The sequence below is a fragment of the Microcoleus sp. C2D2 genome (assembly GCF_036702495.1).
Classification (GTDB): Bacteria; Cyanobacteriota; Cyanobacteriia; order Cyanobacteriales; family Microcoleaceae; genus Microcoleus.
Map to the genome: position 1 here is coordinate 1 of NZ_JAUBTO010000002.1, position 57,671 is coordinate 57,671.

General features: G+C 46.1%; 43 protein-coding genes. 21 read left to right on the top strand and 22 right to left on the bottom strand.

Annotated elements, in window-relative coordinates:
- Window positions 1-40 precede the first annotated feature (40 nt).
- The gene (locus QUB61_RS01050) at window positions 41-409 is read right to left on the bottom strand and encodes a type II toxin-antitoxin system VapC family toxin (RefSeq protein ID WP_333125171.1); all 369 of its coding nucleotides are present in this window, start codon (window positions 407-409) and stop codon (window positions 41-43) included.
- Entirely contained in the window at window positions 406-1,023 is a 618-nt protein-coding gene (locus tag QUB61_RS01055) for a hypothetical protein (RefSeq protein WP_333125167.1), read from the bottom strand. The genes QUB61_RS01050 and QUB61_RS01055 overlap by 4 nt, the downstream gene beginning before the upstream one ends.
- 646 nt (window positions 1,024-1,669) lie before the next feature.
- Here QUB61_RS01055 and QUB61_RS01060 point away from each other — a divergent pair.
- Window positions 1,670-2,245: a Uma2 family endonuclease gene (locus QUB61_RS01060; protein ID WP_333125164.1), complete on the top strand. Its 576-nt coding sequence runs from the start codon at window positions 1,670-1,672 to the stop codon at window positions 2,243-2,245.
- A gap of 5 nt (window positions 2,246-2,250) precedes the next feature.
- Here the strand turns inward: QUB61_RS01060 and QUB61_RS01065 are convergent, their stop codons facing one another.
- Window positions 2,251-3,522 carry a folylpolyglutamate synthase/dihydrofolate synthase family protein gene (locus QUB61_RS01065; RefSeq protein ID WP_333125162.1) on the bottom strand — a complete coding sequence of 424 codons (1,272 nt, stop codon included), beginning with the start codon at window positions 3,520-3,522 and terminating at the stop codon, window positions 2,251-2,253.
- Between the two features lie 78 nt (window positions 3,523-3,600).
- Here QUB61_RS01065 and QUB61_RS01070 point away from each other — a divergent pair, with 78 nt between their 5' ends.
- Window positions 3,601-4,593: a DNA cytosine methyltransferase gene (locus QUB61_RS01070; protein ID WP_333125160.1), complete on the top strand. Its 993-nt coding sequence runs from the start codon at window positions 3,601-3,603 to the stop codon at window positions 4,591-4,593.
- A gap of 186 nt (window positions 4,594-4,779) precedes the next feature.
- Here QUB61_RS01070 and QUB61_RS01075 read toward each other — a convergent pair whose 3' ends face one another.
- Entirely contained in the window at window positions 4,780-5,997 is a 1,218-nt protein-coding gene (locus QUB61_RS01075) for a glycosyltransferase (RefSeq protein ID WP_333125157.1), read from the bottom strand.
- A gap of 109 nt (window positions 5,998-6,106) precedes the next feature.
- Window positions 6,107-6,988: a 16S rRNA (cytidine(1402)-2'-O)-methyltransferase gene (rsmI, locus tag QUB61_RS01080; protein WP_333125154.1), complete on the bottom strand. Its 882-nt coding sequence runs from the start codon at window positions 6,986-6,988 to the stop codon at window positions 6,107-6,109.
- 92 nt (window positions 6,989-7,080) lie between these two features.
- Between rsmI and QUB61_RS01085 the strand changes: the two genes are divergently transcribed.
- From QUB61_RS01085 to QUB61_RS01100, 5 genes are all read left to right on the top strand, one after another.
- The gene (locus QUB61_RS01085) at window positions 7,081-7,944 is read left to right on the top strand and encodes a PfkB family carbohydrate kinase (protein WP_333125152.1); all 864 of its coding nucleotides are present in this window, start codon (window positions 7,081-7,083) and stop codon (window positions 7,942-7,944) included.
- Between the two features lie 198 nt (window positions 7,945-8,142).
- On the top strand, window positions 8,143-9,267 hold the full coding sequence (locus tag QUB61_RS01090) for a cupin-like domain-containing protein (RefSeq protein WP_333125150.1): 1,125 nt from the start codon (window positions 8,143-8,145) through the stop codon (window positions 9,265-9,267).
- A 216-nt stretch (window positions 9,268-9,483) separates the two neighbouring features.
- Complete coding sequence (locus QUB61_RS01095) at window positions 9,484-10,362, top strand: inositol monophosphatase family protein (protein WP_333125148.1); 879 nt, start codon at window positions 9,484-9,486, stop codon at window positions 10,360-10,362.
- Between the two features lie 52 nt (window positions 10,363-10,414).
- Entirely contained in the window at window positions 10,415-10,495 is an 81-nt protein-coding gene (locus QUB61_RS39705; protein WP_445300195.1) for a cyclic lactone autoinducer peptide, read from the top strand.
- A 610-nt stretch (window positions 10,496-11,105) separates the two neighbouring features.
- Complete coding sequence (locus tag QUB61_RS01100; protein WP_333125145.1) at window positions 11,106-15,485, top strand: DUF4347 domain-containing protein; 4,380 nt, start codon at window positions 11,106-11,108, stop codon at window positions 15,483-15,485.
- 216 nt (window positions 15,486-15,701) lie between these two features.
- Here QUB61_RS01100 and QUB61_RS01105 read toward each other — a convergent pair whose 3' ends face one another.
- Window positions 15,702-15,878 carry a hypothetical protein gene (locus QUB61_RS01105; RefSeq protein ID WP_333125143.1) on the bottom strand — a complete coding sequence of 59 codons (177 nt, stop codon included), beginning with the start codon at window positions 15,876-15,878 and terminating at the stop codon, window positions 15,702-15,704.
- Window positions 15,879-16,249: 371 nt separating this feature from the next.
- On the opposite strand from QUB61_RS01105, the gene QUB61_RS01110 reads away from it, so the two are divergent.
- Window positions 16,250-22,864: a DUF4347 domain-containing protein gene (locus QUB61_RS01110; RefSeq protein WP_333189771.1), complete on the top strand. Its 6,615-nt coding sequence runs from the start codon at window positions 16,250-16,252 to the stop codon at window positions 22,862-22,864.
- A gap of 432 nt (window positions 22,865-23,296) precedes the next feature.
- On the opposite strand, the gene dprA is transcribed toward QUB61_RS01110, so the two are convergent.
- The 3 genes from dprA to QUB61_RS01125 form a co-directional block, all read right to left on the bottom strand.
- On the bottom strand, window positions 23,297-24,454 hold the full coding sequence (gene dprA, locus QUB61_RS01115; RefSeq protein WP_333125137.1) for a DNA-processing protein DprA: 1,158 nt from the start codon (window positions 24,452-24,454) through the stop codon (window positions 23,297-23,299).
- A 181-nt stretch (window positions 24,455-24,635) separates the two neighbouring features.
- On the bottom strand, window positions 24,636-25,319 hold the full coding sequence (locus QUB61_RS01120; protein ID WP_333125134.1) for a YdcF family protein: 684 nt from the start codon (window positions 25,317-25,319) through the stop codon (window positions 24,636-24,638).
- A 272-nt stretch (window positions 25,320-25,591) separates the two neighbouring features.
- The gene (locus QUB61_RS01125; RefSeq protein ID WP_333125131.1) at window positions 25,592-26,239 is read right to left on the bottom strand and encodes a DUF2301 domain-containing membrane protein; all 648 of its coding nucleotides are present in this window, start codon (window positions 26,237-26,239) and stop codon (window positions 25,592-25,594) included.
- 80 nt (window positions 26,240-26,319) lie between these two features.
- Between QUB61_RS01125 and QUB61_RS01130 the strand changes: the two genes are divergently transcribed.
- Window positions 26,320-26,997: a calcium-binding protein gene (locus tag QUB61_RS01130; protein ID WP_333125129.1), complete on the top strand. Its 678-nt coding sequence runs from the start codon at window positions 26,320-26,322 to the stop codon at window positions 26,995-26,997.
- A gap of 187 nt (window positions 26,998-27,184) precedes the next feature.
- On the opposite strand, the gene QUB61_RS01135 is transcribed toward QUB61_RS01130, so the two are convergent.
- The 3 genes from QUB61_RS01135 to gyrB form a co-directional block, all read right to left on the bottom strand.
- Window positions 27,185-27,310, bottom strand: a complete 126-nt coding sequence (locus tag QUB61_RS01135) for a hypothetical protein (RefSeq protein WP_333189773.1) — start codon at window positions 27,308-27,310, stop codon at window positions 27,185-27,187.
- A gap of 65 nt (window positions 27,311-27,375) precedes the next feature.
- Window positions 27,376-28,092 carry a heme oxygenase (biliverdin-producing) gene (locus QUB61_RS01140; RefSeq protein ID WP_333127932.1) on the bottom strand — a complete coding sequence of 239 codons (717 nt, stop codon included), beginning with the start codon at window positions 28,090-28,092 and terminating at the stop codon, window positions 27,376-27,378.
- Window positions 28,093-28,802: 710 nt separating this feature from the next.
- The gene (gyrB, locus tag QUB61_RS01145) at window positions 28,803-30,743 is read right to left on the bottom strand and encodes a DNA topoisomerase (ATP-hydrolyzing) subunit B (RefSeq protein ID WP_333127934.1); all 1,941 of its coding nucleotides are present in this window, start codon (window positions 30,741-30,743) and stop codon (window positions 28,803-28,805) included.
- 259 nt (window positions 30,744-31,002) lie between these two features.
- Here gyrB and miaA point away from each other — a divergent pair, with 259 nt between their 5' ends.
- Window positions 31,003-31,905, top strand: a complete 903-nt coding sequence (gene miaA, locus QUB61_RS01150; RefSeq protein ID WP_333127936.1) for a tRNA (adenosine(37)-N6)-dimethylallyltransferase MiaA — start codon at window positions 31,003-31,005, stop codon at window positions 31,903-31,905.
- Between the two features lie 62 nt (window positions 31,906-31,967).
- On the opposite strand, the gene QUB61_RS01155 is transcribed toward miaA, so the two are convergent.
- Window positions 31,968-32,675 (bottom strand): Uma2 family endonuclease, encoded by a 708-nt coding sequence (locus tag QUB61_RS01155; protein WP_333127938.1) that lies wholly within the window; start codon window positions 32,673-32,675, stop codon window positions 31,968-31,970.
- A 396-nt stretch (window positions 32,676-33,071) separates the two neighbouring features.
- Window positions 33,072-34,055: a protein-methionine-sulfoxide reductase catalytic subunit MsrP gene (msrP, locus tag QUB61_RS01160; RefSeq protein WP_333127940.1), complete on the bottom strand. Its 984-nt coding sequence runs from the start codon at window positions 34,053-34,055 to the stop codon at window positions 33,072-33,074.
- A 511-nt stretch (window positions 34,056-34,566) separates the two neighbouring features.
- Between msrP and QUB61_RS01165 the strand changes: the two genes are divergently transcribed.
- From QUB61_RS01165 to QUB61_RS01185, 5 genes are all read left to right on the top strand, one after another.
- Window positions 34,567-36,621, top strand: coding sequence for a serine/threonine-protein kinase (locus tag QUB61_RS01165; RefSeq protein WP_333127942.1), 2,055 nt, complete (start codon window positions 34,567-34,569; stop codon window positions 36,619-36,621).
- A gap of 237 nt (window positions 36,622-36,858) precedes the next feature.
- The gene (locus QUB61_RS01170) at window positions 36,859-37,689 is read left to right on the top strand and encodes an FkbM family methyltransferase (protein ID WP_333127945.1); all 831 of its coding nucleotides are present in this window, start codon (window positions 36,859-36,861) and stop codon (window positions 37,687-37,689) included.
- Window positions 37,690-37,902: 213 nt separating this feature from the next.
- On the top strand, window positions 37,903-38,448 hold the full coding sequence (locus QUB61_RS01175) for a tetratricopeptide repeat protein (RefSeq protein WP_333127947.1): 546 nt from the start codon (window positions 37,903-37,905) through the stop codon (window positions 38,446-38,448).
- 73 nt (window positions 38,449-38,521) lie between these two features.
- Complete coding sequence (locus tag QUB61_RS01180; protein WP_333127949.1) at window positions 38,522-39,442, top strand: hypothetical protein; 921 nt, start codon at window positions 38,522-38,524, stop codon at window positions 39,440-39,442.
- 203 nt (window positions 39,443-39,645) lie between these two features.
- Window positions 39,646-39,939 carry a DUF3288 family protein gene (locus QUB61_RS01185; protein WP_333127951.1) on the top strand — a complete coding sequence of 98 codons (294 nt, stop codon included), beginning with the start codon at window positions 39,646-39,648 and terminating at the stop codon, window positions 39,937-39,939.
- 33 nt (window positions 39,940-39,972) lie between these two features.
- Here the strand turns inward: QUB61_RS01185 and QUB61_RS01190 are convergent, their stop codons facing one another.
- From QUB61_RS01190 to secA, 4 genes are all read right to left on the bottom strand, one after another.
- Complete coding sequence (locus QUB61_RS01190; protein ID WP_333127953.1) at window positions 39,973-41,235, bottom strand: hypothetical protein; 1,263 nt, start codon at window positions 41,233-41,235, stop codon at window positions 39,973-39,975.
- Window positions 41,236-41,368: 133 nt separating this feature from the next.
- Entirely contained in the window at window positions 41,369-42,079 is a 711-nt protein-coding gene (locus QUB61_RS01195) for a hypothetical protein (protein ID WP_333127955.1), read from the bottom strand.
- 52 nt (window positions 42,080-42,131) lie between these two features.
- On the bottom strand, window positions 42,132-43,559 hold the full coding sequence (locus tag QUB61_RS01200; RefSeq protein ID WP_333189776.1) for a tetratricopeptide repeat protein: 1,428 nt from the start codon (window positions 43,557-43,559) through the stop codon (window positions 42,132-42,134).
- A gap of 323 nt (window positions 43,560-43,882) precedes the next feature.
- On the bottom strand, window positions 43,883-46,693 hold the full coding sequence (secA, locus tag QUB61_RS01205; RefSeq protein WP_333132218.1) for a preprotein translocase subunit SecA: 2,811 nt from the start codon (window positions 46,691-46,693) through the stop codon (window positions 43,883-43,885).
- Window positions 46,694-47,693: 1,000 nt separating this feature from the next.
- On the opposite strand from secA, the gene QUB61_RS01210 reads away from it, so the two are divergent.
- Window positions 47,694-47,870: a bacteriocin gene (locus tag QUB61_RS01210; protein WP_333132217.1), complete on the top strand. Its 177-nt coding sequence runs from the start codon at window positions 47,694-47,696 to the stop codon at window positions 47,868-47,870.
- A gap of 292 nt (window positions 47,871-48,162) precedes the next feature.
- On the opposite strand, the gene QUB61_RS01215 is transcribed toward QUB61_RS01210, so the two are convergent.
- Window positions 48,163-48,318 (bottom strand): hypothetical protein, encoded by a 156-nt coding sequence (locus QUB61_RS01215; RefSeq protein WP_333132216.1) that lies wholly within the window; start codon window positions 48,316-48,318, stop codon window positions 48,163-48,165.
- Window positions 48,319-48,566: 248 nt separating this feature from the next.
- Between QUB61_RS01215 and QUB61_RS01220 the strand changes: the two genes are divergently transcribed.
- Window positions 48,567-50,477, top strand: coding sequence for an ABC transporter ATP-binding protein (locus QUB61_RS01220; protein ID WP_333132215.1), 1,911 nt, complete (start codon window positions 48,567-48,569; stop codon window positions 50,475-50,477).
- Between the two features lie 331 nt (window positions 50,478-50,808).
- On the opposite strand, the gene QUB61_RS01225 is transcribed toward QUB61_RS01220, so the two are convergent.
- Both QUB61_RS01225 and QUB61_RS01230 read right to left on the bottom strand, forming a co-directional pair.
- On the bottom strand, window positions 50,809-53,973 hold the full coding sequence (locus QUB61_RS01225) for a HEAT repeat domain-containing protein (RefSeq protein ID WP_445300993.1): 3,165 nt from the start codon (window positions 53,971-53,973) through the stop codon (window positions 50,809-50,811).
- Between the two features lie 154 nt (window positions 53,974-54,127).
- A complete protein-coding gene (locus QUB61_RS01230) occupies window positions 54,128-54,346 on the bottom strand; it encodes a hypothetical protein (protein ID WP_333132213.1) in 219 nt (72 codons plus the stop codon).
- A gap of 97 nt (window positions 54,347-54,443) precedes the next feature.
- Between QUB61_RS01230 and QUB61_RS01235 the strand changes: the two genes are divergently transcribed.
- The gene (locus QUB61_RS01235) at window positions 54,444-54,626 is read left to right on the top strand and encodes a hypothetical protein (RefSeq protein ID WP_333132212.1); all 183 of its coding nucleotides are present in this window, start codon (window positions 54,444-54,446) and stop codon (window positions 54,624-54,626) included.
- A gap of 15 nt (window positions 54,627-54,641) precedes the next feature.
- Here the strand turns inward: QUB61_RS01235 and QUB61_RS01240 are convergent, their stop codons facing one another.
- Window positions 54,642-55,580 (bottom strand): ribonuclease Z, encoded by a 939-nt coding sequence (locus QUB61_RS01240; protein ID WP_333132211.1) that lies wholly within the window; start codon window positions 55,578-55,580, stop codon window positions 54,642-54,644.
- A gap of 270 nt (window positions 55,581-55,850) precedes the next feature.
- Between QUB61_RS01240 and QUB61_RS01245 the strand changes: the two genes are divergently transcribed.
- The 3 genes from QUB61_RS01245 (at window position 55,851) to QUB61_RS01255 (ending at window position 57,546) form a co-directional block, all read left to right on the top strand.
- A complete protein-coding gene (locus QUB61_RS01245) occupies window positions 55,851-57,026 on the top strand; it encodes a SpoIID/LytB domain-containing protein (RefSeq protein WP_333132210.1) in 1,176 nt (391 codons plus the stop codon).
- Between the two features lie 75 nt (window positions 57,027-57,101).
- Entirely contained in the window at window positions 57,102-57,227 is a 126-nt protein-coding gene (locus QUB61_RS01250) for a hypothetical protein (RefSeq protein WP_333132209.1), read from the top strand.
- A 76-nt stretch (window positions 57,228-57,303) separates the two neighbouring features.
- A complete protein-coding gene (locus tag QUB61_RS01255; protein WP_333132208.1) occupies window positions 57,304-57,546 on the top strand; it encodes a hypothetical protein in 243 nt (80 codons plus the stop codon).
- Window positions 57,547-57,671 lie beyond the last annotated feature (125 nt).

Below are 57,671 nucleotides of genomic sequence, written 5' to 3' on the forward strand. Positions count from 1 at the left end.
GTTATTTTTTCTTGTGGGATGGGCCGAAGAGCCCGTCCCATCAATTGAGGAAAAGGATTTTTGCAAGAGGTCTAATAGCAGCAATCAGCAAATCTTGCGTGCCGCTGCGTATTTTTTGACGACGGAACTCAGTGTAAATAGTGAAAGCATTATGGTCAAATTTCAGAATGTTGAGATTTTTGAAATCATCTAATGTATCCCATAACCTGGTGTAACCCCATACTAATTTGTCCGCTTGCGAAGGTGCCGAAGCCTGGTTGATAACATTGAACCAGCCGCGAATTACTTCCTCTAATGTTACAATAGTTACAGCAAGGTTTTCTGCGTTAACCTCGACCCGCTGCACCATCATTGGATGATTCTGTTGCCAAAGGGAGAAACAATCCGTATCAAGTATGTATAGGCTCATTCTGTCTCAACTGCAGCGTCAATTTGACTGTAATAAGCTTCGGTTTCTGCATCGAGTTCGCGGCGATATTCTTCTATGTGTGCCAATACCTCATCGTAATACGGATCGTTTTCATACTTACCAGCTAACCTCACCCAAGGATTGTTCGATCGACTATTCGTGAGTTTGACAGAGACGATTTCTGCTTCGGCTAGCTGGGCATTTACTAAATCGTGAAGGTTTTGCAGTGCTTGCGATCGCGTCTCGCCAAATGCTTTACATTCGGGCCATCCCAGCAACGCTGCACTGACTGTTCTGTCTGATTCGTTTTTAATGATTATGTGAGCAGTTGAGCTGTCGAGGTCGCCCCCCGAGTTAGTGCGATCGGCTGCGCGAATGTCGCAGGTAGCGTTACCTGTTAAGAGTGTTTTTGTCTTGACTGTCTGCTCGGTGTTTTCCTGGCGCGGATTTTCTCTTTCTGCCATGATAGACGCCTTCAGTGCTGCTGTATTGTTTTCCTGACGCTGCTTGATTATGTTTCGCCTGAAAAGCTCGTCAAATAGTAAAGTTTGCTCTTGGGCTGGCAAAGCTTCTATATATTCAATTAGCGTTTGCACCGATATAATGCTGCTCATAAACTTCTATCTCTAAATTTTTCTAAACTCACTTATATTGTAATAAAAATTGGGCATTGGGCATTGGGCATTAGGCATTAATCTTTTTTGCTCTCGCCCCTTGCTTTTTGCTGCCACTTGACGTATTATTAAATAATGGGAATCTGTGCCGCCATATATATAAGCATATATAGCAATCCTTGCAGGAGTCGTAAATTTTTTACCCCACCCCAACCTTCCCCTTACTAAGGGGAGGGAGTAAGAAATTCACAAATGATTTATATATAAGCTTTTAAGTTATTATCGGATGATGAAATTACCGCCTCTTCACAACGCGGAGTCCGAGGAGAACTCTGGATAAGTCAATCTCGACTATTTGAGAGGTAAATGTTTGTTGATAAGAACGATCGCTCATTCCAGAAACCGGGTTTATTTATCCCGTGCGATCGCCTTTCTCAATTCAGCTTGATTGCTGATTTGTAGGAATATAGCCTGAATTCCTCAAATATAGCAATCCTTGCAGGAGTCGTAAATTTTTTACCCCACCCCAACCCTCCCCTTATCAAGGGGAGGGAGTAAGAAATTCACAAATGATTTAGGATTGCTATATTCAGAAATTTGACTTGTGTTAAAATCAAAGCTCAGATCGGAATAGGATAAAATTCTTATGCCAGCGATGACACTCAAAGATTTAAACCAAGTTCAAACCCTTTTTTCCGAAGCGGGTTTAGATTACAAAATAGAACTAGAAGACGGGAGACTTTCAATTGTTGGGCCATCAGACATCGTATCCAGTGAAATCAGCAGTATTTTGATTCGCTTGCTGGGTAACTGGGTTTATCCCCGTCGCTTGGGGAGAGTCTTTGACTCCGCAGGCGGTTTCATCATGCCGGATACGAATGTCAAAGCGCCGGATGTTTTTTTTGTGCGCGCCGCCCGCTTGCGCCAAAGTCCGCGTTATTTTGGAGAACTTGTCCCCGATTTGGTGGTTGAGATTAAATCTCAGAGCGATCGCATTAAGCTTATAGAAACCAAGGTTTTGAAGTTTATAGAACTGGGTGCGATCGTCGGAATTCTGATCGATCCTGATGAAGAAACAGTGACTATTTATCGCTCTACAGGTGAACCGACTGTTTTAGGAAATGGCGATATCTTAACAGTAGCAGAACTTTTTCCAGGTTGGGAATTGCGCGTTTCTGAATTGTGGCCTCCTATCTTTACTGAGGAAGAAACACAATTCTGATGCGCTTAAGCTTGGGATTGTTGTTGTTTTTGTTGCAGAAAATACCCGACGAGATAAAGCGAACCGCAAAGGATTGTTAGGTTGTCACCTGCAACAGCAGCATCTAAAGCTGTTGTTAAGTCGGGGAAGGCTTGACAGAGACTTAATTCGGGACAGATACTTTGAGCTAGGGCGGCTAATTCTGCGGGGGATGATGAGTTTGGATCGGGTACGGGTACTAAGTAAAGCCGATCGCCCTTTTTGAGTAATGCTTTCAAAATATCATCGCAGTCTTTAGTCGCAAGAATGCCGATTACCCAGTTAATCGGTGGTTGGGAACTGTTAAGATTATCGACATATTCACGCAGGGCGATAGCTGCGGCGGGGTTGTGCGCGCCGTCAATTAATATATTGCGGTTTTTCCAAGTTGTCTGCTGGAGTCTTCCGGGCCATTGGGTTTTGGCGATACCGTTTTCGATCGCGGTTGGGGGAATTTGCCATCCTTGCTGTTGGAGAGTTTGCAAAGTTGCGATCGCAATTGCTGAATTCATTAGTTGAATTTTTCCCAGCAGCGGCAATTGATATTTTATTTTAACCGCATTTTGATTTAACTGATATTCTGCGAATCCTTGTCCTAAATCTCTTGCTGGTTTTACCCAAGTTGCCGGACAGTCTAATTCTTGAATGCGTTTTTCTACTACTATTCTAGCTGATTCTGGCAATTCTCCGATAACTGCCGGACATTTTGCTTTAAGAATTCCCGCTTTTTCCCCAGCAATATCTGCCACGGTGGGGCCGAGTATTTGCCAGTGGTCGAGACTGATAGAAGTAATGACGCTAGCGAGAGGTGTTTCGCAAACGTTAGTCGCGTCTAATCTACCGCCCAATCCAGTTTCTATGACTGCGATGTCTGTTTTTTGTTCGGCGAAATACAGCCAAGCTGCGGCGGTGATTATTTCAAATTGAGTGGGAGTTTCGGTGTTGTTTTGAGTAGCGGCGACAACTCGTTCTAGACACTGTTGCAATTCTGTTGGCGAAATCGGTTTTTGGTTGATGCAAATTCTTTCGGTCCAATCGATTAGGTGCGGGGATGTGTAGCGTCCAACTCGATAGCCTGCTTCTGTTAGTACGGAAGAGAGATAAGCGCAAACGGAACCTTTGCCATTGGTGCCGGCAATGTGGATAATGGGTACTTGTTTGTGGGGGTTGTCTAGTTTTTGGAGAAGTTGGTGAATTCTTTCTAGCCCGAGGTGGACGCCGAAGTGTTGGTAAGATTGAAGGATGGATTCTGCATTCATTGAGAATTATTGGATTTTTTAACGAACCGCGAAGGCGCGAAGGGCGCGAAGGAAGAGAGGAGATAGATGTCGATTGGTATGAATATTATTTCTCTGTTTTCGGGTTGTGGCGGGTTGGATTTGGGTTTTCGCTTGGCTGGCTTTAATGCGGTTTGGGCGAATGAATATGATAAGTCTATTTGGGATACGTATAATTTCAATCATCCTGAAACTATTTTAGATCGCAGAGATATCAGAAAAATCAAATCTGAGGAAATTCCCAAATGTATTGGGATAATCGGCGGGCCTCCTTGTCAAAGTTGGAGTGAAGCGGGGGCGAAACGGGGGATTGATGACTGTCGGGGTCAACTTTTCTGGGAGTATATCAGAATTGTGCGGGACAAGCAGCCTTTGTTTTTTTTAGCTGAGAATGTTAGCGGTATCTTGGCTGCCAGAAATAAGGATGCTTTCACTTATATATTATCGCAGTTTGAGGACATCGGATATCGGGTTTCGTACAAGTTGTTGAATGCTAGACATTTTGGTGTTCCGCAAGATAGGCAAAGGGTGATTGTTGTTGGCTATCGGGAAACTCTGGGTTTTGGTTTTGAGTTTCCCGAACCTGGAACCGAGGTTTTGACGCTGAAAGATGCGATTTTTGATTTGCAGGCGATCGCCCCTATGTCAGTTAAGGGTAAATTAGATAATTATCACGATTATGTCCAAAATCACGAATGTGCGGATTTGGGGTTTTCGAGCATTTATATGTCGCGGAATCGAGTTAGAAGTTGGTCAGAACCTTCTTTTACAATTCAGGCAAGCGGCAGACACGCACCTCTTCATCCTCAAGCTAGTAAAATGATTTTGGTTGGCAAAGACAAACGCATTTTTGACCCCAATTCGCCTCTGCCTTACCGTCGGCTTTCTGTGCGAGAGTGCGCGAGAGTTCAGACTTTCCCGGATGAGTTTATTTTTAAGTACAAGTATATTGCTGATGGATACAAAATGGTCGGCAATGCTGTTCCTGTGAATTTAGCTAGAGTTTTGGCAAGTAAGATTTTTGAGGATATTGTCATAGGGCATAGGGCCTAGGGCATCGGTGTCAACTGAAGCCGACCATCTACCAGTCACTAGGGAATGAATTACACGGGGCTTTTAGCGAAAGTCCTCGCTATGAAGACTAATCTCAAATCCGTTGACATCAGAATTATTCATCTCCCTCTTCTCTTCCTCTGTGTCCTCTGTGCCCTCTGTGGTTTCATTATTCCGAATTATCTGTCATTTGAATTTTGTTAACTCGCCGAAATTGTGCTCAATCGCATTTATCCCGCGAATATGAGACAAGGGAGAACCTCCGTACAAAAAGCTGTTCAAACTAACTTGATAATTTTGTTGAACTGCTAAATCCAGCCACAAATTGTTAATCGCATCTCCTGGCTTGTAGTCGGGAATGTTGTGCTGATAGTAAGGAAAACTGTCTATACAAGTATTGAAAAAGTTCTTGCGCCCGCAATGCTTTAAATACTGATATCGCGGTTTAAATTCTCTTAGATTTTCCAATACTGTATATATAGTATCTGCGAGAGATTCTGGGTCAAATTTGGCGTAAAGACCCGCACCTTGGGAGAAAACTGGCGAGTTGCCTCTGGCGTATTGGTTGAATTCTTCAAAACAAATTACTGGTACGTTGCAACTCATGGCTTCGGTAATTCCCCGGTTTTTTCCTTCGAGAAGGGAACCGAGGACGAATGCTTGTGCTCGCGAATAATATGTGGGGATTTCGCTGTAGTAGTCAACTCTCGGCACTAACTTAATGTAGTCAAAGGGATTGGTTAAAATTGTCTCGATTTGCCGCCATTCGTTTAAAGCGTTTTCATCGAGTCCTTGCATGGTGTTAGCATCAAAGTCGTGTCCGGTGACTACTGTTAATTTTATCGGTTTTTGCGGATATTTTTGGCGGTAAACTTTTAAGGCTTTGGCTATGATTGGCAAATTTTTTTCTTCGGAGAGTCGGGCGACGGCGAGGAGGTCGATGTCTTTGGCGGGAACGTTGCGCGGGGAAATTAAGTATTCGTTGATGAAGTCGGTGTCTTGCAGTGGTATGATTGGTTTGTGGGCGCGATCGACATAAGTTTCGCGAAACCACTTATCTCGCTGCGGGTTTTTGTATAAACTCGAGTAGGCGTCAGCTATGGGGGCCCAGGAATAGGAGATTCCGGGGGAATAGGTGAAGGAGAAAAATACTGAGGAAAGTTGGGGAAATAATTTGTTTATGACTTCGACTCCTTCGCTGAAGTAAATTCCTTTGATGAAACGCCCTTCGTAAAACAGTGGGGGAAGCAAGACGTAGAAACTGACTGTATCGAAGCGGTCGGGTTGGTCTTCAAATATCTCCCAGCTAAAGGCGTCTAAGTCTGCATAAATTTCGGCGATTGGTTTGTTGATGTGGGGGTTGCGTAAATATGGTTTTTGTCGATCGTAATTTCCGCGTACCATAGAAATTTTTTGGTATTATTTTATAGCAATGTTATTTGTTGTGCGAACAAGATTTTTTTATGAACCGCAGAGGGCACAGAGGGCGCAGAGGAGAAGAGAAGAGAGATATTCACAATTCATCTAAGGGTTGTTCTAGTGATTCATTGTCGCCAATTGTGAGGGCGAGTTGGTAGATTTGGCGGCGGGGGAGGGATGTTTGTTGCGCTAGCTGGCGGCTGGCTTGGGAACGAGTTATGCCTTCTGCAATTAATGTTTGCAATTCTGCTTTGATGGCGTCTTCGGAAAATATTGGTGCGGCTGTTTGGATACCGGCAATTACGAGGGTAAATTCTCCCTGGGGTTCGCGATTGGTGTAAAGCTCGATCGCACTTTCTATACTACCGCGCCAAAACTCTTCGTGCATTTTAGTTAACTCTCTCGCCAGCACAATCTGTCTGTCGCTTCCCAAACTATTTGCTAAATCTTGTAAAGTTTGTCGCAATCGGTGCGGAGATTCGTATAATATTATAGTGCGGGATTCTATGCGCAAAGTTTCTAAACTCTGTTGGCGTTCTTGACCTTTCACGGGTAAGAAACCTTCAAATACAAATCTCTCTGTGGGTAATCCTGATGCAGTTATCCCAACAATGCAGGCGGTCGGGCCGGGAATGGGAATAATGTTAATATTAGCATCGGCGCAGGCTTTGACCAACTCGTATCCGGGGTCAGAAATTCCCGGCATTCCGGCATCGGTGACGAGGGCGATATCTTTGCCTAAAAGCAGTTTGTCGGTGAGTTCGGGAAGCCGCTGGTGTTGGTTGTGTTCGTGATAGCTGATTTGGGGAGTTTTGATTTGAAAATGGTGCAAAAGTTTGCCTGTATGGCGGGTATCTTCGGCGGCGATGAAGTCTACTGTTTGCAAAATTCGGATGGCGCGAAAGGTCATGTCTTCCAGGTTGCCGATCGGGGTTCCTACGATGTAAAGTGTTCCTGTATTGGGATTTGCTTGCATTTTAAGATTTGGATTTTTTAACGATGGGACACGGGCGGGACGCCCATGCCACAGGCCCATGCCACAGGCCCATGCCACACATTTAAGAAGATATGAAAACCGGATTGTTTTTGGGATTGGCGACTTTAGATTTAGTTTATTTGGCCGGGAAGCCTCCGGGTGAAAATCAGAAAGTTGTTGCTTCAGATTGTACCATTGCAGCAGGCGGGCCGGCGGCAAATGCTGCGGTCACTTTTAGCTATTTGGGGAATGCGGCAGTATGGGCTGGTGTTTTGGGCACTCACGCGATCGCCCAATTAATTCGTGCAGACTTAGCGGAGTATAATGTCAGGATAATTGATTTGGAGCCCGGGCGATCGCACTCGCCGCCAGTTTCCTCGATTATTGTAACTGAAGCAACGGGCGATCGATCTGTAATTTCCATCAATGCTACTAAATCTCAGGTTGACCGTCAAGCAATTAACCAGGATATTTTAACATCCGTTAATATTGTACTGGTTGACGGACATCAGATCGCAGCCAGCCAAGAAATTGCTCAACTTGCCCACTCAAAAAACATACCAATTCTCCTCGACGGCGGCAGTTGGAAACCCGGATTAGAAGAAATATTACCTTTTATTGAATGGGCTGTATGTTCGGATAACTTTCATCCGCCCAACTGCTACAATTCCGAACAAGTCTTTGCTTACCTCTCAGCAGCAGGAATTTCCCATATTGCCATCACTCGCGGTCAAAAATCAATTTTATACCTCAGCAATGGCACTTACAGCAGTATAGAAGTACCTCAAATTCAAGCCACAGACACTTTAGGCGCCGGCGATATTTTTCACGGGGCTTTCTGTCACTACATTTTGCAAAATAACTTTACAGATACTCTCACCGCAGCAGCTAAAATCGCTTCCCATTCCTGCAAAAAATTCGGAACCCGCGACTGGATGAATAAAGGTGAATTTTAATTGAAAATTAACCAAAGTCTCCGGTAAAAACCTATCCCAACTAGAAAACTTGAACAGACAACACTTGTTAACTTAAAATCCTCATAACAACCTTGACAAAAACTCTCAACACCTTCCCTCTCTTCCTTCGCGCCCTTCGCGCCTTCGCGGTTCGTTAAAATTGCTATATTAGTGAAACAACCTCAAAATACCCGAATCATGCCTGACACCCAACCCCTAACTATCACCCTTCCCCCTTTGCGGATTACCCTGACAGAACAACAACAGGTTAACCTAGAATGGCTGACACAAAACCTACCAAATCTACTTACTCAAAGCAAACAAGAAATCCCCGACAATCTGAAACAGTGGGTGGCGGCCAACAAATTATTAAATCAACCCGATGCAGAAATCATTCAAGCCCTAGTAAGTAGCGGCATAGATGCCGAAACAGCCACCGCAGAAGTTAGGGAAATATCCTCTCATCCCTACTTCCAAGCAGGTAGCCAATACGTGCAGTTATTGCAGAAACTGGAATCGCAACTCAGGATCAACAATCAATTAGCTGCACTCTCTTCCAAGTTTGGCACAATCGAACGCAAAAGCAGCCTTTCCCGAGAGTATTTTCTCGAAAATTACTACGCAAAAAATACTCCAGTAATTATTACCAACATCATGCACAACTGGAAAGCATTGCAGTTGTGGACGCCGGAGTATTTGCAACAAAAATATGGCCATGCAGAGGTACAAATTCAAGCCAACCGCAACTCAGACCCGAATTACGAAATTAAGATAGAAAATCACAAAAAAACTGTTTTTTTCCGCAAATATATAGAGATGGTAGTCAATGGCGGGCCTAGCAACGACTACTACATGGTTGCTAACAACCAAACTCTGGAAAGAGAGGAATTTAAACCGCTATTTAACGACATCGAAATATTCCCAGAATACCTCAATCCCGCCGATACAAAAGGCAGAGTTTTCTTTTGGTTCGGACCCAAAGGCACCATTACACCGCTGCACCACGACCCAGTTAATTTAATTTTAGCGCAAGTGTCGGGCCGCAAACTAATTAAGTTGATTTCTCCCCAACAAACACCTCTGCTTTACAATCACGTCGGCGTTTTCAGCAAAGTTGACGGCGAAAATCCCGATTACGACAAATACCCGCTTTACAGAGATGCGAAAATTATTGAAGTGATTTTGGAACCGGGAGAAGCTATTTTTATTCCTGTCGGTTGGTGGCATCATGTAAAATCATTAGAGGTTAGTATTTCGGTTTCGTTTACTAATTTTGTGTTTCCCAATTATTATGAATGGAAATATCCTCATATTAATTGGTAATTTCTCGTTACTAGGCTATACACGGTAACGCATATCTAGAGGCTTACTCTGCGATTCTACTAATAGGAAAAAGAATGATATGCTGCTGATTTTGCCAACAGGAAGAAGCAGGCATAGCCTCCGGGTAGGCATTCCCAGACACAGCCTGGAAGTAAAACATCTGCGTGGCATGGGCGTCCCGCCCGTGTCCCATCTGCGGTTCAAAAAAAGAAATTAATGAAAACTCTCGAACAGTTAAGCGAAATTTCGCGATCGATCGCCTGGAGTGCATCAGATATCCTACAATCCTATTATCGCCAGGATTCTCACACTCCTAACCTCGACATCCAAGAGAAAAAAGATGGCCCCGTCACCGCCGCCGATGTCGCTGTCAATTCTTATATTCTCGAGGAATTGCAGTCGGCTTTAGGGAATGCAGAATTTGGCTATCTCAGCGAAGAAACTTACAAATCTTATTTAGAAACTAACGGTCAAATTCCCTTACCTCAAAGTTGGGTTTGGATTATTGACCCTTTGGATGGAACGCGAGATTTTATTGACAGGACCGGGGAATTTGCAGTTCACATTGCTTTAGTCTATCAGGGAAGACCGGTATTGGCTGTTGTGGCTTGGCCCGAACAGCAAAAGATTTATTACGCAATCCGCGATGCGGGTGCTTTTGGGGAAACTCGGGTCGGTTCTACGGTCAAATTGCAGGTTTCGGCGCGAAATATAGTGGCAGATTTATCTATAGTAACCAGCCGCAGTCACCGGGGCGATCGCTTTAATCAATTGTTACAAAAACTGCGTTGTCAAAATCAAATAGCTGTCGGTAGTATCGGCTGTAAAATTGCGACTATTGTGGAACAAAAGGCTGATGTTTATATTGCTATTTCGGGAAAGTCTGCGCCTAAAGATTGGGATTTAGCGGCGCCGGAATTAATTTTGACTGAAGCGGGCGGCCGATTTACTCGTTTTGACGGTTCTGCTTTGCAATACAACCGGGGAGATGTGAGTCAGTGGGGGGGATTGTTGGCGAGTAATGGTTGCTGTCACGGGGCTATTTGCAGGGAAGCTGAGGAGATTTTAGCGGGGATAGATGCGAGTTTGAAGTAAGTACGTGAAGCGAAGCTATCCCGTAGGGAATCGCCCTTAAAGATTCTAACGAATAACTTGTTGGGGCGGGTTTTACCAACCATCAGTGCCTAAGACCAATAATCTCGTAAACCCGCCCCCACCCTTGCTTTAGCTGTGATATCATGTCGCATCGATTAACCATAATATCCCGGTCGGGGCGGGTTTTTGAGATGGTCAATTATTGGCAGGTATTGTTGGCGAACCCTCCCCTACAAAAATCGCGGTCCCTCGACCGGACATGATATGAGACGGGGGTTTCAACCCCAGGCGGAACCGATGAACACGCGATGGATGTAGGACTAAAGCCAAGTGTCACAGTTAAATCAACTTGTATGGTGCTCTACTATATTGATTATTTCAATTTCAACAGGTTTTTGGGCTCCGGGACACCCTGCGTATGTGCCTGTTACGTAGTCCTGAATAAACCCGCCCCTCGCACATCTGTATCAAAAATCCCGATCTTAATATTTAAGTATAATCACAGTTGCTATTGAACGGTTTTTGTGTTGTGCGATCAACCTCGCGCTGGCTCATCCGTGATATTACTTAATAAGTTTCCCCACCTCGATCAAAACTTTAATTATAAAAGTGTTTGTAAAGAAAACTTTATATATATTTTATAAAAAAACCGTTATTGTTACTACAACCTTCAGGAATAGTTTCGGACGAAAGTCGCGAAACAGGGAAATCCTTGTCTTTTTTTAGCCATCACTAGGTGTATTTTGAGAAATTTGAAGACTCAAGCTTCAGGAAGTGCGATCGCCTTTATCGACACTCAAGTTGAAAATTATCAAAGTTTGATGGCCGGAGTAAAACCGGGTACGGAAGTAGTCGTTTTGGATGGGAACCGGGATGCGATCGACCAAATTACTGATATTTTAGCTCTTCGCAGCAATATAGACAGCATTCACATAGTTTCTCACGGTGCTCCCGGCAGCTTGCAACTCGGCGACGGTAGCGTGAGTTTAGATAATCTGGAAGCTTATTCCGAGCAATTGCAGCAGTGGCGGAGTGCTTTAAATCTGGGTGCTGACATTCTGATTTACGGTTGCAATGTCGCATCAGCCTCTTACCCGAAAGTCCGTCAAGGGTTGAAACCCCAAGCTCAAAGCTCAAATCGGTTGAAACCGATTGCTTACCCGAAAGTCCGCCAGGGAATGAATTCCCAGGCTCAAAGCTCAAGTCGGTTGAAACCGACTGAAAACAACCTCAATAAACAGTCCTCTTCAGAGGACTTTCGCTATGAGACAGGGAATTCATTCCCTGGCGGATCGGATGAATACGCCATAAATAATGAATGCGCCATAGATGATGAACCGGCCAGATATCTAGACGGTTTCGCCTTCATCCAACGAATTGCCCAACTCACAAATACAAACGTTGCAGCTTCCCAAAACCTCACGGGAAGTGTAGCAAAGGGCGGGGACTGGGAACTGGAAGTCAGAACCGGGAAAATTGAAACGCCGCTGGTATTTGAAGCCGAAGTGTTAGCAGGTTACGAGTACGTTTTGAATAGTTTGGATGCGGCAAATAACTTTCCCGTGGGTTCCGATGCTGTCTTCGTCGATGTCGGTGATTTTAACGGCGACGGAATAACAGACTTAGCTGTTAAGGAGAATGATACCGCTGGTGTTTCTATTACTCCTGTCGATGAGCCATTCGTCCCCGATGGGCCATTCGTCCCCGATGGGCCATTCGTCCCCGATGAGCCATTCGTCCTCGATCCGCCATTCGTCCTCGATCCGCTAGATGATCCTAGAAATATCACGTTTGACTTTGACCCTGTAACTGGTGAGGAATACAAATCAGGTGAGCTTTTAGTTAAGTTAAGACCTGACGCAACCGGAGCTAAAATCGAGAAGGATTTATTTGCAGCTAACGGCGCGATCGAAGCCGAAAACCTGATATCTCCAAGTCCTAGGTCTAAGGCCATTGATTCTGAATTTTCAAGTGATATATTTTCCCCCAGTAGTGCGTTCGGAAATGAAAAGTTTGCGCTTCCAAAGGAAAATTTTATCTCAAGACCAAACCAATTATCACAATGGCGAGTGGTGAAAATAGCTGCCAATACAGACCTGCAAGAGGTTAAAGCGAACTTAGCTCAAGATCCCAGAGTGGAAGCAGTTGAACTTAATTACAAAGTATCGCTCGATCCGTTTTCAAACAGCGTTAACTTCAACCAGTCCCTCAACGATATATCGCTTCAGTCCACGCCAGTGGAAGCAGTTGAACTTAATCACAAAGTATCGCTCGATCCCTTTTCAGAGAGCGTTAACTTCAACCAGTCCCTCAACAATATATCGCTTCAGTTCACGCCAAACGATCCGCTATTTCATCGACTTTGGGCTTTGAATAATACCGGACAAACTGGTGGAACTCCGGATGCTGATATTGATGCACCAGAAGCCTGGGATATTCAACAAGGCAGCCAAAATGTGGTAGTAGCAGTAATTGATTCGGGCGTGGACTACAACCACCCAGACCTTGCTGCTAATATCTGGACGAATACAGCGGATCCAAACGATGGAATTGACAACGACAATAACGGATACATAGATGACGTGCGCGGCTACGACTTCATAAATAATGATAACGATCCAATGGATGACTACAGTCAGGGAAGTCATGTTGCCGGTACTATTGGGGCAGTTGGCAATAACAACATGGGCGTTGTAGGTGTGAGTCCAAATGTTAGCATTATGCCCTTAAAAAGTTTTTCATCGAGCGGCTCCGCCCCCCTCACTGCCATAGTAGACGCTATTAACTATGCGACCAAAAATGGTGCAAAGGTGATTAATGCTAGTTATCGGCGTTCTGTTGGCTCCCAATTTGAGAAAGATGCGATCGGCCGTGCTAATGATATGGGCGTTTTGTTCGTAGCAGAAGCAGGTAGTCAAACTAATAACAATGATACTACCCCGGTCTACCCTTCCAGCTACGATCTCCCTAATATCATTTCGGTAGCGGCCACGACACACAATGACCAGTTAGCTGGGTTCTCCAACTATGGAACAACTTCAGTAGACTTAGGGGCTCCAGGGCAGAGTATTCTTAGCACGATTCCTGGCAATCGGTACCAGTTAAGGGATGGCACCTCAAGGGCTGCCCCTCATGTGGCAGGTGCAGCGGCCCTGCTCTTAGCTCAAGATCCTAGCCGGACACCTGCACAGCTAAAAGAGATCTTAATGAACACTACAGACCCGCTTCCTTCTCTGAATGGAAACACGGTCAGCGGAGGGCGTTTAAATCTCTGGAAAGCCCTTCTCAGGAAACCCCCCAACCGTCCGCCTGTCTTGACCACTCCGATCCGCGACCAACATTTGAGCTTGCAACGGGTTCCGAATACTAACACATTGCAGTTTACTTTTGGAAGCAACACTTTTACTGACCCCGATCCGAACGATACCCTGACTTACACTGCTGATTGGTATCAAAATGTGACCAATTGGACGTGGCGACCTGTCAGCGGGTCGCCATCGGGATCGCCAGTCCCGACAGTTTGGACCAGCACTAGTCCCTTACCAATAGGATTGACTTTGGATTCCACCAGTCGCACTTTCCTTTATAACAACAATATCTTGCCGGGGAAAGACTACTGGATTCGGGTAACAGCCACGGATGCTGCTGGTGCATCGGATATAGAATTTTTCCATGGTTACAATTGTCATGGTTCTGTAATCGACGGTTACATTGCTGGCGCTACTGTGTTCTTTGATGCTAACAAGAATGGGGTAAAGGATGCGGACGAATCCTCTACAATAACTGGCCCTAAAGGTGAATACGCACTTGATATTTCCTTGGAAAAGTATGACAAAAATCAGAATGGGAAAATTGATGCAGAGGAAGGCAATATAGTTGCTTTTGGCGGCATTGACACCGATACTAATTTGCCACTAGAAACACCCGTCACTGCACCTGCGGATGCTACTGTTGTGACGATGTTAACGACTTTGGTAGTAGATTTAATTGACAAGGGAAATGCACCAGAAAAAGCCCAATCTTTAGTCAAAGCCAGCCTTGGACTCCCCGCTGAAGTTGACCTAACTAGCTTAGACCCCATACACGCTACCGAGAACAATTTACCGGGCGGTGTCGAAGTCTTAAGAGAAATGGTGCAAGTCCAAAACTTCATCACTCAAACTAGCGCTTTAATTGACGGTGCTTCTGGGGCAGCTAAGAAGGATATTGTCAAGGCTGTTGTCAATTCAATTACGGATCCAATTCAATCTGGTAAAGTTTTAAACCTCAGCAAGGCCGCAGATTTAGAACCAATAATTCAGCAAGCAGCCGCTAAAATTCAGCAGATTGACCCGAGTTTTACCAGTAAAACTGTTACCGAAATTGGTTCGCAAGCTGCGATAGTAATGGCAACAGAAAATCAACGCATTGATGCGGCTGTCTCCCAGCCAACACCAAGCTCAATTCGTGAATCTGTTGCCCGCGTGCAACAAGTAGCCTTGGGCGAAACTACTCAAGACTTCAGAGAAGTTGGTGCGGGAAAGATAGATATTTCCCAGCTAGTTGCTGACAATACAGATACTTTTTTAGATAGCATAATTGAAGATGTAAGATTGCCTGTTGAGTTTGCAAGTTCTATCGTCAGCGACGACGTATATTTGGGCAGCAATTTGCCGGAAGCAATTATCGCTACAGATGGCGAGGATATCCTGACTGGCGACAGCGGAAATGATGTTTTGAGGGACCTGAGGGGCAAGGCTTCCTTCGACAACGGTATGGGAAATGACTCGGTTTTCGGCGGCCAAGGTAGCGAGACTTTGCTCGGAAGTAGCGGTGATGATGCCTTGTTTGGAGGTAAGGGAGATGATTTTCTCAATGGCGGTTTGGGAAATGATAGTTTGACAGGAGGAATGGGAGCAGATAAATTCCTACTCTCTACCAATTCCGGTAGTGATACGATTACTGATTTTGAAGTCAGTCAAGACTTGTTAGTATTGGGTAACGGACTGAGTTTCTCGGAATTGGCCATTGTCCAAGATAGGGGTGCAACATTAATCCGGTTTGCACAAACAGGGGAGATTTTAGCCTCTCTCACCGGAGTTTCTGCTAACAGTATCAGCGCGGAGAATTTCGGATTAATTTGAGATTGATTTCGGGCGTCTGGCACGGGTTCAGACATTCCGAGAAACTCGTGAGTCTGATAGTACGACAGGGGTTAAAAACCCCTGTCTCATAGCTAATATCAAATCCGGTAGCATCGTCGGGTGTAAAATCCAGTCAACAGTCAACCACGGACCGTGCAACCGGAAGTCATATAATTCATCTGTGTTAATCTGTGTTTATCTGCCTGTATCTGCGGTTTAAAAAAGAGAAATTCTCGGACCGCAGATAACAATGGATTGACGCAGATTCACGCAGAGGTCGAGAAGAGAGATAGGAATAATTCCGATGCTAACAGATTTGATATAAAGTGCTCTGGCAGTCGATCGCTGACTCTGTGCACGATCGGCGATCGCCAGAATCAGTTGAGGTACCATAAGTAGGATGTCGTTTCATATAGTACCTTTATTCTCTGCAACTTCATGTAAATTTGGTATTACGCAAGTCTCACAATTAGTAAGATGATCTACTATCCTACACCCTTTTTCGTGCCTACCTACTTATAATGACACTTGCAATTAATTTTTTTTGTTATGTCATCCATCTCGCGCTGGCTCCTGGGCAAGATTACTTAAGAAATTTCCCCATGTTTATCAAAACTTTAATTAAAAAGGTGTTTATAAAGAAAACTTTATAGAGATTTTCTCAAAAAACAGTTATGCTGGCTACAACTGTCAGGAAGAGTTTCGGACGAAAGTCGCGAAACAAAGAAATCATTGTCTTTTTTTAGCTATTGGCCAGGTGTGGTATGCCAAATTTAAATAATCAAGTTTCAGGAAGTGCGATCGCCTTTATCGACACTCAAGTAGAAAATTATCAAGGTTTGATGGCGGGGGTAAAACCGGGTACGGAAGTAGTCGTTTTGGATGGGAACCGGGATGCGATCGACCAAATCACTCAAATTTTAGGCGATCGCAGCAATATAGACAACATTCACATAGTTTCTCACGGTGCTCCCGGCAGCTTGCAACTCGGCGGCGGTAGCTTGAGTTTAGATGATATAGAGTGCGATCGGGATTCTCTACAGCAGTGGTTTTCGCCACGAACCGACTCACTCGCCAAAAATCGACCGACTATCCTCCTGTACGGGTGCTGTGTAGCAGCAGGCGAGACAGGTAAAGCATTTGTCAAACGCTTGAGTGAATTAACCGGGGCCAGAGTTGCAGCTTCCCAAAACCTCACCGGAAGTGTAGCCAAGGGCGGCGACTGGGAATTAGAAGTGAGTACCGGTTCAATAGAAACACCGCTGGTATTTGAAGCCGAAGTGTTAGCGGGTTACGAGTACGTTCTGTCTACTTTTGGTGCTGCGACTAATTTTCCCATAACCTCCGATCTCAATGGAGCGGCCAGTGGGGATTTTAACAAAGACGGCAATCTTGACCTAGCCTTTGCCAGCCAGGGACCCAACACCGTCTCGATCGCACTGGGAGATGGCACAGGCCAATTTGGCACTGCCACTTATTTTAAGATCGACCCCGAGGTCGGTCTCGGTACCAAATCTGTCGCTGTAGGCGACTTTAACTTTGACGGCAATTCTGACCTGGTTACGGCTAATTATACGACTAGCAATATTTCTCTCCTGTTAGGGAATGGGGATGGCACTTTTGGTGCAGCCACCTACTTTGGTGTGGGGTCAAACTTTGGTGTGGGGTTAAACCCCTCTAGCGTCGCTGTGGCAGACTTCAACGGGGACGGCAATTTAGACTTAGCTACAGCCAATCAAAACTCTATCCAAACTGGAAACGTCTCCATCTTGCTGGGTAATGGTAATGGTACTTTTGGCGCAGCTACTAATTTGAGCGAGGGGTCAAATCCCACTTTTGTGGTTGTCGGCGACTTTAACAAAGATGGTAAGTCAGACTTAGCGACAGCGAGCTTTAGTTCTGACACTGTATCCGTCTTGTTGCAGCATCCTAATGGCACTTTCGGCGCCGCCACTAACTTTTCTGTTGGAGATGGCCCTAATTGCATTGCTATAGGAGACTTTAACGGGGACAATAATCTTGACTTAGCAACCAGCAATCAAAACTCAAAGGACGTATCAATAATACTGTTAGGAAATGAGGGTGGAGGCTTGAGTCCAGCTACCAACTTGAGCGTTGAAAAATACCCCAGGGCTATTGCTAGTGGTGACTTCAATGCCGATGGAAAACTCGATTTAGCCACAGCCAACTATGAATCGAGCAATGTCTCCGTCTTGTTGGGAAGTGGCAATGGCAGCTTTGGGACTGCCACTAATTTTGTTGTGGGATACAGTCCCCAAGGTATTGTTGCAGGCGATTTTAACCTAGATGGCTTATCCGATTTAGCTACGGCGAACTATGGCTCTCAAAACACCTCGATTCTGCTGAATACATCATCCCTGGCGGTAAATTTCGGTGCTGCAACTTACAGCCCAACAGAAGGAACCGCAGACACGGTAGTTAATATTCCCGTCACTCTCAGCGGCACTCCTGCAGCTACTTTTACAGTACCAATTGTCATCGACCCCAGCAGCACAGCCACCCAATATTTAGACTACACCATTTACCCTAGCTCGATTACATTTCCTGCAGGTGCAACAGGTGCCGCACTCACCCAGAATCTTGCAGTTACTATCAAACCTGACAACATAGCTGAAAACGCCGAAACCGCAATTCTCAACTGGGGCACAATCACCGATGGCGTTGCCGATACCACAAAACAAATAACATTAACTATTGCGGATAACGGTACTGTTTCTTATGCCATTGCCGCCGATATTGCCAGCATTCCTGAAGGTAATAGCGGCACAAAGCCTCTGACTTTCACTGCGACTCGCAGCGGCGACACAGGCGGGGCAAGTAGCGTCAATTATACGATCGCCGGCACTGCTACAAACCTCAGCGATTACAACAGCATCGGCGGCACTTCTGGGGCTACTGCTGTTACTGGCACCATTAATTTTGGCGCAGGTGAAACATCCAAAACCATTACTCTCGATGTATTACCCGACAGGATAGTTGAACCCGATGAAACCATTGCCGTCACCCTATCCAATCCCACCAGCCCGGGCGTAACGCCGACAATTACCACTGCTACCGCTACCACAACTATTACTAATGATGATGTAGCTGGCTTTACTGTTACTCCGGTATCGGGATTAACTACAAGTGAAGTTGGCGGCTCTGCAGAATTTACAGTCAAACTCAACGCTCAACCTACTGCTGACGTTACCATCGGTTTGAGGAGTGACAATACAGCAGAGGGAAGAGTTTCGACTAATAGCTTAACTTTCACGGACGCTAACTACAATGAACCGCAAACAATAACGGTGAGTGGTGTTGACGATTTAGTAGCTGATGGCCCTCAACCTTACAAAATTTTCACGGCTGCTGCTGTGAGTACCGATGCTAATTACAATAACCTCGATCCTGATGATGTCACCGTCACCAACAGTGACAATGAAACTCCGGGAATTACGGTGAATCAGACGGCGGGATTAACTACTGGTGAATCTGGCAGCACTGCTAACTTTACTGCGGTTCTAAATACTCAGCCGCTCGCTGATGTTACTATCGGTTTGAACAGTGACAATGTTGCCGAGGGAACAGTTTCGACTAATAGTTTAACTTTCACTCCGGCTAACTGGAATACACCGCAGCAGGTGACAGTAACAGGGGTTGAGGATAGCATTGCTGACGGCGATATTGACTACAAAATTGTCACGGGGGCTGCTGTTAGTACCGATGCGAATTATAACAACCGAGATGTAGCGGATGTTAGCATTACCAATCAGGACAATGATACCGCTGGTGTTTCAATTACTCCTACCCAAATAACTGCTACAGAAGGCGGTGCCCATGACAGTTATCGCATCCAATTAACGTCGGAGCCGATCGCCCCTGTAACTATCACTCTCACAACAGGTAATCAGATCGGGGCGATCGCGCCTATAACTTTCACTGCCAACAATTGGAATGTAGCTCAAACCGTTACGGTGCAAGCTGTTGATGATACGGTTGTCGAAGGAGCGCACAGCGGTAATATCACTCACACTGTGAGCAGCGCTGATACTAAGTATAATGCGCTGGTGGTGCCAGGGGTGACAGTGGCGATCGCTGATAACGACATAGCACCGACACCCACGCCAGAGCCAAGTCCAACGCCGACAACTGGTACACCAAGTCCAACGCCGACAACTGGCACACCAAGTCCAACGCCGACACCCACGCCAGAGCCAAGTCCAACGCCGACAACTGGCACACCAAGTCCAACGCCGACAACTGGCACACCAAGTCCAACTCCGACAACTGGCACACCAAGTCCAACTCCGACAACTGGCACACCAAGTCCAACCCCCACGGGAGCACCGCTACCACCCGATTCAGATTCGCCAACGCCAACGCCAACACCGACACCAGTCACGCCGACGCCGACACCGATTGATAGGCCTGCCACGGTAAGTTTTTTCCAAGCTACTTACCAAGTTAATGAAAGTCCCACAGGAATCGTTCAGAAACAAATTACCCTGACTCGCACTGGGAATCTAGACAACTTTTCCACGGTGTACCTAGAACCTCCTACTGGTTCAGCGACTGTGGGAACAGATTGGAAAGTTCCCTTCAATTTCTCTCCTGAACTCACATTTAACCCAGGCGAAAACAGCAAAACTTTCACAATTGACATCTTACCGGATGGTCAATTTGAGGGAACAGAAGAAATTGCGTTTCGGATTGAGCGTGCGGATAATGCCATGATTAGCGCCGCAAACACTGCTACCTTGCAAATTTTGGATGCTGAGGGGCCTCCTACAATTAATTTTTCCCAAGCTACTTACCAAGTCAATGAAAGTCCCACAGGCATCAGTCAGAGACAAATTACCCTGACTCGCACTGGGAATCTAAACAACTTTTCCAGGGTGTACCTAGAACCTCCTACTGGTTCAGCGACTTACGGAACAGATTGGAACGTTCCCCCCAATTTCTCTGCTGAACTCACCTTTAACCCAGGCGAAAATAGCAAAACTTTCACCATTGACATTTTTCCGGATGGTCAATTTGAGGGAACAGAAGAAATTGCGTTTCAGATTACTAATCGGGATAATGCCAATATTGGCACTCAGGGCTCTGCCACTTTGCAAATTTTGGATGCTGAGGGGCCTCCTACAATTAATTTTTCCCAAGCTACTTACCAAGTCAATGAAAGTCCCACAGGCATCAGTCAGAGACAAATTACCCTGACTCGCACTGGGAATCTAAACAACTTTTCCAGGGTGTACCTAGAACCTCCTACTGGTTCAGCGACTTACGGAACAGATTGGAACGTTCCCCCCAATTTCTCTGCTGAACTCACCTTTAACCCAGGCGAAAATAGCAAAACTTTCACCATTGACATTTTTCCGGATGGTCAATTTGAGGGAACAGAAGAAATTGCGTTTCAGATTACTAATCGGGATAATGCCATTATTGGCACTCAGGGCTCTGCCACTCTGAAAATTATCGATGCTGAATCTACACTCAACAACCGCCCGCCGGTGGTGACTAATCCCCTCTTGAATCAAATTGATCCCAATTTTAGCGGCGACTTCAATTTGACTCTTGCTCCCAACACGTTTAGTGATCCAGATTCAGGTGACAGTCTCACTTACTCCTACTCAATAATTCCAGATCCGGAACCCAACGGACCCTTCGGCCCCAACCCTCTCGATTGGCTGACCTTCGACCCCAATACCGGCACTTTCATTCCACCCGATTGGCTGACCTTCGACCCGAATACCCTGACCTTTAGCGTGAATTTGAATGCTGGCAATGTTCCCTCATTCTTCTATGTGCCAATTAAGGTGACAGCAACGGACAATGCGGGTGCCAGTGTCAGCGACTTCTTCCACCTGTACCGCAACGCCGAGCTCTTTTCTGGCATCGCAATTGACGGTTATATCTCCGGTGCTACTGTGTTCCTAGACGCCAACAAAAACGGCATACTCGACACCAACGAACCATCCACCACCACCGATAGCAAGGGTGAGTTCAATCTCAACATCCCCTTCGACATTTTCGACACCAACAAAAACGGAGAAATCGACCCCTCAGAAGGCAATTTAGTTGTCACAGGAGGCACTGACACCGCCACCGGGTTACCCTTAGAAACACCACTCACCGCACCACCAGATTCTAGTGTTGTCACACTCCTAACCAGCTTAATCGCCGACTTAACCGACAAAGGAATTGCACCTGAAGAAGCCCAATCTTTAGTCAAAGCTGCCCTTGGACTCCCCGCCGATGTTGACCTAACTAGCTTAGATCCCATAGACGCTACCAACAACAACCAACCAGGCGGCGTCCAAGTCTTAGCAGCAATGGTGAAAGTCCAAAACTTCATCACTCAAACTGCCGCTTTGATTGACGGTGCATCCAGTGCAGCTAGTCACGATATTGTCAAGGCTGTTGTCAGTTCAATTACCAATCAAATTCAATCCGGTACAGTCTTAAACCTGAGTAATGCAGCAGCCTTAGAACCAATCATTCAGCAAGCTGCCGCTAAAATCCAGCAGATTGACCCCAGTTTCAACAGTCAACAAGTCAGCCAAATTACATCGCAAGCTGCCACAGTAATGGCAACAGCCAATCAGCGTATTGATATCGCTGTCTCCAACCCAACAGCAACATCAATTCCTGAATCACTTGCCCGCCTCCAACAAGTAGCCTTGGGCCCAACAACTCAAGACTTCAAAGAAGTTGGTACGGGAAATAAACCTATTTCCCAGGTAGTTGCTGACAATACAGGTACTGGTTTAGATAGCAGAATTGAATCTGTAATATTGCCGACTGGGATTGCAACTCCAGTTGTCAGTGGCGATGCAGATTTGGGCAGCAATTCCCCTCAGGCAATTCTCGGTACAAATGGCGACGATATCCTAACTGGCGACAGCGCGAATAATGTTTTGATGGGCATGAGGGGCAATGATTCCCTCGATGGCGGCCTGGGGAATGACACTATTTTCGGTGGCAAAGATAGCGATACTTTGCTCGGAAGTAGCGGTGATGATGCCTTGTTTGCCGGCCGCGGTGCTGACACTTTGAATGGCGATGATGGTAATGATATTCTTTACGGAGGTAAGGGCGATGATTTGCTGACGGGCGGTTTGGGAATTGATATTTTGATAGGAGGAATGGGAGTAGATAAGTTCTTACTCTCTACCAATTCCGATACTGATACGATTACCGATTTTGAAGTCGGTAAAGACTTGTTAGTATTGGGTAACGGACTGAGTTTCTCGCAATTAACAATTGCTGAAGATAGCGGTGCAACATTAATCCGGTTTGCACAAACAGGGAAGATTTTAGCTTCTCTCACCGGAGTTTCTGCTAGCAGTATTAGCGCAGTTAATTTCGGATTGATTTAAGAGCGAGTTCGGGTTGATTGCGCAGATTTCGGCATTCCGAGAAACTCGTGAGTCTGATAGTACGACAGGGGTTTAAAACCCCTGTCTCATAGCTAATATCAAATCCGGTGTGCATCGTCGGGCGTAAAATCCAGTCAACAGTCAACCAAGGACCGTGCAACCGGAAATCATATAATTCATCTGCGTTAATCTGTGTTTATCTGCCTGTATCTGCGGTTTAAAAAAGAGAATTTGTTAACCGCAGATAACAATGGATTGACGCAGATTCACGCAGATTAAGAGAATAGAGATAGGAATAATTCCGATGCTAACAGATTTGGTATAAAGTGCTCTGCCATCGGACTGACCCAAAATCCGGGTTAAATACTCCTGTTTTCACTCCGCGTCGGCGGATGAGAGTTTGAGTCTTAAGCGGTTTCAACCGCCGAATAATCAAGGGGATAAAAGCTGATATCGCATTCCCGGTAACTGCGAAACTAATCCCAACAATTCCAACTGCAAAAGTATACTAGAAACTGTTCCCGCTTCTAATCCCGCTGCTTCCACGATTGTATCAAAAGAAATCGGTCCAGATTCGATCGCACTTAACACCTTAGCCAATTCAGGCTCCAACGGCGGCCCTTGCTTCTCAACCGTCGGATTTAGTGGAAATAGCGACAACTGCTCGGCCTTATCCAATTTTGGCAGAGCTCCGAGCATTTCCAACAACCTGTCTTCGCTTAAGAGTCGATCGCTACTCGGCAGAATCGGATGAGCACCTTTACTCAGCAACTCCAAACACCCAAAGGAACGCTCATCATCCAATCTTGCCGTCAAAACATACACATCCCGGCAAAAATCATTAGCTTGATAAGCAGTAATTAAGGCGCCTGATTTTTGCGGAGCTTCTATTACTATTGTAGCGCGGCTCAAGCCAGCAATTATGCGATTTCGGCGCGGAAAATTTGTTTTATTCGGTTGAGTGCCCGCCGGATATTCGCTAATTGCCAATCCCTGCTGCAAAACGCGATCGCGCAACCTCTCATTTGGCTTAGGATAAACAATATCGACCCCTGTTCCAAATACAGCCAAAGTCCTGCCTCCCGCCTCCAAACAGCTTGTATGAGCCTCTGTATCAATCCCAGCCGCCAATCCCGAAACAACAGTAAAACCGCTTTTAGCCAAAGCCGTACTAATTTTGCGAGTCCACCTTCTGCCGTATTCCGAAGGGCTGCGAGTGCCAACAATTGCCACCGTCGGCGTAATTCCTTGATTCTCTTTTACATTGACTAAACCGCGATAGTAAAGCACCGGCGGCGGATTGGAAATTTCCAATAATAAGCGGGGATAATCTGGATCTGCGGGCGTCCAGAAACAGGGATTTTTTATAAGATGTTTTTCGATAAATTCTTCTGGATTGAGTTTAGCTCGTTCTTGCAAAATAGTTTCTATTATCTGCTTACCAAACCCTTCGACTCGCATGAAATCTACGGGTTTTGCCGTCCAAGCTTCTGCCAAACTATTGAAATGTTGGTGCAATCTTTGCAACAAAATCGGCCCGATACCGTTAATTTGCGACCATGCTAACCAGTAAGCGCGTTCTTCTACCAAGGAGTTGCCCTCAACTTATTTGAGAATAATTTTATCATTTTCGGTTGAATATAGTAGGAAAACGGCACTGGCGTGTCCTGTATTTACACAGATTTAAAACTGCTATATAGATTTTTTTTTAACGAACCGCGAAGGCGCGGAGAACGCGAAGGGAATTAAGAGAGAGGTTGACAATTACTGGCTAGGTTTTCCAATCGACGAAACGGGCGTAAATATAAGCAATAATTTCTGCTGTCACAGTCCGAAAACCTGCGCTCGATTTCCACCATTCTTGTGGGTTGTAATCTTGCGGTTCCGCAGCTATAATGCCGACTTTAATGTCAGGATTCAGCACTGCTTTGAAAACAATCCAACTTCTGCGGGCGTGAGGGCCAAAAGAATAAAGATTAATTGAGTCAACTTTTAGGGCAGAAGCAGCCAGCCAATCCCGAAGTGCGATCGCAGAAGCAGCTGTGCGGTGTTTCACAACACTCGTTGCTGGTACAGCTATTACTTTGTCTTTATCAAATCCTAACGCAATACAAGTCGCGGCAGTCAGTTCGGCATAATTTTTATATTCAGCGAGATAGTAGCCTTTACTTAAAGGAATTCCTGTGGTAATTAATTGGCGGTATTCGCCTTTTTTGAATTCCGCGATCGCACTTTTGATTGCATAATCCGGCAACCAGCCTTCGACAACCAATGTATCTGCTTGAATCGGCGCGTTTACCGCCAAGAATGGATGGATGTTTGTGATCATTAATAGCATTGCAATTATTAATCCCATGATAGCAATTACCCAACCTTCCCTGGTAATTGCCCACATTTCTCGGCGGCGAATTAGACTAATTTTGATTTTGAGTTTTCGCAGTCTCGCAAAATTCATATAGCAGATGTTGAAGGAAGAAGGAAGAAGGAAGAAGGAAGTCGAAAGAAGGAAGAAGGGGTGTCAGCAATTAAGAACGTCCTCACCGTCGGGCGCGGTTGCTATATCAATCAAATTATTATAGAAATCACGCCAATACATCTAATGTCCTGGTGCGGATTGCGCACTTTACGAAAACTTTCGGGTACCCAATCCGCACCTTACAAGAACTGTTTCTCTCTTCTTCCTTCTTCCTTCTTCCTTCTTCCTTCTTCCTTCTTCCTTCTTCTAGACTATTGGTGTTTCAGATACTCAAAAACGCTTTTATCGCCGATATCCTGCGGCATCGGTTGAAAAAACTTGCGCACAGCAAAGATGATAAACAAAGCCGCCCAAATTGCTAGCAAAAACTGTTTATTTTCTACTGACAGAAAGCCGAACATATGTCCTAAAATTAAGATCGGAACTCCCGGAGTCAAAAACTTAGTTTCTAGGCGGTTAAAGCAAAAAGCTTCTTTAAAATAAATGCCATTTAAGGCGGCAAAAGTAAAGCCAATTCCCCACAACGTGGCTGGATGTTCGTACACTGCTAAAGCTAAGGGTTCGCTGCTTTGTACGGCGACAAACAATGCTGCTGCGCCGCCGATCGCCCAAAACACTTGTAGTGCTCGGTGCAGCGCTATCATGTAAATGTGAATAGTTGCTAAGCTGACGCCTAAAGCTATCCAGAAACAAGCAAAAACAGGCGTTACAGCTTGGATTGCAATTGGGTTGTCGCTCTGTTGTAGCACCAGAGTAGCGCCGATCGCAAAACACAGCGCCGCCACCCCCAATCCGGCGCGGTAAATCAACACTCCCGTGCGATCGCTTTGAGTAATCGTAAACTCGCCGAATTGTCCTTGATAGACTTCCGATTCATCAGGCGATTTCAGTAGTTGCATTACAGCTTCCTCCTATTAGACACGAATGTACTTCTGCCAAGATATACTTTATTGATAAACCGATACAGCGAGACCGAGCGATGCCTAAATTTAACAAGCCTAAAGTTAACCAGCCTAAAGTTAACAAATCTAAAGTTAACAAATCTAAATTGGACGATCGCCCCGATCGAAGTAAATCCCTTCCTTCACACTCCGAACTTCCTCCAGTTCAGCTTGATGAAACCATTGTAGCAGGCAGAAGACCGAAACCGCTAAACGACATCCAACGCCTCCTGGCGGAAGTACCCGAATTGAGATCGGGGTTCGACCCAGAAATGTTCGCCCATCTCCAGGAAAATATCCCATTCAATGTCAAGCATTTTGAAAGTAAAATTCACCAAATTTTAGGATCGAAAAATATTGATGTCAGCCTTGAAAATTCAGCCAAGTATTTAGAGTACATCAAGCAAAATATTCAACTTCCGTGCCACGTTACCGGCATAGAAGAGTTTGAATGGGAAGAAGAATATACAATGGGTTCTGGCAGCAAAAAAGAATATGCAAGGCTCAAAAAAACTCAACCTTCTTATACTGATAGCTTCACCATTAATCGGTTGGAGGATTTTGTTGTTCAGGAAGAAGGCATATTTGTGGAAGTGCAGCGCGTCGGCGAGCGCCAAAAGTTTATGTTGCCTTTGTCCGAGTTAGAATCAGTTGATGTAATCTCCCCCAACAATCAGTTATTAGATGATTATGCCGTGTGGTTTGTTAATTATTAAGGAATTTTTGTCCGAATGTCCGAGTGTCCGAGTGGGAAAGTGGAAGAGGATCGGAGGGGGAGAGTGGGAGAGTGGGAGAAGGGGAGAGTGGGAGAAGGGGAGAGTGGGAGAAGGGGAGAGTGGGGGATGGGAAAATCTTCCTTCTTCCGACTTCCTTCTTCCTTCTTCCTGACATCCGTTACATCCGTTACATCCGCCCTTGCGAATCCGTTGCCGAACTTCCTTCTTCCTTCTTCCTTCTTCCTTCTGCTATACAAAGTCTCTCGCCCGCCATGCAAAATCCCGGAGCTTTGGTGACTGTAAAAGCAGCCATCAAACCCCCAGGATTTAAGTTTTTCCTCTTAAACGAGGCTCAATTTATTGCCAATGGGTGTTGGCTCAATCAGCAGTAGCCAATTCGGTACTGGCGCCGCCGCGCTTCCGCGTCAGGGTATTGAAAAGCATCTGACCGACAGCTTTAATCAAATTGCCTTCTAACTCCATGAACATCTTCATGTTCATGCCAAAAGCTGCATTAGCTTCGTCAACAATTCGCTCTGCTGTTGCTTCGTCAATCGGCAGTTCATTCATGGCCTGACGGTAGTTAGCTTTGAATTCTTTTTCATCAGGAATATCCTGGAATTCATAGAAAGCAATGCCTTCTCCCTCGGAAAGATTCATCCCCCGCTGGGCAATTCCCTTAAGGATTTGTCCGCCGGATAAATCGCCAAGGTAGCGAGTGTAAGAGTGAGCTACTAACAGTTCCGGTGCGGTCACCGATATCTCCCGAATCCGCTGGACGTAGGCTTTAGCTGCTGGTGACGGCGCTACTTGTTCGCGCCAATTGGCACCGTGGTAGTAAAATAAATCTTGCTCTAAACTTTGTTTCCGATTCAACTGAGAAAAGTAAATTTTTGAAACAACCGGATGCTGCTTTTGGCGTTCCATTTCCTCTTCCATTGCCGAGTAGACAAAGTAGAGGTTTCCTACTAACTTCCGGTAAGAAGTTTTTTCTACAACGCCTTTTAAAAAACACTTGACAAAACCGACGTTTTCTGCCATTGTGTGGGACTTTTTCGTTCCCTCACGCAATTTGGTCGCTAAATTGATGCTCATAAAAAAATTCGGTAAGTGGGCTCCGAGCGCGTCTTTAGACGCGCTCGTGGGAAACGGTTCGGCGGTTGAAACTGCCGTGAATCTTTCCATTACACGAGGATTGCTAGAAAAGGTGTAATGAATGTAATGTACGAGCGATGGGACACTTCGGGTACGCGATCGTGCATCGAAATTACCATCTCAAATTTTGCAACCTGCGATCGCATAATGTTTGCTCTTTCGAGCCTAATTGAGAGGGGTGATGTTAGCTTGCGCCTTAGTTAACGGCCGGTACTCGATTTAGGACACTTATTTAACCCAATAAGTCTGTTTAATCCTAAATTTCGCTTGGCAAGGAACTAGCTTGGCATTCCCTGGTAGGTCTTTCACTCTTACCGTTAACGTAGTACCCAGGTACTGAGTCTGGTCAACTCGGGTTTAAGTCTGAGGCTAGAAGCCCAATGTCTTTAGACCTTGGTTGTTGACGCTATATTGTCCAACCTTCTATTTTTGTGATGGTTGATCCACGCGCCAAAAATCTCAAATTTACCTAAGCATTTACCTTAGACCGATTTGATGAGAGATTGTATTAATTTTTATAACAAAACTTAGACTCAGCATTCGGCATCCGAAGGTAGAAGGCACAAACAGTTTAGTCATTAGTCCTTAGTCCTTGGCTGTTAGCGAATGACTACTGACTAATGACTAATGGCTACTGACTCCTGGCTAATTTAGATGTCCAAGTCGAGGAGGTTGAGTTTGGGGCCGTAGGTTTCGATGAATTCGCGGCGGGGGGCGACACGATCGCCCATTAAGATCGTAAAGATGCGATCGGCCTCAGCAGCGTCTTCAATTTCCACCCGTTTCAGGGTCCGAGTTTCTGGGTTCATCGTCGTATCCCACAACTGTGTCGGCATCATTTCGCCCAAACCTTTGAACCGCTGGATGGTGTAGTTAGCATTCGCCGGAAATTCATTGCGGACGAGATTGTTCATTTCGCGATCGCTGTAACAGTAGTAATGATTGCGTCCCCGTTCCACTTTATAGAGAGGAGGACAAGCAATATAGATGTAACCTTGTTCTACAAGTGCGCGCTGATAGCGGTAGAAGAATGTCAGCAACAGGGTGCGGATGTGGGCACCATCAACGTCAGCGTCAGTCATAATTACGATGTGGTGATACCGCAATTGACCCGGATCGAATTCTTCGCCTTTGATGCCCAAACCCAGGGCTGTAATTAACGATTGAATTTCGTTATTTTTGTAGATTTTGGCGTCGTCGGTTTTCTCAATGTTGAGAATTTTACCGCGCAAAGGCAGGATTGCTTGGAATTGGCGATCGCGCCCTTGTTTTGCCGATCCGCCTGCTGAATCCCCCTCCACCAGGTATATCTCAGACAGGGCAGGGTCTCTGGAACTACAGTCCGCTAATTTTCCAGGTAAAGGAGACGATTCTAAGACGGATTTTCGGCGCACTAAATCGCGGGCACGGCGGGCAGCTTCAGCGGCCTTAAATGCCTGAATTGCTTTTTCCAAAATAGCGTCAGCTACTTGGGGGCGAAACTCCAAATATTCTGTCAATACTTCGCCTACCAAGGAATCGACAATTCCCCGAACTTCTGTATTGCCTAGCTTGGTTTTAGTTTGACCTTCAAATTCCGGGTCTGGGACTTTGACCGAAATGACTGCTGTCAAACCTTCGCGAACGTTTTCGCCGGCGAGGTTGGGCTCGTTTTCTTTGATTTTGTTGCGCTTGCGGGCGATCGAATTCATCGTCCGGGTCAAAACTGCCTTCAAACCTTCTAAGTGCGTGCCTCCGTCGATCGTCCGAATGTTGTTAGCAAAACCTAGAACGTTGTCGCTAAAAGCATCGACGCACCACTGCAAAGACACTTCTATTTGCACGTTGTTGCGTTCTCCTTGCACGTAGATCACTTCTTCGTGCAAGGGCTGCTTTTCGCGGTTCATGTAGGTGACGTATTCCTTGATGCCACCCTCGTAACAATAAGTTTCAACGCGCGGTTCGCTACTTTTGAGCAATTCCAAGCGGCGATCGCCAAAGGAAATTTTTACGCCCGCATTCAAATAAGCCAATTCTCGCAAGCGTCCGGCAACCGTAGCGTAATCGAACTCAATGCCAGTGCTAAATATCTGAGTGTCTGGCAAGAAAGAAACTGAAGTACCGGTGCGATTTCCTTTGCAGGGCTTTACCTGAAGTTCGCTGACTGGAAAGCCTCTTTCGTAGCGCTGCAAATGTTCTTTTTGGTCGCGCCAAACCGTAACCTCTACCCACTCCGAAAGCGCGTTAACAACCGAAATACCTACACCGTGCAACCCTCCAGAAACCTTGTAACCGCCGCCGCCAAACTTGCCGCCGGCGTGAAGTACAGTCATTACTGTTTCTATTCCCGATTTGCCAGTCTTGGCAACGATGCCGGTGGGAATGCCCCTACCGTCATCTGTGACAGTAACTGAACCGTCTGCGTTGAAGTCAACCTCGATGTGAGTGCAGTGGCCAGCCAGCGCCTCATCAATGGAATTGTCCACAACCTCGTAAACTAGATGGTGGAGTCCTCGCGGGCCGGTGGTACCTATGTACATCCCCGGTCGTTTGCGGACTGCTTCGAGACCTTCGAGAACTTGAATTTGGTCGGCGCTGTAGCTGCTGGTCATACAAAAATAGCTCCAATAATGAGGTCTAATGCCCCAAAAGCTTCTAAAATGGGAAAACTCCTAAAATTATAGCACAAAACCGTTAAACGCGATGCTAGGGCTTTCTGAATGGAAATTTATTGGGGGGAGGGAGGGGAATAGTTTTGAGATTACTTAGCGACTCCGGCGGGCCTGGCGCGGTGAATCAGTGGAGGGAGAGAGGGGAAAGCATGGAGAGGAAAGGATTTGAGAGTTTTTATAGCGAAATGTGCGACAGCTTATGCCTAGATTAATTACGATTTGCGGGGCGACGGCGACGGGGAAGTCGGGAGTGGCTTTGGCTTTGGCGGGGCGACTGCAATCCTCGATCCTGAGTGCGGACTCCCGTCAAGTGTACCGCGAATTTGACATCGGAACCGCAAAACCGACGGCGGTCGATCGCACTTGTGTACCGCATCACTTAATTGACATCTGCGATCCGACAGAAACAATGACACTGGCAGATTACCAACAGCAAGCTCAAAATTTAATTGCTGCTGTCGATTTTCCTGTTTCTCCCCCCCTGTTGTTGGTGGGAGGGACGGGCTTATATATTAAGTCTGTAGTCAGGGGTTTGAAAATTCCGAGGGTAGCACCCATGCCCGAATTGCGATCGCAACTTGCGGAACTCGGACAATCTCAATGTTACGCGATGTTGCAGCAGGTCGATCGCTCTGCCGCTGATAAAATTCACCTCAATGACCCAGTAAGAACTTTAAGAGCACTGGAAGTATTTTATGTCACCGGTCGCCCTATTTCCGAACAGCAGGGCGAAAATCCTCCCAATTATCCTATTTTACAAATTGGGTTGGATTGCGAAATCGATGTTTTGGTCGATCGGATCAAACAGCGCACCGAACAAATGCTAGAACGCGGTTGGATCGCTGAAGTAGAATATTTGTGTAAAAAATACGGCTGCGATTTGCCACTGTTGAACACGCTGGGCTATCAGGAAATGAAACAATATTTGGCTGGCGACATTAAGCTTGAAGAAGCCAAAGAATTAACAATTTTGCACACGCGGCAATTTGCTAAGAGACAGCGGACTTGGTTTCGAGCTTATCCTGAAATTGAATGGTTTGATGTTAGCACGCCAGATTTATTGGAGCGAGTTTGGCAGAGAGTGCAGGAGTTTATCAATTGATTTTTTAGGGAATTAAATATTTTTTTTTACCGCAGATGAACGCTGATTAACGCTGATGTAATTTAAATTGATTTGCTAGTTTTTAAACTACAGTAAGTAGGATTTTTTCGTGAACTTTGACTGAGTAAAATTTCTTTAATTCTTTGCCGAAACAAACGCACAGCCGCACGCTGTCCGACTGTTCTGCTTTGTTCGATGAAACCGGGAATTTCGGCAACGGGTAAAAAGGGAAAAGCTAAACTGCGATCGCACTTTTCATATTTTCCATCTACCAGTTGATAAACTTGCAGAGATTCCCGCCGATACCTCCAGATTTCGGGCACGCCAATTGCAGCATAAATTGTAAACTTATTCACAGATGAATTCGTGTAATCCGACTCGATCGCTAAATCCGGTGGCGGGTCATTTGGCAAATTGATATTTCTACCTCTAACTAAAGATTCATTTTGAATGTAGAAACAGGAATCAGGTTCTACAGCACGAGTTAAATCTTCTCGTTCAAGAGTCAGCGAACCAAGACTCCTAAGTTCAATTTCCAGCTCATCTACAATGGCTTCTACAAAGCTTTCTATCAGTCGTTTGGGTTCTTCGTGTTCTTCCAGCGGCATCCTGATTTCTAATACTCCTTCATCGTAAGCAATTCTCCAAGCTCTATCGTCCCCAACATCTGCCAGCAATGCTTTAAAAGTTGACCAAGTGACACCTTTTAAAATAACTCGGTTTTCTGGGGTAGTTTGCTGCTCTACGGGAGTTGATGTTGTTGTTACCATTTAATCATTCCTTGGTAGCTTCATCAATTTTTATTATAGAGGATAATAGGAGGTTTTTTTTCTCGTTCCCAGGCTCTGCCTGGGAATGCCTGATCCGAGGCTCTGCCTCGCGGGAATAAGGAGGCAGAGCTTCCGGATCTGCGTTCCTAGGCTCTGCCTAGAAACGAGGGTATCCGAGGCTCTGCCTCGCGGGAATAAGGAGGCAGAGCCTCCGGATATGCGTTCCTAGGCTCTGCCTAGAAACGAGGGTAAATCCGTCAATTAACTCTACAAAGGCAGAGCCTAGAAACGAGGGGATTGGAGGCTCTGCCTCGCGGGAATAAGGAGGCAGAGCCTCCGGATCTGCGTTCCTAGGCAGAGCCTAGAAACGAGGGGAATTACATCTGGCGTAGTTAATTAACTGTACAAACTCGCCACATATTCGCCGTAACCGTTATAGGGCAAAGTCGGGCGAGTTTCCCACGACCAACTGTTACCGGGGCCGACTATCCGTTCGCTGGCCTGCGACCATCTGGGGTGCGGCTTGTCGGGTTCGACATTTGCTTCAAAGGCGTATTCGCTGGGACCGATTGTATTCCAAAAAGTGGCGGGCTGTTGTTCGACAAATTCAATTTTGACGATCGACTTTGCGCCCTTAAAACCGTATTTCCAAGGAATCACTTGCCTCAGCGGCGCACCATTTTGTTTTGGTAGCCTTCGGCCATACAAGCCTGTGGCAAAAAATGCTAAATCGTTGGCCATTTCTTCAATTCGCAGACCTTCGGTATAAGGCCAAGGATAAAATTGCGACATCAAACCGGGGCCGGGAGTTATTTTGCGATCGTAAAATGAGGTGAAGCGAACGAATTTAGCGTTCGATTGGGGTTCGACATCAGCCATCAGTAATTTCATGGGAAATCCGACCCAAGGAACTACCATCGCCCACGCTTCTACACAGCGAAATCGATAAACTCGTTCTTCGATAGGAAATTTTTTGTAGAGGTCGTCAATATCATAAGTGCGGGGATTTTTTACTAAACCGCCTACTTCTACTTTCCAGTTTTCTGTTGGCAAAGCTTGAGCGGCTTGCCAAATAGATTTTGTGCCGCCGTATTCGTAAAAATTGTTGTATTTTGTAGCTAAGGCTTCGTCGGTAATCGCTCGATCGACGTTTGCAAAGGCCGGGTTCCGGCTCAATCCCGCATATGCTTGGGTTGAGCTTCGATCCAGAGCTGTTTTTGAGCTAGCATTGCTTTGGCAGCCGGTCAGCGGCAGCAGCGAAGCAGTCACGCCGGCGCCAATTAAATTTGTCATGAAGCGGCGGCGGTTGAGAAAGGCTGTTTCTGGGGTAATTTGGGACTCGAGATTTTCCCAAGGTTTGGGAACGCGAATTAAGGGCATAAGTAATAGTTAAAAGTTAGTAGTTTGTTGGGCGAAATTTGCCTAAGTTTTAATCTGTTAGTGGATTGGAGATTTGAGATTTGAGGTTTGAGATTGACTCCATAGAACAAAGAATCGCGGATATTTGGCAATGCGTCGCCATTGCTTTGGCAATGCTTGCGATCGCCCTGAAAGTATTCGCAATGACAGTATAGCTTAATTCGGTAACAACTGAGATATTGCACCATTCTAAAGAACAGGCTTTCCGGCCTGTGAAGCGAAGAATGATTTTATTGTGGGGTGGGCAGGAGAGCCCGCCCGTACGATCGACCTATTAAACCTCGCTCGCAGGAAAGTCAGCAATTATTTACGCGCGATTGACCCAAGCAATTGTGGCGAAAATCTAGGAAACAATTATCATAAAGCAAAGATTCCAATTATTTAATTTGTCCACAGGAAGCGGCACGCACCGCCCCGCTTTCCTCCCCCACCAGCTTTGTATGTCAAACGGGGGTCTCCAGCGGAAAGACAAATGAGTTACTGCACCAATCCCCATTGCCACAACCCCCAAAATCTCGATCGCGCGACAATCTGCAAAAGTTGCGAGTCGAACTTGCTGCTAAAAGGTCGCTACCGAGTCTTTCACACCCTCGGTCAAAGTCTCACTTGCCGTACCTTCTTAGCAGCGGATGAAGACCAACCTTCGCAACCCCGCTGCGTCATTCAACAGTTCTGCGGATCGTCGGCGGCCGCAGACGGTCCTCACCAGCTAAACCGCACATTTCTCGGCTCAGCCGAGCGGCTCGACGAGTTGGGGAAACATCCCCAAATACCGAAACTGCTGGCATTTTTTGAAGTCGAAGGCTGCCAGTATTTAGTGCAAGAATACATCGAAGGCCGTAATTTAGCCGATCGGCTTTCAGAAAAAGGTGTTCTTAAAGAAATTCAAATTTGGTATCTGCTGAGCGAATTGTTGCCAGTTCTGCAATTTGTTCACGACAATCAACTGATTCACCGAGATATCAAACCGTCCAATATTATTCACCGCAAATCTCCCCAAGCATCCCCAGCTTTGGTAGGGAAAGAGCATCTGCATTCCCTGTCCGGGGAAGGTGGTCGAGGGCTAGTTTTAGTGGATTTCGCCGCGGCAATTCCTGCCAACAGCGGGCCGCTCAAAACAAAAACCGCGATCGGTTCTGCCGAATACGCGGCGCCGGAACAAATTAAAGGTCAAGCGATTAAAAGCAGTGACATCTACAGTTTGGGCGTCACTTGCATTCACTTGTTAACGGGAATGTCTCCCTTTGATTTGTTTGACATCAAAGCCGACAGTTGGGCCTGGAGGCATTATTTGAAAGTACCAGTTTCGGCGCGACTCGGCCGCATCCTGGATAAAATGGTGCAGCGAGAACCATCAAAACGCTATCGATCGATTGAGGCAATTCTCACAGACATGAAATACGGGCCGGCACCGGTAGACGTGATTCTCAGCAAACCCAAGTGGAGTTGGGTCATGTGGGGAGCAACTACGGTTGCCCTGCTGTCGGGAGTGCTGGGTATTCGCGTGCCATCTCCTGCACCGCAGGCTTTCACTTCTTCTGAGCCTGTTTCTAGCATTCCCAAAATTCGGTTCAATCCGCCCCCGATGCAGGATTTCAGGGGTGAGGCATCGCACTCGCGGGCAGCAGTGCGGACTCTGGCGGATCGAGACAAAAACCCGGTTTGGGCGGTAGCAGTTGCTCGCCACGGCCGCGTGATAGTCAGCGGGAACAACGACGGCACAATTCACCTGCTGCACAAGCGTTACGGCAAGTTGCTCAAGGTTTTAGCAGGACACTTGGGGCCGGTGTGGTCGGTGGCCGTCAGTCCCGACGGCAGGACGATCGCCAGCGGCGGCGTTGACGGTACGATTAAATTGTGGAATTTCTATTCTGGCAGGTTAATTCAGACTTTGGACGGACACACAGACGGCGTGTTCTCGGTGGTTTTCAGTCCCGACAGCCAGACCTTGGCCAGTGTGGGTAAGGACAAAACTTTGAAGCTGTGGTCCGTCCCAGGCGGGGCAGAGTTGGAAACTCTCAAGCGGGTTTTTGACGAGGTGCAGTCGGTGGCTTTCAGTCCCGATCGACAAACTTTGGCGATCGGCAGCAGCGACGGTAAGATCAACCTGTGGAACTGGCAGACTGGGGAATTGAAACAAACTCTTTGGGGTCATTCCGAGGGGGTTTGGTCTCTGGCCATCAGCCCGGACGGTCAAACTCTCGCCAGTGGCAGTTGGGACAAGACGGTGAAGTTGTGGGATATCAGCGCAAATAATCAGTCCCGGCAGCCCAACGGTTCTCTGCTGCGGACTTTAATCGGCCATTCCGACAAGGTTAAGTCCTTGGCTTTCAGTCCCGACGGAGACAAGCTGGCCAGCGCCGATTTGAGCGGGACTATCAAGCTGTGGCGGATGGATTCCGGCGAAATGGCTGGCACGCTGAAAGGTCATTCTACTTGGGTGGAATTAGCTTTTAATCCTCAGGACAACACTCTGATCAGCGGCAGTTTTGACAACACGATTAAGGTGTGGCGGCTGTCTCCTTGATTTTTGCGATCGCCCGGAGTTAGGCAAGCAGTTTTTTAATCGATGTTTTGCTGCTTCTGGCGATCGTAATTCGATTCGGACTTACCCAACTGGCACATGGGTAGGGTGCGTCAGAGTATAAAAACCTGTTGAAATCAAAAGACTCAATGTCTTACCCCCCCTACAGATTTATTTAATTTGACACTGATAAAGATTAAATGCTATGTTTATTTTCAGCTAGTCTCGTAAAAATTTTTAATGATGAAGGTAAGCGATCCAAGTTTATTTAATAAAGTTGGAAAGTTATTAGCTGGACCTCTTAGTTTTATAGTGGCTAATTCAGTAACGGCAAATTTTACAACTTTATTAGAAGCATACTTGAGCATTTTACTAGGTAAAGGTGCTGGTACGGGTTGGGCTATAGCTGCGGAAATAGCTGCGGTAAAGTTTGCAATTAGTCGCTCGAATGCTATTTTATTTGATGTCGGAGCTAATCGAGGTGAATGGTCTAGTTTATGCCAGAAACTTTACCCGCAAGCAAACTTTTTCTTATTTGAACCTCAACCTGGTTGTCAAAAAATAATTTTGGATCTAAATCTTCCTAATTCTATCCTTATTCCTAAAGCAGTTAGTTCAAAAACGACGCAGGTGGAATTGTACAGTGACAGTTCTACTTCTGGTATAGCCTCATTACATCAAAGACAAGAGAGCTATTTTAAAAATAACAAATTTACATCTTTTGCCGTAGATACTATTACTATTGATGAGATTGTTTCAGAATACAACTTAGAGTATATTGATTTTCTTAAGATAGATATTGAAGGACATGAATTAGAAGCACTGAAAGGGGCAGGTAAAAGTTTAGCGAGTGGCATGATTAAAGCCCTTGCTTTTGAATTTGGTTCGGGAAATATTAATTCTCGCAAATTTTTTCGTGATTTTTGGGATTTATTAAATCCTTTAGGGTATAAAATTTATCGCATTTTGCCATCTTCACAAATGATGCCCATTAAAGAATATTATGAAGATTGTGAATATTTTAGAGGTGTGAGTAATTATTTAGCTGTATTGCAAACGACTTCTATATAAGAAGGAAGTTCGGCAACGGATTCGCTCGACGGATGTAACGGATGTAACGGATGTCAGGAAGAAGGAAGAAGGAAGAAGGAAGAAGGAAGAAGGAAGAAGGAAGAAGGAGTAAGAGTAAGGATTTCAGCGATTAAGAAAGTCCTAACCGTCGAGGCGGTTGCTATAACAAACAATATTTATGCTAAAGTTATATCGCCTGTCCAACTAAAATATATGACCGTAAATTCCGAGTTAGCCTCGCAGCATTTGTCAGCAGGCGATGGACTCCAAGAATCGGGTAATTTTGATGAGGCGATCGCTCAATACGAAAAAATACTAGCCCTCAAAACTGATGAGGCTGTTGCACACAGCAAGATAGCAGAAATTTATTACGCGCAACAGAAATATGTACAGGCGATCGCCTCCTGTTACCAAGCACTTCGCCAGCAACCCAATTTCGCAGCCGCCTACAAAACTCTAGGCAATATCCTGCAAGCCCAAGGCAAAATAGACGCGGCAATTCGCGCCTACTCAAAGGCGATCGAATTTGACCCTAATTTTGTCGAAGCATCTGTTAATTTGGGCAGTATGTTTTACAAACAAGGGCGGCTCGATGATGCCATAATGTACTATCACAAAGCTATTGCTATTCAACCAGATTTAGCCGCAGCTTATTGGAATTTAGGCAAAATTTTGGAACAGCAAGGGCGAATCAATGAAGGTTTATTTTATCAAAAAAAAGCTCTAGATTTCCAGCCGGAGTTAGAACCAATTAAGTAAAAAATAAAACTTAGTTGAAGAGGAATGTTATAGTCGGAATAATTCAATCATTAACGATGCCAGCTCGATCGACATGGAAATTAACCAGAATCCGCTCGAATTGCTAACGGCTAAAGTACGAGAAACTGTTGCCGATACCCAAAACTTAGCTAACGAAATCGCTGCTAAAGTTGAGGAAAGTGCAACTGTATTAACGGCGTGGGTACAATCAGCGCCAAGTTCAATCGTTAGTGCCGGGGCGATCGCCACTCAAGAAGCTTTCAAAATAGCACATAACATCCGTTTTGAGAACCTGCCAACAAATCTGCAATTCAAATTTGCTAGGGCTGGGGTGCGTGACGGAATGCGAAATGTTCAAGAAGCAGCCAAAGTATTTGAATCCATACCCGCCCAAATTCGTGCCCAAGGCCCTGAAGCAATTCGCAACTTCTGTCAAGATAAAGATTGGAGTCACATCCAAGCGCACGTCAATGGAGGCCCAAGCGAAGCTGCTAACGGGATTTTTGAATATTTTTGGGTGAATCGTGCTCGCGGTGGTGCAGACATGACTGCCGCAGAATTAGCAGTCGCTAAGCAAGTTTTAGCGGATGCAGCCTTTAAAGCAGCAGTTGCGGAAATCGTTGGGGCTGCAATGAAAGGGGCGATCGCCGCAGCCGTAATTGAGTTAATATTTTCTATCTTAGAAAACTCCCTATTGTGCGTGGAAGGGAAAATTACCCAGTCAGAGTTAGTGGAAGAAGTCGCCACCGCCACCGCCAAAGCTGGCATTGCTGGCGGTGTTATTACTGGCATTCTGTTAACACTGTGCATGATATTTCCCCCCATTGCCGCGCTTTTAGGTGCCGCTGCGATGCCCTTGGCGGTTGCAGGTATTGGTTTTATGGGAATTCGCGCCTGGGAAATCTTTTGTCACGGCGATCGACTATTTGGTATTACTGAACAAACACAAAAATTTCTGGGGATGACTGAAGCGACAACACAAGCAAAACTCTAATCAGAATCTTGACTTTTTCAAGAAGTCGAGGTTTTTGGTATTCTGATGATTGGGGAATATAAATATGTAGTTAAACACAAAAAAGAATCCTAGAAGAACCTGAATTGTAGGGGCGGGTTTTACCAACCATAATAGCCTAAGACTAATAATCTCATAAACCCGCCCGCTCCCATGTAATGTTTATTTCTACCCACTTACTTAATATGGATTCAATAGAAAAAACTCAAGATCAGCAGCATCCGCAATACAAGCGCGATCGAGCCAGTATCGATACTTTATTAGCCTCAGAAGCAACCGACTACAATTTATCGGAATTAGCAAGATTAATAATTCGCTACCGAGGCTTTCCCGGCGCTAGAGATATTCAATCCGACTTAAAAAAAGTCCTGCAACAATGGAATCATACCGAAGAAACTCTTTACGAACAAACCCGAAAAATTCACGCCACAGGTGAAGTTTACAGGCGACAAAAAAGCGATCAAGAAGATTGGGCATAATAATACCAAATTTAATGCGATCGTTTCTTCAAATCACGGATTTCTACTTGTTGATTTAGAAATCTCATTAATGATAAAAGGCAACAATAAAGTAAAGGAAGTAGCACAGAAAGAAATCAGCGCAATAATGGCATCGCGAGGTAAAACCCTATCTAGCCAACTCGCTTGAATTCGGGAAACAGGAAACTCCTTATCTAACCCAATCTGAATCAGTTTCGATTTACCAGAAATGCGGACCTCTAACCCTTCTTGGGGAACAATATTAAGATAGCGGATCAGTTTAATTCCCGGTTCCTCCACCATGAGAAATTGATTTCGCTTGATTTCTCTTTCCTGCTCTGCCATGTGGACTTCACCCTTAAGAATTGTAGAAATAGGTAAGTTATCGTCCTGATTTGATCCTGTTATATCTAAACGCTGAAATTCTACATTTTTTACCTCGATTTTCCCTCTAAACCATTGCTTAGATTCATTGTTTTTGGGTGCAGGTGGTTGCATATAGATAGTAACAGGATCTGCAAAGTTTAATCTTAATTCCTGATTGTTGGGTATCAGAATAAATTCTAACTGCCTTTGTTTTTCTGAATCAATTGGCAATTTGACATTTTTCAATTGATATCCTTCTAAGCTAACTTTCAGGGGTTGATTTCCCAAATTAAGCTGTAATATATTAGTATTAGCTGGTTTTTTTACTGGTGTCAGCGAAAAAGCAAGCTGATTGCGATAGGTATCGTAACTCAGATTATTAACTTTTGTGTCAGGTTGCAGTCGCAGTTCTGTGAATTCTAATTCGCTAGATTGTTTCAGGTTGGCGGGAGCAATTGACCACTTACTTGTGCTATCTATTGGCTCTATTTCTAAGATGGTGAGTTGATTTAATGCGGGCGTAGATTTGCTTTGAATTTTTCCTGTAAAAGTGAGAGTTTGTTTGCCTTCAATTTCTAAACTTTTGATGCCGCGAACGGTATCTAAAAACAGTTTTGGCTCTTTACCAGCGTATGTAAAGCTGATCTCTTCTACGGTGAGATTGCTTTCAAAAATGTGGGTACTCGGTACAAAGGCGGCAAGGGTTAGACCGCTAAAGATTAACAAGAGACCTAAAACAAAAGTGAGTATTTTGTTTGACCATAGATAGGTGGAGAGGGATTTTAAAGTTTTAATCACCCAATTTAACCCCTTTTTTATCCCAGAAATCACCAGCCGTCCTGTGGCAATCAGCTTTTGCCCAATTTTATCTATCTTTATCGCGCTGAGAAAAGCACCAATCTGCTGCTTAATTGTTTGCCTGCGTGCCATGTTTTAATCCTGGGTGATTTTAAGCTGGGAAGCTGCCCAATCTGACCTTTATTATAAAAAAATAGTTTGTAATAAGCTTTTTAGGGCTTCAAGGGCTTCAGTCATTACTACAAAATGAATCCTTGACAAGCATTTAGTTCAGCCATTTAGGATTGTGTTCAAAGACAATTTTCCGATTAATTTTCTCTGTAGGCTTCCCTCGTGGCTCAATTTCCGCCTCAATTTGCAATTCATAGCGGCCGGCGGGGGCATTGCGGCTATCCCAGGTAAAAATCATTTCATTAGCTTGGGCTACCTTGCGGGGGTTGCTGTAGACTTCTTTGGCGTTTTGCAAAATTCTAAAGACAGGGAATTTTACTCGACTGGGACTATAGAAAACAAATTCGTACTGTCCAGAACTTTGCCCTAAAATAACTGGGACGTACACCACTTGTGAACCGAAATTCACTGATGCTAAGGCCCGCAGGCTATTGCTAGGAACCTCCTCTCGCTTGAGAACGTAGCTATCCCATAATAAGGTATAGAATCCGCTATTTTCAGTAAGCGAAGGGTTATCTAATTGATAGTTTTTGTCTAAAGATTGCACTTTCACTTCTGGCTTTCCGCCGCCGTTGATGCCGGGAATTTTCATTGAGACTTGTGCTTGATAGCTGGGGATATTGCGGGTGGCGATGGAAATTAAGCGCAAACTATTGGCGCTAACTGGTTCTCGCTTAATGCCTTCGCAGCGGTTGCCTCGGCGGATGTAGTCGGTGGAACGGAAGTTGCCTTCGGGACAGGCGAGGGCGGGCATTTGGCTGAGGGTGAGGGCAATGACGCTGGCAAATAAAAGTTTGGCGTTCATAATTTCCTTCGTTGACTGGGTAATGCGGTTATCTTAGGCGGCGTTAGCAACCTTATTTAAGGCCCAATGCTCGTAATTTTTCCATAATTACAGGCATGGGATAGGCAAAAGCAAGACCTCCATCAATTTCTACTACAATGCCTAAAATCTGATTTTCTGAATTGATGACTGGGCCGCCGGAGTTGCCCGCTTGGATGGCCGTCCCGGATATTTGCAATTGTTGGCTGTCGTAGCTGCTGATTGTACCCGGTTCTATAGACCAAGGGATGCCCCGCACTGGGTGGCCAATGGCCCGGACAGCCATCTGGCGCTGAATGGGGTTTGAGGAAGTGGGCAAGGGTTTGATATCGTCGGGAAGGGGGTCGGTGACTTCTAAGACGGCGATATCGAGGTTGTCATCGGCAGAAGTCATGCCTAGAACTCTGGCATTTCGCCGCATCCTGAGTTTGTCAGGGGGGGGTTCGCTGAAAAATTCGACTTGAATGTTTTGACCTTGTTTTCCTGTGGCTTGCTCAAAGATAACGTGGCGGTTGGTGATAATTAAGGTGCGGTTGCCGTCTCGCTGGATGACTAAGCCAGTGCCGTACTCGCTTCCCTGTTTCTCGCGGCTGTTGGGAAAATTGGCTGTGACAAGCACGACTGAGCGCAAAATGGGGACGGCGGGTTCGTTTTTGGGCAAGTATTGGCGATCGTCCATGACTTCTGCTTGGGGATTTTGCCGTAGGCTCAACAGCCGTTCTGCTTCTTGGAGGTTGTTGCTGGTAATGGGATAATTGGGGTCTATTTGGAGCGATTTTTTATATTCTTCAATGGCTTGTTCTAAGTTGCCTTGCTGCTGAAGCACTAGCCCTATACCATTGTGAGATAAGGCATGAGTGCTGGCTGGAGGATCGATATTGTCTGGTAGCTTCAGAGCTTGGCCGTAGGCGGCGATCGCTTCTTCTAGTTTCCCCTGGTCACTCAGCGCAATGCCTAGATTGTAGTAAGCAGTGGCATCTTTGGGGTCAAGTTGGATGGCTTGGCCGTAGGCGGCGATCGCTTCTTCTAGTTTCCCTTGGTTATACAGCGCATTGCCCAGACCGTTGTAAGCTGCGGCAGATTTGGGGTCAAGTTGGATGGCTTGGCCGTAGGCGGCGATCGCTTCTTCTAGTTTCCCCTGCCTGCGAAGTACATAGCCTAGAACAAAATAAGTCTGAGCATCACTATTAAGTGCTATAGATTTTCGACAAGCAGCAACAGCATCGTCAAGTTTGTTTTGGTCATCCAGCACGTAGCATAGCTTGTAGTAAGCTTTAGCATTATTTGGCTCAAGTTGAATAATTCTGCGGTAAATAGCTTCAGCTTGCGAGTAATTCTCTGCTTCTTGAGCCGCATTACCCTGTTGAAATAACTCCTCAATCGTTTGAGCCACCGCCAACTGAGGCATCCCAGCCAGAGACAAAGTTAACACCAAAGCGAGTAACCGGAAGGGGGATTTCACAGAGTACAGCCTCAATCTCAAATTTTAGGTAAAAGCAATTACTTTAGTCACTTTAATTATTGTAGCGTCAGCTCCCACAGCCGGAGAAGGCGCGGTTGCTATAAAACTGCAAACCCTTGGAGCAGTTGTCGATGTCATTAGAAATTGATCGATCGCTGCAATAAATTCTTTTTCAGCAAGGCGATCGTTTGTTTGCCTATTATGATTTTAGGGTTAAATCCCCTTAAAACAAAACTTAAAAATGAAAGATTTAATCCTTCATTTTTAAGTTTTAATAGTCAACAATTAACAGTTAACAGTCAACAGTCAACTGTTAACTATTTTCAAACCATCTCCGGCGAAACTTGCATAGCAGGCTGCGGCTGGAACTGGAACAGCGAATAAACCACATTGCGGCGGATATCCGTCATCATGTCCAAAAACAGCTCGTAACCTTCAGTTTTGTACTCGATCAGCGGGTCTTTCTGACCGTAACCGCGCAGCCCTACAGACTCGCGCAAAGCATCCATTTGTTGCAAATGTTCCCGCCACAAAGTATCAATTTGCTGCAAAATAAAGAACCGTTCCGCATCTCGCATCAATTCAGCTCGGATTGCATTAACTTCCGCTTCTTTCATGTCGTAAGCATTGCGAACTTGTTCGTGCAGGAAGGTTTTAACTTCCTCAACGGACAAATCTTCTAGCTGATCCGGTGTCATGTCAGCCAGCAGATAAACAAATTCCTTCACCTTGCTAACAAGTTTGTCGAGTTCCCATTCTTCCGACGGTAAATCGGGATTGATGTATGCTCCCACGATGTCATCCATCGTCTGTTCCGCATATCTAATTACCTGTTCCTTGGAGTCCAAACCTTCCAATACTCGGCGGCGTTCCGCATAGATTGCTCGACGCTGATTGTTCATCACTTCGTCGTATTCAAATACCTGCTTGCGGATATCGTAATAGTAGGTTTCGACTTTTTTCTGAGCGCCTTCGAGGGAACGAGTCAGCATTCCAGATTCGATCGGCATATCTTCCTCAACACCAAAAGCCTTCATCAAACCGGCCACCCGTTCGCCGCCGAAAATCCTGAGCAAATTGTCTTCCAAACTCAAGAAAAACCGGGTAGAACCCGGGTCTCCTTGGCGTCCCGCCCGGCCGCGCAACTGATTGTCGATCCGGCGCGATTCGTGGCGTTCGGTACCGATGACGTGCAAGCCTCCCAACTGCACGACTTCCTCGTGTTCGGTGCTGGTAAAAGCATCGTATTCGCTGCGAGTTAGATTGTAAGCTTCCCGCAATTTTTGAATTACCGGGTCTTTTGTCGGCGCTTTTTCCGAAGCTATAGCCACGATATCATCGGCTTGCAATTCCGAGAGCGATCGCGCGCCGTACTCCTTCACCGCCAATTCCACCGCCTCCACGAGCATTTGTTTGGCATTTTTCGATAACTCCGTCGGGAAAATCTGCGCCGAAGCTTTCCAAGACTTTACCTTTTTCGGAGCAAAACCTTGAGCTGCGGGGCGGCCACCAATACCAGGCACTTGCACCACCGAAAACCCGTCGTCATCCTCGGGTTGCACGATCCGGGGCATAAAATACTCCCGCAACTTGAGGCGCGCCATGTACTCAGAATTACCGCCCAAAATAATATCAGTACCGCGTCCCGCCATGTTTGTCGCGATCGTCACAGCGCCTTTGCGTCCGGCTTGAGCGATAATTTCTGATTCCCGCTCCACGTTTTCCGGTTTAGCATTAAGCAAATTGTGAGGAATTTTCCTCTCCTGCAGCAGCCGCGACAGCAACTCCGACTTTTCCACGCTTGTAGTGCCCACCAGCACAGGCCGACCCATCTCGTGCATTTCCGCGCATTCTTGGGAGATGGCATTCCACTTCCCAGCCTCAGCCTTGTAAACCATATCCGAAAGGTCAGTCCGGCTGGTAATGCGGTTAGTGGGAATCAGCGTCACTTCCAGATTGTAAATCTTCTCAAACTCCGTCTCTTCAGTCTTTGCCGTCCCAGTCATCCCCGACAGCTTCGGATAAAGCAAAAAGAAATTCTGATAAGTAATCGTCGCCAGCGTCTGAGTTTCCGGCTGAATTTCCGCCCGTTCCTTCGCTTCGATCGCCTGGTGCAAACCGTCACTCCAGCGGCGTCCCGGCATCACCCGCCCCGTAAACTCATCCACAATCACGACTTCGCGATCGGGAGTGACGATGTAGTTAATATCCTTAATAAACAATTCCTTCGCCTTAATCGCATTAAAAATGTAATGCGCCCAAGGGTCAGCCGGGTCGTACAAATCCGTAACACCCAACAACCGCTCAGCTTCACCAAAGCCTTCATCGGTCAATAGCACATTCCGAGCCTTTTCGTCAACCTCGTAATGTTCTTCATTGTCTTTTCTCAGAGCAGCAGCTACCTCAGCCGCCCGTATATACTTCTCACTGGGGCGTTCCACCTGGCCGGAAATAATTAAAGGCGTCCGCGCTTCATCAATCAGCACCGAGTCAACCTCGTCAATCACGCAGAAATTAAAAGGACGCTGCACTACATCTTCCATGACAGTAGCCATGTTGTCGCGCAAATAATCAAAGCCGACTTCGCTGTTAGTGGCGTAGGTAATATCGCAGCTATAATTTTTCTTTCGTTCCACCTGATCCATGCCCTGCTGAATCAGTCCCACAGTCAATCCCAGGAAGCGGTGCACCTGTCCCATCCATTCCGCGTCCCGTCTTGCGAGATAATCGTTGACGGTGATGATGTGTACGCCTTTACCGTTGAGGGCGTTGAGGTAAGCCGGCAGCGTCGCCACGAGAGTTTTGCCTTCACCGGTTTTCATTTCGGCAATTTGGCCTTTGTGCAGGATAATGCCCCCGAGGATTTGGACATCAAAGTGGCGCATTCCTAAAACCCGTTGTCCTGCTTCCCGCACCACTGCAAAAGCCTCGGGCAAGATTTCGTCTAGGATTTCTTTCTCTTCGTTGAGAGATTTAGCTTTTGCCAGACGTTCTTTAAACTCCGCCGTTTTGCCTCTGAGGTCGTCGTCTGAGAGTGCGCGGAAGTCTTGTTCCAAGATATTGATATCAGCTACCCAAGGCTGAAATTTTCTAAGTTTGCGCGCGTTGGGGTCGCCTAGCAGATTTTTAAACATGGCAGGAGAGGCAGATTTTTAATAATTTAGCTATTAGCTTTCAGGGTTACGGGCTGTAGTGTTAGCCACAACATATACCCTCCCCGATTGTAGCAACCATTGGCTCTCCTGGGCCGTCGCTGCGGTCGATCGACCGATTTTGGATTTTAGATTTTAGATTTTAGATTGAATAATCGATCGATTTTAGATTTTGGATTTTGGATTTTCGATTGAATAGTTGACCTCTGTTCCCGGTTATTAAGGGGATCGAGGGCTGTAATCGTCAAACAGCAGACCGATCGCATTTTTGGTGAAAAGTCCGGAAGTGCGATCGATCGATTTTAGATTTTCGATTTGGGATTTTAGATTTTATATCAAATCCGGTTAGATCGGAATTATTATCTCTCTCATCTCTTTCTCTGTGTCCTCTGTGCCCTCTGTGGTTTAATCATTCCGATATAACCGGAATTGATATTAGATTGAATAATTGACCTGTGTTCCCGGCTATTAAGCTGATCGAGGGCTGTAATCGTCAAACAGCAGACTGACCGATCGCATTTTTGGTGAAAGTTCCGCAAGTGCGATCGACCGATTTTAGATTTGGGATTTGGGATTTTCGATTGAATAATTGACCTCTGTTCGCGGTTATTAAGGGGATGGAGGGGCCTAATCGTCAAACAGCAGACTGACCGATCGCATTTTTGGGGAAAATTCCGCAAGTGCGATCGGGTTTTAATCGAAAATCGCAAATCGCAAATCGCAAATCGATTGACCTCTGTTCCCGGTTATTAAGGGGTTCGAGGGGCCTAATCCTCAAACAGCAGACTGACCGATCGCATTTTTGGTGAAAGTTCCGCGGCGTTGCTGATTCACGGTATGAATCAACTTTTCGCTTGATGTTACAAAACTCACCCTACATGGCTTATAGCACTTGGGAAATCTTGAATTCATACCTGTATTCAGCAACGCCCGGATTTGAATTGTGCCATCATGGTACCAAACCCATAAGGTAAAAACTCTCATGAGCAAGAAAACCTTGATGACCCAAGCGAACGGTTCCGGCAACCGCCTCACTATCCAAGACCTGCCTGTTGAGTTGGCTGAAATGTCGGAAAAAGACCTTCAACAGGTTGTTGGGGGCATTATTATCGGTATCAAGACTTGGGAAATTCGCAGCTTCTTCATACGGACTATATAACGTCCTCTAGATCCTTGTATTGGGTCAGAATATTCGCTTATTGTGACCCAGCGCTTGAAACCACTACAGCTTCAGGCGTTGCTGATTCACGGTATGAATCAACTTTTCGCTTGATGTTACAGAACTCACCCTACTTGGCTTATAGCACTTGGGAAATCTTGAATTCATACCTGTATTCAGCAACGCCAGTTCCGCAAGTGCGATCGATCGATTTTCGATTTTCGATTTGGGATTTTCGATTGAATAATTGACCTCTGTTCCCGGTTATTAAGGGGATTGAGGGCTGTAATCGTCAAACAGCAGACTGACCGAAAACAGCAGGTTGACCGATCGCATTTTTGGGGAAAATTCCGCAAGTGCGATCGAGCGATTTTCGATTTGGGATTTTAGATTGAATAATTGACTTCTGTTCCCGGTTATTAAGGGGTTCGAGGTGCGATCGGGTCAACTTTGCGCTCGCTTTCGGGAAAGCAACGCTTACGCATCACACCAGCCTGCAAAGCGATCTCGCTTGCTATTTAGCTACCCTTGAACAAGGAAACTATACTTAAATCTTGCACCAGTCGAATAATCTCACATTTCATCTGCCCTGCTTGAAAACAGGGGTGAAAACCCAAAGTTGATTTCTGGTCTCTGTAACCCTGGTGAAATTTCCCAATTGGTGCATTGTCCTGCTTAGAGTCACCCAGCACATCCATGACTTTTCCACTCAAAGCACGTTTGAAGAGCCAGAAGAATTCACCAAAAATGGTGAGGCCGTTAATTAACCAACATTGGTTGCTGCGGATCGTCCTGCGCTCCATTTCTTACTTCCGCAAAGACTTATGGCTGATCGTCACGCTCTTGCTTTTGATCGGGGCATCGGTGCTTTGCAACCTTCTCAACGCCTGGCCGATGGCGATTCTAGTCGATACGGTTTTGTCACCAACTCCGAAATCCAACTGGATTCATACGCTGTTTCTTGCCCCGTTCGGTGAAGGCACGCTGAACCGAATTTTCGGAATGGCCTTCGTCGCGACGATCGTCAGAGTCCTGAGCGATACCGTCATCATGCTCCGTAAGATGTTGAACTACCGCATCGAGTACAACGGAACCTTTCGTGTCCGCACCGAACTCTACGACAAAATGCAGGCGCTTAGCCTCGGCTGGCACGGTTCCCGATCGCAGGGTGACGCAATCTATCGGTTGAGCTACGACAGCCTCGGACCCTGGGGGGTGATCGATACGCTGATTGGCTCCACTGCCGCATCGGTGACGCTGACGGCGATGATCTGGATCATGCTGTCGCGCCACGTCCTTCTCACGGTGTTTGCACTTTCGTTCACGCCGCTTCTAATACTGGCGAATTGGTACTTCGAGGAAAGGATTAGGCGTCGAGCCCTCGAGTCGAAGCAGGTCGATGCGGTTATGACTTCAACCATGCAGCAAGCTATAGAGTCGATCGGGCTGATTCAGTCCTTCGGGCGAGAAGCAACGGAGTCGCGGCGCTTCGCAGGGGCGGTCGATCGCAGCGTCAATGCCTCCATGCGGCTCCATTGGCAAGAGAACCTCTATCCGCTAGCGGTTCAGGTAGTCTTTGGTCTGGGAAGCGGGGTAATCTTAGGCTACGGCGGATACCTAGTCTATCGCGACCAGTTCTTGCGTCCGGTGCCGGACGGCGTGACCATAGGCGATCTGATCGTATTCATGGCGTACCTCAATCAGTTCTGGGACCCGATCGGTTGGGTGTTGGGGTTCACTACTAAGATCCAGACGTTCGTAGCTGCCTGCGAGCGCGTTTTTACGGTGATCGACGAGCCTCCTGCGATCGCAGACGCGCCTGATGCGCGATCGCTTCCCGTCCATCCCCGCACACTAGAACTTTCCGACGTGAGCTTCGAGTACAACTCTGGGCAACCCGTCTTGCGGAACATCAGTGCTAGTATCGAGCCGGGTCAGATGGTGGCGTTTTTGGGCCCTAGCGGGACGGGAAAGAGCACGCTGCTCAATCTTTTGCCGCGCTTCTACGACCCGACATCGGGCAGCGTCCTCCTCGACGGTGTTGACCTCCGCACCCTTAAGCTGGCCGACGTTCGCAAACACATGGCGCTCGTCTCGCAAGGCAGCCCGCTCTTCCCCGGAACGATCGCAGAGAATATCGCCTACGGTCGCCCGGATGCTCTGTTCCAGGAAATTCGGGAGGCGGCGGTCGAATCCGGGGCTGCCGAGTTCATCGAAACCTTGCCGGAGCAGTATGATACTTTAATCGCTGAGGGCGGTAAGAACCTCTCGGGCGGACAGCGACAGCGTCTAGCTATCGCGCGGGCGCTCGTGACTAACGCTCCCATTCTCATCCTCGACGAACCCACGAATGCGCTGGACTTGAAGCACGAGCAGTGGGTCGTAGAGACGCTGCAACGTCTGCGCCGCAAAAGAACTATCATCTTGGTCACGCACCGACTCGAAACTGCCGTGGACTGCGATCGGATTTTTGTGATGCAGGAGGGCGAGATTGTGGAGTCTGGTACCCACGCCGAACTCCTTACCCAACAGGGACTCTACTACCGAATGTTGGGCTACGGTACAGTAAAATCAACAGGACTTACGCACAAACCCAGCATAGAGTAGGGGCACGACATGGCGAACTTATCTGACTCTTTTCAAAGGATTTTAGATTTTAGATTTTAGATTTTAGATTGAATAATTGACCTCTGTTCCCGGTTATTAAGGGGATGGAGGGTTCTAATAGTCAAACAGCAGACGGATCGCATTTTTGGTGAAAAGTCCGGAAGTGCGATCGATCGATTTTGGATTTTGGATTTTCGATTGAATAGTTGACCTCTGTTCCGGGTTATTAAGGGGATCGAGGACCCTAATCGTCAAACAGCAGACCGATCGCATTTTTGGTGAAAGTTCCGGAGGTGCGATCGGGTTTTACTCGCCCAAAAGCTACATACTTCTAAAAATCCACGGGCGATCGATTTCCCTCACCCGCCACCAAATCCCACAACACATCAATACCTAAACCGACATATTCTGTATCCTGATGGCGATCGATCCATTGCACGACAGCAGGCAAAACGTCACTAGATTTGAGACCCAACTTACCCAAGGCAGATGCTGCCTCACGACGCAGGAACTCATCCCCATCTTCCAGACTTAGTAGCAGAGGACTGATGACACTTTCTGAAGCATTTTCCAAGTTACCCAAGGCAGATGCTGCCTGACGACGCACCGACTCATCCTTATCTTCCAGACTTAGTAGCAGAGCATTGATGACGGCTTCAGAAGCCTTTCCCAAGTTGCCCAAGGCCTGTGCTGCGTGATAACGCACCGAGTTATCGCCATCTTCCAGACCTAGTAGCAGAGCATTGATGACAGTTTCTGAAGCATTTCCCAACCTGCCCAAGGTAGATGCTGCCAAGTAACGAACTGAGTTATCCTCATCTTCCAGACCTCGTAGCAGAGCATTGATGAGAGTTTCTGAAGCATTTCCCAACCTGCCCAAGGCAGATGCTGCCTCACAACGCACTGACTTATCCCCATCTTCCAGACTTAGTAGCAGAGCATCGATGACATTTCCTGAAGCATTTCTCAAGTTACCCAAGGCAAATGCTGCCTCATAACGCACTGACTTATCCCCATCTTCCAGACATAACAGCAGGGCATTAATGCCGACTTCTGAAGCATTTCCCAACCTGCCCAAGGCTATTCCTGCGAAGGAACTTACCGAGCGGTCGCTATCTTGAAGACGTAACAGCAGGGCGTTAATGACGGTTTCTGAAGCATTTCCCAACTTACCCAAGGTCTGTGCTGCACATGAACGTACCCAAGAATCCTCATCTTGGAGATGTAGTAGCATGGCACTAATGACGGTTTCTGAAGCATTTCCCAACCCTCCCAAGGCAGATGCTGCCTCACGACGCACAGCCTCATTCCCATCTTCGAGGCGTAGTAGCATGGCAGTTATGACAGCTTCTTTTTCCCCTAAAGCTGCTTGATATTTCCACAAGCGATTTTCATCAATGCCCCTTGCTTTCAAAAGTTGCAAAGTTTGCGCCTCAAACTCAGTCTCACTCATACTGCAAAGGATTTGCAAAACCTCAGAGCGAACCCTCTCACCAACCAGTTCCTCATCCCTTACCTCCAACTCAACCAACTTCTCCAAAATCTCCCCAGTTAGACTGGAATCTGCCACCTTTAACTCTTTAATATTTTCAGCAAGACAACTGCCAGCAAAAAATAAATCGCGGTGCAACCATTGCTCATGCTCGCTTTTCACAGCCAAAATTGCCCGCAGCGCTTTCGCCGCTTTCTCCGGTTTTTTTTGTTGAGCAATCAACAACAGCAACACTTCCCGCCAGTGGGGGTCATGCAAATGCTCTCGAATATGATTGAGAACAATCTCAAAATCATCCTCATCATCTGCCTGAGAGCCGATATCCTGAGCGCACAAATATTCTTGAAAAGTCTTGTGTACAAAAGCGTACAAATCTTGTCCTTGTTCGTTGAGCAATCCCGTCCGCTGTTGAATAAAATTAACAAATCGTTTAGCTTCCTCTTTTGCTTGGAACCGTTCAACCTGTTTTTTGGTTTTAATATTCTGAGTTAACTGATCTAACAAATCATCCTTGACAATCAGCGTCCCGCCTTCAGGATTATCCGTACTACCCTGAGTGTGAATCCAATAGGCGAGAATTTCCATCAGCCGCCGTAAGTCGTCTGCCTCTAAATATTTGAATACCGACTTCTCTGTCATGTTTTTGTGAGCATCCCAATTCTTTAACAGTGTCTCCACAGCTTTTTCATAAAGCTCATGGCGTGCTCTCGGCAGTACACCTTCATCGCGGTGAATCAAAGCAATGATTGTCAGCAATAGCGGATTTCTCGCCAACAATTTAATTCGATCATTTCCATCCAGAGCTTTCTTAATGCTATCTTTGCGGCGTTGAGCTTCTGCCGCATCTGGAACGCGGCTGTCGTACCAGTGATTAATAAACTCATCAACCTTAGCATCATCAAACAGTTGTAACTGATAGTGTTCAAACTCCGAAGTATTAAAAAAATCCCGTTTGTAACCAGCAGGGCGAGAAGTAATAATTGCCAGATTTTGATGATACTGCCCCAAAAAACTCTCAATGTACTGCACCACCTCATAGCGCTTGGATTCTTCCACAACCTCATCCAATCCATCCAACAAAATCATCGCCCTACCGTCTGCCAGCCAATACTCAAAGAAGCCTTCGGGCAGCCGTTTCACGGACATAGTTTTCTCGGCAAACTGGCGGGCATAGTCGAGGATATTGATATCTGAAAGCCTAGCAAAATCCCGAATTTTAATCAAAATCGGCAAGCAATCTCTCCCAGAATCCCAGCCGAGTTTTTCTGGATTGTCCTGAGCCAACATCACCGCAAAAAAGCTCAGTAAAGTTGTCTTGCCAGAACCAGGAGCGCCCAGCAACACAAATTTATTTGAGTGATTTTGATTCAATAATTGTGATGCTAAAAACTTTCTCCCAAAGCGAGCTTGTCTCTGCATCTGTTGCAGGTTTTTGCCTTCTTTCAATTCTTGGATATCCAAGCGACTATAAATATTTACCTCTTCCAAGACATCCGGCATCACAAAAATCTGAGCCAATTTTTCGGATTTTTCGATTTCCTGACCTTCGACAGCAATGCCAGCAAATTTAACATCATCAAACCAGTTAGCCACTTGCTTAAAGTAGTCGGCTTTGGCAACCTTAAAATTTAAATAACAATTAGTTTTCTCGAAATAGGTTTTTGCAAAAACATCCAGCCAACCCTCCAGTTTTTCTGGCATGAATCTGTCTTGAATTCTCTCGTTTTCTGCGACTGTCGCATAAAAAGCTGCAACTAACAACTCAACTTGAGGCATTCCTTGGTTGTGGAAAGGTTTCTGAAGTTCTGCAAGTGCGGCGCCGGTAAAGAATTTTTCGAGAAAATTTTCGACTAAGCCCTGTTCGCAAGGATAGAATAATTCACGGGTTTTATTGGCAGTTTCAATACCACAAATCCAAGCTTTTTGAATATCGCTGGGATTGAGTCTTTTCATGGTTTCTTTGAATGCTGTTTCTGCAAGTTTAGCCGCGATTGTTGGTGCTATTTTTTAAATTCCTAATAAGGCTAATGCTCCGATTTCAAGTGTCATGGTAATTTTAAAAATTTTTGCTTAATTTTTTAGTGTTAAATGGTGATACGGAACATCAGCTAAAACACCAATTTCATCTCGTTTAGGTTGAAAAGGATATCGCCTACTATTAAACATTTTGAGTTTGTTTCTGCTCTATTTCTAGTAACTGCGTCAATTGCTCTGCTGCACTATTAGAAGTATGCACTGAATATATAATTTCAGCAGATTCATTACCCATTACAATTCCTTCTTCTTTCGCCAATTCTGCTATTAAGAATAGCATCATTTTAAATTTATCAGCACGGGATAATTGCTGAAGTTTGGTTAATAATTCAAGATTTGACATAAAACGCTATTGAATTCATTTTTCTATTTTACCATGACTTTGAAATTTAAACCACTCCATAACAGCAGTGTCAATCCCTAATTCCTGAACAGGCAAGATGCCTGTTCCACAAGAGATTTATCTTTTTGTTGTATTAATTTTAGCAACAGGCAAGATGCCTGTTCCACAAGAGATTCATCTTTTTGTTGCATTAATTTCAGCAACAGGCAAGATGCCTGTTCCACAATCAAATTCATTCTTTGTGGAACAGGCATCTTGCCTGTTCTTGAGAATGGTGTAAGATGTCAGATTAACCCTAGTTTGAAACAGGTCTGGGCACTTCGTAAGTCAAAAAGTCATAGGCCATTTTCGTATTCGGAAAAATTGCCTGAGCTTCCTTGAGCAAATCATCCAGAACGATCGCATTCCCCGGAGCGTAACGCGGGCTAAAATGCGTCATAATTAGCTGTTTCGCCCCAGCGATCGCAGCCACTTGAGCCGCCATAGTCGAAGTTGAATGGAGGCGATCGAAGGCCATTTGAGCATCTTGATGAGCAAAAGTAGCTTCATGCACCAACAAATCAGCATCCTTCGCCAATTCCACCGCCCCGTCACAAAAAACCGTGTCAGTACAATACACAAACTTGCGCCCGATTTGATCCGGGCCGCAAAAATCCGAACCTTTAAACAGTCGCCCGTCCGATAACTTTACCGTCTTTCCTTGTTTCAATTGACCGTAAAGCGGCCCCGAAGGAATACCCGCAGCCTGAGCTTTTTCAACATCAAAATGTCCCGGACGGTCTTTCTCAGTTACTCGATAACCAAAAGCAGTAACTCGGTGTTTCAAAAGACCGCAGCTAACAATATATTCATCATCTTCATAGATGACACCCTCGTGACTTTTGTGCACCTTAACCGGGTAAGAAAAATGAGTTTGAGAATAGCGAACGCCAGCTTGCAAATATTCTTCAAGTCCCGGAGGCCCGTAAAGATCGATGCGCTTGACATTCCCCGCCAAACCGCAGCTAGCCAGCAAACCCATTAAGCCGAAAATATGGTCGCCGTGCAGGTGAGTGATGAAAATGCGGCTCAGTTGGCTGACTTTTAGGTCGCTGCGGAGAAACTGGTGCTGAGTTCCTTCGCCGCAGTCAAACAGCCAGAGTTCCGCTCGCTGGGGCAAGCGCAGGGCGATGCTGGAAACGTTGCGCGATCGCGTGGGGACACCGGAGCTAGTTCCGAGAAATGTAATCTGCAAGAGTCAAATCACCTCAATTAAGTCTTAAAAAATATGTTACATATATCCAGAGTGCGGCAAATCCGACATACAGGAAATAGTCGCAGCCAGGAACCGGCATAAATCGCTGTTCCTGCGAACATCTAGTTGCTAAAATCATTTTCGACAACGGCACAGAGTGCCAAACCCAATTCTAACGTTTTCTTTCTTTCGTTCCTCTTCCTTTTTCCCGAACCCCAGCTTCCCCTTAAAACTTGTCAAACATATACAGCATAAAAGGAAAATTTTCAAATGCAGTCAGGAGTATTTTTTGCTTCCGTTCTTTCGACATTAAAAAAACGCTACTTTTGGATTTCGTTGTTGTTTTGGCTGGTAATGGTAGCCCCAGCCCAGGCAGCGCTGATCTTGCGAGTAGCCGTACAAGACGGGGCAAGTCAGGTAAAAGTCGGCAGTTCTACCAAAGCAGCAATCCGCGACGGTAGCGGGCGCAATTTGGGCGAACTCTCGGCAAACAGTTCTCAGTCGGCTCAATTTCGATCGGGAAAAGTGGCTGTCGGTCGCTGGGCAGCCAACCAAGTTTGGATCGAGCCGACCGGGAACGGTTATGTTTGGATTGGCGATCGTTGGTATCGGGGACGCACGCTTCTAGTTCCTCAAAGAGGAGGCTTGACTGCCGTCAACTACGTCGATATCGAACAATATCTCTACAGCGTTCTCGGCGCCGAAATGAGCGGCAATTGGCCTCAAGAGGCTTTGAAAGCCCAAGCAGTCGCCGCCCGTTCCTACGCTATCCACCAGCGCCTCAAAAGCCAAACCGACCTTTACGACGTGGACAACACTCAGTCTTCGCAGGTTTACAAAGGACTGCAAACAGAATCTACTGGGACTTATGCCGCAGTCGATGCAACCGCCGGTCAAGTTCTCGCCTACAACGGTCAGATTATTTTAGCCGCTTTCCACTCTGCCTCTGGGGGACATACTGAAAATGTCGAGGATGTTTGGACGGAACCTCTGCCTTACCTGCGTGCTGTTCCTGACTTCGACCAAGGGGCGCCGGTTTACCAATGGAAAGAAAGTTTTTCCCGGGCTCAAATCAGCAATAGGATTTCTGGCGTGGGGAATGTGATCTCGATGAAGCCAGAACGCACTACTGCTCACGGCAGCGTTTTGAGGATGAAAGTAGTCGGAGATGGCGGTTCTAGGGTCATGACTGGCGCAGATTTACGCCGGGTTCTAAATTTGAGGAGTACCCGCTTTACTGTGATTCCTCAGTACGCGGGCGGTGGGAACGGCAGTAACCGCGGTCAAGCTCCTACCGGTTTTCAAGTTGCTGGCAAAGGTTTCGGTCACGCTGTAGGAATGAGTCAGTGGGGGGCATACAATTTGGCCAGGCAGGGATACGGCTACCAGCAGATTTTGTTGCACTATTACCGGGGTACTACTTTGGCTAGAATTGCAGTGCAGTAACTCCTAGAAATAGAGAAGGAAGAAGCGGGAAGAAAGAAGGAAGTTCGGCAACGGATTCTGTAACGGATGTAACGGATGTCAGGAAGAAGGCGGAAGGAAGAAGGCGGAAGGAAGAAGGGAAAAACAGCTATTCCTGTATCCGCGACTTCCGTGTCGTGGATACAGGAAATTGGGAAGGCGGAATTGGGAATTGGGAATTAGGAATGACTAATGACTAATGACTAATGACTAATGACTAATGACTAATGACTGATGACTAACTACCTTAAGGATTGCTATGAAAAAGTGGGAGTATCTATTTGTGGATGCGAATATGTATCCTTTTGGCAACAAGCTGATTAGTTTATATGTAAACGGTGAAGAACTGCGAGATTGGAAACAAGGCTCGCTGCATCTATTTGTCAATCATTTGGGGGAGGATGGATGGGAACTTGTGGCTATGGATCACGACTCGAAGTATGACCAAAATTCTTTGGTTTTTAAACGCCCTAAGGCTGTTAAAAAAAAAGTAGGAGTATAAAAAATAATGACATCAATAAAGATTGACGTTTTCCACCATTTTTAGCAACGGGCTTTTAGCCCGTTCCCCAACAAAGATATTTTATTGTGGAACAGGCCTCATGCCTCTTCTTGAAAATGGTGCCC

What these genes read in the sequence shown, in the direction of transcription:
- QUB61_RS01255 (WP_333132208.1), top strand. Translation starts at nt 57,304, where the DNA reads ATGAAAAAGTGGGAGTATCTATTTGTGGATGCGAATATGTATCCTTTT.
- QUB61_RS01235 (WP_333132212.1), top strand. Translation starts at nt 54,444, where the DNA reads ATGCCTGTTCCACAAGAGATTTATCTTTTTGTTGTATTAATTTTAGCA.
- QUB61_RS01250 (WP_333132209.1), top strand. Translation starts at nt 57,102, where the DNA reads ATGTCAGGAAGAAGGCGGAAGGAAGAAGGCGGAAGGAAGAAGGGAAAA.
- QUB61_RS01120 (WP_333125134.1), bottom strand. Translation starts at nt 25,319, where the DNA reads ATGAATTTTGCGAGACTGCGAAAACTCAAAATCAAAATTAGTCTAATT.
- secA (WP_333132218.1), bottom strand. Translation starts at nt 46,693, where the DNA reads ATGTTTAAAAATCTGCTAGGCGACCCCAACGCGCGCAAACTTAGAAAA.
- QUB61_RS01190 (WP_333127953.1), bottom strand. Translation starts at nt 41,235, where the DNA reads ATGGCACGCAGGCAAACAATTAAGCAGCAGATTGGTGCTTTTCTCAGC.
- QUB61_RS01105 (WP_333125143.1), bottom strand. Translation starts at nt 15,878, where the DNA reads ATGGTACCTCAACTGATTCTGGCGATCGCCGATCGTGCACAGAGTCAG.
- QUB61_RS01170 (WP_333127945.1), top strand. Translation starts at nt 36,859, where the DNA reads ATGATGAAGGTAAGCGATCCAAGTTTATTTAATAAAGTTGGAAAGTTA.
- QUB61_RS01055 (WP_333125167.1), bottom strand. Translation starts at nt 1,023, where the DNA reads ATGAGCAGCATTATATCGGTGCAAACGCTAATTGAATATATAGAAGCT.
- QUB61_RS01175 (WP_333127947.1), top strand. Translation starts at nt 37,903, where the DNA reads ATGACCGTAAATTCCGAGTTAGCCTCGCAGCATTTGTCAGCAGGCGAT.
- QUB61_RS01210 (WP_333132217.1), top strand. Translation starts at nt 47,694, where the DNA reads ATGAGCAAGAAAACCTTGATGACCCAAGCGAACGGTTCCGGCAACCGC.
- QUB61_RS01095 (WP_333125148.1), top strand. Translation starts at nt 9,484, where the DNA reads ATGAAAACTCTCGAACAGTTAAGCGAAATTTCGCGATCGATCGCCTGG.
- gyrB (WP_333127934.1), bottom strand. Translation starts at nt 30,743, where the DNA reads ATGACCAGCAGCTACAGCGCCGACCAAATTCAAGTTCTCGAAGGTCTC.
- QUB61_RS01075 (WP_333125157.1), bottom strand. Translation starts at nt 5,997, where the DNA reads ATGGTACGCGGAAATTACGATCGACAAAAACCATATTTACGCAACCCC.
- QUB61_RS01060 (WP_333125164.1), top strand. Translation starts at nt 1,670, where the DNA reads ATGCCAGCGATGACACTCAAAGATTTAAACCAAGTTCAAACCCTTTTT.
- QUB61_RS01130 (WP_333125129.1), top strand. Translation starts at nt 26,320, where the DNA reads ATGCCTAAATTTAACAAGCCTAAAGTTAACCAGCCTAAAGTTAACAAA.
- QUB61_RS01180 (WP_333127949.1), top strand. Translation starts at nt 38,522, where the DNA reads ATGGAAATTAACCAGAATCCGCTCGAATTGCTAACGGCTAAAGTACGA.
- QUB61_RS01185 (WP_333127951.1), top strand. Translation starts at nt 39,646, where the DNA reads ATGGATTCAATAGAAAAAACTCAAGATCAGCAGCATCCGCAATACAAG.
- QUB61_RS01165 (WP_333127942.1), top strand. Translation starts at nt 34,567, where the DNA reads ATGAGTTACTGCACCAATCCCCATTGCCACAACCCCCAAAATCTCGAT.
- QUB61_RS01155 (WP_333127938.1), bottom strand. Translation starts at nt 32,675, where the DNA reads ATGGTAACAACAACATCAACTCCCGTAGAGCAGCAAACTACCCCAGAA.
- miaA (WP_333127936.1), top strand. Translation starts at nt 31,003, where the DNA reads ATGCCTAGATTAATTACGATTTGCGGGGCGACGGCGACGGGGAAGTCG.
- QUB61_RS01125 (WP_333125131.1), bottom strand. Translation starts at nt 26,239, where the DNA reads ATGCAACTACTGAAATCGCCTGATGAATCGGAAGTCTATCAAGGACAA.
- QUB61_RS01050 (WP_333125171.1), bottom strand. Translation starts at nt 409, where the DNA reads ATGAGCCTATACATACTTGATACGGATTGTTTCTCCCTTTGGCAACAG.
- QUB61_RS01085 (WP_333125152.1), top strand. Translation starts at nt 7,081, where the DNA reads ATGAAAACCGGATTGTTTTTGGGATTGGCGACTTTAGATTTAGTTTAT.
- QUB61_RS01090 (WP_333125150.1), top strand. Translation starts at nt 8,143, where the DNA reads ATGCCTGACACCCAACCCCTAACTATCACCCTTCCCCCTTTGCGGATT.
- rsmI (WP_333125154.1), bottom strand. Translation starts at nt 6,988, where the DNA reads ATGCAAGCAAATCCCAATACAGGAACACTTTACATCGTAGGAACCCCG.
- QUB61_RS01110 (WP_333189771.1), top strand. Translation starts at nt 16,250, where the DNA reads ATGCCAAATTTAAATAATCAAGTTTCAGGAAGTGCGATCGCCTTTATC.
- QUB61_RS01230 (WP_333132213.1), bottom strand. Translation starts at nt 54,346, where the DNA reads ATGTCAAATCTTGAATTATTAACCAAACTTCAGCAATTATCCCGTGCT.
- QUB61_RS01070 (WP_333125160.1), top strand. Translation starts at nt 3,601, where the DNA reads ATGAATATTATTTCTCTGTTTTCGGGTTGTGGCGGGTTGGATTTGGGT.
- QUB61_RS01135 (WP_333189773.1), bottom strand. Translation starts at nt 27,310, where the DNA reads ATGGCTGCTTTTACAGTCACCAAAGCTCCGGGATTTTGCATGGCGGGC.
- QUB61_RS01245 (WP_333132210.1), top strand. Translation starts at nt 55,851, where the DNA reads ATGCAGTCAGGAGTATTTTTTGCTTCCGTTCTTTCGACATTAAAAAAA.
- QUB61_RS01065 (WP_333125162.1), bottom strand. Translation starts at nt 3,522, where the DNA reads ATGAATGCAGAATCCATCCTTCAATCTTACCAACACTTCGGCGTCCAC.
- QUB61_RS01140 (WP_333127932.1), bottom strand. Translation starts at nt 28,092, where the DNA reads ATGAGCATCAATTTAGCGACCAAATTGCGTGAGGGAACGAAAAAGTCC.
- msrP (WP_333127940.1), bottom strand. Translation starts at nt 34,055, where the DNA reads ATGCCCTTAATTCGCGTTCCCAAACCTTGGGAAAATCTCGAGTCCCAA.
- QUB61_RS01195 (WP_333127955.1), bottom strand. Translation starts at nt 42,079, where the DNA reads ATGAACGCCAAACTTTTATTTGCCAGCGTCATTGCCCTCACCCTCAGC.
- QUB61_RS01220 (WP_333132215.1), top strand. Translation starts at nt 48,567, where the DNA reads ATGACTTTTCCACTCAAAGCACGTTTGAAGAGCCAGAAGAATTCACCA.